This is a genomic window from Pinirhizobacter sp., from assembly GCF_036499745.1.
Lineage (GTDB): Bacteria > Pseudomonadota > Gammaproteobacteria > Xanthomonadales > Rhodanobacteraceae > Pinirhizobacter.
Genome location: NZ_DASYDG010000042.1, coordinates 1 through 57,277 on the forward strand (window position 1 = coordinate 1; position 57,277 = coordinate 57,277).

The 57,277-nt window shown below is 65.1% G+C and carries 46 protein-coding genes and 1 other RNA gene; 24 read left to right on the forward strand and 23 right to left on the reverse strand.

What is annotated here, in order from left to right:
- Positions 1-1,080, forward strand: a 1,080-nt coding sequence (locus VGM61_RS14715; RefSeq protein WP_331523589.1) for a glycoside hydrolase family 18 protein, incomplete at its 5' end; no start/stop codon positions are given.
- A 46-nt stretch (positions 1,081-1,126) separates the two neighbouring features.
- On the opposite strand, the gene VGM61_RS14720 is transcribed toward VGM61_RS14715, so the two are convergent.
- The 3 genes from VGM61_RS14720 to VGM61_RS14730 are packed head-to-tail and all read right to left on the reverse strand — an operon-like array spanning position 1,127 to position 4,343.
- A complete protein-coding gene (locus VGM61_RS14720; protein ID WP_414694893.1) occupies positions 1,127-1,912 on the reverse strand; it encodes a dienelactone hydrolase family protein in 786 nt (261 codons plus the stop codon).
- Positions 1,913-1,950: 38 nt separating this feature from the next.
- Entirely contained in the window at positions 1,951-3,141 is a 1,191-nt protein-coding gene (locus VGM61_RS14725) for a UbiH/UbiF/VisC/COQ6 family ubiquinone biosynthesis hydroxylase (RefSeq protein WP_331523591.1), read from the reverse strand.
- Positions 3,138-4,343 (reverse strand): FAD-dependent monooxygenase, encoded by a 1,206-nt coding sequence (locus tag VGM61_RS14730; protein WP_331523592.1) that lies wholly within the window; start codon positions 4,341-4,343, stop codon positions 3,138-3,140. Before VGM61_RS14730 ends, VGM61_RS14725 begins: the two co-directional genes overlap by 4 nt.
- 91 nt (positions 4,344-4,434) lie before the next feature.
- Here VGM61_RS14730 and VGM61_RS14735 point away from each other — a divergent pair, with 91 nt between their 5' ends.
- The 9 genes from VGM61_RS14735 (at position 4,435) to VGM61_RS14775 (ending at position 14,096) form a co-directional block, all read left to right on the forward strand.
- Positions 4,435-5,028, forward strand: coding sequence for a hypothetical protein (locus VGM61_RS14735; RefSeq protein WP_331523593.1), 594 nt, complete (start codon positions 4,435-4,437; stop codon positions 5,026-5,028).
- 6 nt (positions 5,029-5,034) lie between these two features.
- Entirely contained in the window at positions 5,035-5,601 is a 567-nt protein-coding gene (locus tag VGM61_RS14740) for a cob(I)yrinic acid a,c-diamide adenosyltransferase (RefSeq protein ID WP_331523594.1), read from the forward strand.
- 71 nt (positions 5,602-5,672) lie between these two features.
- Positions 5,673-8,159: an LPS-assembly protein LptD gene (locus tag VGM61_RS14745; RefSeq protein WP_331523596.1), complete on the forward strand. Its 2,487-nt coding sequence runs from the start codon at positions 5,673-5,675 to the stop codon at positions 8,157-8,159.
- A gap of 43 nt (positions 8,160-8,202) precedes the next feature.
- Positions 8,203-9,588: a peptidylprolyl isomerase gene (locus tag VGM61_RS14750; protein WP_331523597.1), complete on the forward strand. Its 1,386-nt coding sequence runs from the start codon at positions 8,203-8,205 to the stop codon at positions 9,586-9,588.
- A gap of 6 nt (positions 9,589-9,594) precedes the next feature.
- The gene (pdxA, locus tag VGM61_RS14755) at positions 9,595-10,587 is read left to right on the forward strand and encodes a 4-hydroxythreonine-4-phosphate dehydrogenase PdxA (protein ID WP_331523598.1); all 993 of its coding nucleotides are present in this window, start codon (positions 9,595-9,597) and stop codon (positions 10,585-10,587) included.
- Complete coding sequence (gene rsmA / locus VGM61_RS14760; RefSeq protein ID WP_331523599.1) at positions 10,584-11,378, forward strand: 16S rRNA (adenine(1518)-N(6)/adenine(1519)-N(6))-dimethyltransferase RsmA; 795 nt, start codon at positions 10,584-10,586, stop codon at positions 11,376-11,378. Before pdxA ends, rsmA begins: the two co-directional genes overlap by 4 nt.
- A gap of 63 nt (positions 11,379-11,441) precedes the next feature.
- Positions 11,442-11,825 (forward strand): Co2+/Mg2+ efflux protein ApaG, encoded by a 384-nt coding sequence (apaG, locus tag VGM61_RS14765; RefSeq protein ID WP_331523600.1) that lies wholly within the window; start codon positions 11,442-11,444, stop codon positions 11,823-11,825.
- A 10-nt stretch (positions 11,826-11,835) separates the two neighbouring features.
- Complete coding sequence (locus VGM61_RS14770) at positions 11,836-12,687, forward strand: symmetrical bis(5'-nucleosyl)-tetraphosphatase (RefSeq protein WP_331523601.1); 852 nt, start codon at positions 11,836-11,838, stop codon at positions 12,685-12,687.
- 599 nt (positions 12,688-13,286) lie between these two features.
- A complete protein-coding gene (locus tag VGM61_RS14775) occupies positions 13,287-14,096 on the forward strand; it encodes a hypothetical protein (protein ID WP_331523603.1) in 810 nt (269 codons plus the stop codon).
- Between the two features lie 102 nt (positions 14,097-14,198).
- Here VGM61_RS14775 and secA read toward each other — a convergent pair whose 3' ends face one another.
- Both secA and VGM61_RS14785 read right to left on the reverse strand, forming a co-directional pair.
- Positions 14,199-16,928, reverse strand: a complete 2,730-nt coding sequence (secA, locus tag VGM61_RS14780) for a preprotein translocase subunit SecA (protein WP_331523604.1) — start codon at positions 16,926-16,928, stop codon at positions 14,199-14,201.
- Between the two features lie 114 nt (positions 16,929-17,042).
- Positions 17,043-17,993: a M23 family metallopeptidase gene (locus tag VGM61_RS14785; protein WP_331523605.1), complete on the reverse strand. Its 951-nt coding sequence runs from the start codon at positions 17,991-17,993 to the stop codon at positions 17,043-17,045.
- Positions 17,994-18,024: 31 nt separating this feature from the next.
- Here VGM61_RS14785 and VGM61_RS14790 point away from each other — a divergent pair, with 31 nt between their 5' ends.
- Positions 18,025-18,504 (forward strand): DciA family protein, encoded by a 480-nt coding sequence (locus tag VGM61_RS14790; RefSeq protein WP_331523606.1) that lies wholly within the window; start codon positions 18,025-18,027, stop codon positions 18,502-18,504.
- 279 nt (positions 18,505-18,783) lie between these two features.
- On the opposite strand, the gene lpxC is transcribed toward VGM61_RS14790, so the two are convergent.
- The 17 genes from lpxC to rsmI form a co-directional block, all read right to left on the reverse strand.
- A complete protein-coding gene (gene lpxC / locus VGM61_RS14795; RefSeq protein WP_331523607.1) occupies positions 18,784-19,695 on the reverse strand; it encodes a UDP-3-O-acyl-N-acetylglucosamine deacetylase in 912 nt (303 codons plus the stop codon).
- Between the two features lie 296 nt (positions 19,696-19,991).
- Positions 19,992-21,161: a cell division protein FtsZ gene (gene ftsZ / locus VGM61_RS14800; protein WP_331523609.1), complete on the reverse strand. Its 1,170-nt coding sequence runs from the start codon at positions 21,159-21,161 to the stop codon at positions 19,992-19,994.
- 124 nt (positions 21,162-21,285) lie between these two features.
- On the reverse strand, positions 21,286-22,518 hold the full coding sequence (gene ftsA, locus VGM61_RS14805) for a cell division protein FtsA (RefSeq protein WP_250624972.1): 1,233 nt from the start codon (positions 22,516-22,518) through the stop codon (positions 21,286-21,288).
- A complete protein-coding gene (locus VGM61_RS14810) occupies positions 22,515-23,264 on the reverse strand; it encodes a cell division protein FtsQ/DivIB (RefSeq protein ID WP_331523610.1) in 750 nt (249 codons plus the stop codon). The genes ftsA and VGM61_RS14810 overlap by 4 nt, the downstream gene beginning before the upstream one ends.
- Positions 23,261-24,247: a D-alanine--D-alanine ligase gene (locus tag VGM61_RS14815; RefSeq protein ID WP_331523611.1), complete on the reverse strand. Its 987-nt coding sequence runs from the start codon at positions 24,245-24,247 to the stop codon at positions 23,261-23,263. The genes VGM61_RS14810 and VGM61_RS14815 overlap by 4 nt, the downstream gene beginning before the upstream one ends.
- Positions 24,244-25,686 (reverse strand): UDP-N-acetylmuramate--L-alanine ligase, encoded by a 1,443-nt coding sequence (gene murC / locus VGM61_RS14820; RefSeq protein WP_331523612.1) that lies wholly within the window; start codon positions 25,684-25,686, stop codon positions 24,244-24,246. The genes VGM61_RS14815 and murC overlap by 4 nt, the downstream gene beginning before the upstream one ends.
- On the reverse strand, positions 25,683-26,756 hold the full coding sequence (murG, locus tag VGM61_RS14825) for an undecaprenyldiphospho-muramoylpentapeptide beta-N-acetylglucosaminyltransferase (RefSeq protein WP_331523613.1): 1,074 nt from the start codon (positions 26,754-26,756) through the stop codon (positions 25,683-25,685). Before murG ends, murC begins: the two co-directional genes overlap by 4 nt.
- Positions 26,753-27,973: a putative lipid II flippase FtsW gene (gene ftsW, locus VGM61_RS14830; RefSeq protein WP_331523614.1), complete on the reverse strand. Its 1,221-nt coding sequence runs from the start codon at positions 27,971-27,973 to the stop codon at positions 26,753-26,755. Before ftsW ends, murG begins: the two co-directional genes overlap by 4 nt.
- Positions 27,973-29,055 (reverse strand): phospho-N-acetylmuramoyl-pentapeptide-transferase, encoded by a 1,083-nt coding sequence (gene mraY / locus VGM61_RS14835; RefSeq protein WP_331523615.1) that lies wholly within the window; start codon positions 29,053-29,055, stop codon positions 27,973-27,975. Before mraY ends, ftsW begins: the two co-directional genes overlap by 1 nt.
- On the reverse strand, positions 29,045-30,406 hold the full coding sequence (locus VGM61_RS14840) for a UDP-N-acetylmuramoyl-tripeptide--D-alanyl-D-alanine ligase (RefSeq protein ID WP_331523616.1): 1,362 nt from the start codon (positions 30,404-30,406) through the stop codon (positions 29,045-29,047). Before VGM61_RS14840 ends, mraY begins: the two co-directional genes overlap by 11 nt.
- A complete protein-coding gene (locus VGM61_RS14845) occupies positions 30,403-31,884 on the reverse strand; it encodes a UDP-N-acetylmuramoyl-L-alanyl-D-glutamate--2,6-diaminopimelate ligase (protein ID WP_331523617.1) in 1,482 nt (493 codons plus the stop codon). Before VGM61_RS14845 ends, VGM61_RS14840 begins: the two co-directional genes overlap by 4 nt.
- On the reverse strand, positions 31,881-33,689 hold the full coding sequence (locus VGM61_RS14850; RefSeq protein WP_331523618.1) for a penicillin-binding protein 2: 1,809 nt from the start codon (positions 33,687-33,689) through the stop codon (positions 31,881-31,883). Before VGM61_RS14850 ends, VGM61_RS14845 begins: the two co-directional genes overlap by 4 nt.
- Positions 33,686-33,955: a cell division protein FtsL gene (ftsL, locus tag VGM61_RS14855; protein ID WP_331523619.1), complete on the reverse strand. Its 270-nt coding sequence runs from the start codon at positions 33,953-33,955 to the stop codon at positions 33,686-33,688. The genes VGM61_RS14850 and ftsL overlap by 4 nt, the downstream gene beginning before the upstream one ends.
- Positions 33,952-34,878, reverse strand: a complete 927-nt coding sequence (gene rsmH / locus VGM61_RS14860) for a 16S rRNA (cytosine(1402)-N(4))-methyltransferase RsmH (protein ID WP_331523620.1) — start codon at positions 34,876-34,878, stop codon at positions 33,952-33,954. The genes ftsL and rsmH overlap by 4 nt, the downstream gene beginning before the upstream one ends.
- A gap of 43 nt (positions 34,879-34,921) precedes the next feature.
- Positions 34,922-35,368 carry a division/cell wall cluster transcriptional repressor MraZ gene (gene mraZ, locus VGM61_RS14865; RefSeq protein WP_331523621.1) on the reverse strand — a complete coding sequence of 149 codons (447 nt, stop codon included), beginning with the start codon at positions 35,366-35,368 and terminating at the stop codon, positions 34,922-34,924.
- Between the two features lie 232 nt (positions 35,369-35,600).
- Positions 35,601-35,965: RNase P RNA component class A (gene rnpB, locus VGM61_RS14870), an RNA gene on the reverse strand.
- Between the two features lie 61 nt (positions 35,966-36,026).
- The gene (gene rsmI / locus VGM61_RS14875; RefSeq protein ID WP_331523623.1) at positions 36,027-36,848 is read right to left on the reverse strand and encodes a 16S rRNA (cytidine(1402)-2'-O)-methyltransferase; all 822 of its coding nucleotides are present in this window, start codon (positions 36,846-36,848) and stop codon (positions 36,027-36,029) included.
- Positions 36,849-36,993: 145 nt separating this feature from the next.
- Between rsmI and VGM61_RS14880 the strand changes: the two genes are divergently transcribed.
- The 3 genes from VGM61_RS14880 to VGM61_RS14890 all read left to right on the forward strand — a co-directional run bounded on the left by VGM61_RS14880 (position 36,994) and on the right by VGM61_RS14890 (position 42,301).
- Positions 36,994-38,793 carry a penicillin-binding protein activator gene (locus tag VGM61_RS14880; protein ID WP_331523624.1) on the forward strand — a complete coding sequence of 600 codons (1,800 nt, stop codon included), beginning with the start codon at positions 36,994-36,996 and terminating at the stop codon, positions 38,791-38,793.
- Between the two features lie 48 nt (positions 38,794-38,841).
- The gene (locus tag VGM61_RS14885) at positions 38,842-39,216 is read left to right on the forward strand and encodes a YraN family protein (RefSeq protein ID WP_331523625.1); all 375 of its coding nucleotides are present in this window, start codon (positions 38,842-38,844) and stop codon (positions 39,214-39,216) included.
- 205 nt (positions 39,217-39,421) lie between these two features.
- Complete coding sequence (locus VGM61_RS14890; protein WP_331523626.1) at positions 39,422-42,301, forward strand: autotransporter outer membrane beta-barrel domain-containing protein; 2,880 nt, start codon at positions 39,422-39,424, stop codon at positions 42,299-42,301.
- Positions 42,302-42,308: 7 nt separating this feature from the next.
- Here VGM61_RS14890 and VGM61_RS14895 read toward each other — a convergent pair whose 3' ends face one another.
- On the reverse strand, positions 42,309-42,983 hold the full coding sequence (locus tag VGM61_RS14895) for a LysE family transporter (protein WP_345786379.1): 675 nt from the start codon (positions 42,981-42,983) through the stop codon (positions 42,309-42,311).
- A 65-nt stretch (positions 42,984-43,048) separates the two neighbouring features.
- Between VGM61_RS14895 and VGM61_RS14900 the strand changes: the two genes are divergently transcribed.
- The 10 genes from VGM61_RS14900 to VGM61_RS14945 all read left to right on the forward strand — a co-directional run.
- Positions 43,049-44,353, forward strand: a complete 1,305-nt coding sequence (locus VGM61_RS14900) for a NupC/NupG family nucleoside CNT transporter (protein ID WP_331523628.1) — start codon at positions 43,049-43,051, stop codon at positions 44,351-44,353.
- 127 nt (positions 44,354-44,480) lie between these two features.
- The gene (locus tag VGM61_RS14905; protein ID WP_331523630.1) at positions 44,481-45,569 is read left to right on the forward strand and encodes a PepSY-associated TM helix domain-containing protein; all 1,089 of its coding nucleotides are present in this window, start codon (positions 44,481-44,483) and stop codon (positions 45,567-45,569) included.
- A 101-nt stretch (positions 45,570-45,670) separates the two neighbouring features.
- Positions 45,671-46,165 (forward strand): isoprenylcysteine carboxylmethyltransferase family protein, encoded by a 495-nt coding sequence (locus VGM61_RS14910; RefSeq protein WP_331523631.1) that lies wholly within the window; start codon positions 45,671-45,673, stop codon positions 46,163-46,165.
- Positions 46,166-46,192: 27 nt separating this feature from the next.
- Entirely contained in the window at positions 46,193-47,179 is a 987-nt protein-coding gene (dusB, locus tag VGM61_RS14915) for a tRNA dihydrouridine synthase DusB (RefSeq protein WP_331523632.1), read from the forward strand.
- 122 nt (positions 47,180-47,301) lie between these two features.
- Positions 47,302-47,583, forward strand: a complete 282-nt coding sequence (locus tag VGM61_RS14920) for a DUF427 domain-containing protein (RefSeq protein ID WP_331523634.1) — start codon at positions 47,302-47,304, stop codon at positions 47,581-47,583.
- A 184-nt stretch (positions 47,584-47,767) separates the two neighbouring features.
- Positions 47,768-48,967, forward strand: coding sequence for an efflux RND transporter periplasmic adaptor subunit (locus VGM61_RS14925; protein ID WP_331523635.1), 1,200 nt, complete (start codon positions 47,768-47,770; stop codon positions 48,965-48,967).
- A 17-nt stretch (positions 48,968-48,984) separates the two neighbouring features.
- Positions 48,985-52,092 carry an efflux RND transporter permease subunit gene (locus tag VGM61_RS14930; protein ID WP_331523636.1) on the forward strand — a complete coding sequence of 1,036 codons (3,108 nt, stop codon included), beginning with the start codon at positions 48,985-48,987 and terminating at the stop codon, positions 52,090-52,092.
- Complete coding sequence (locus tag VGM61_RS14935; RefSeq protein WP_331523637.1) at positions 52,089-55,400, forward strand: efflux RND transporter permease subunit; 3,312 nt, start codon at positions 52,089-52,091, stop codon at positions 55,398-55,400. The genes VGM61_RS14930 and VGM61_RS14935 overlap by 4 nt, the downstream gene beginning before the upstream one ends.
- On the forward strand, positions 55,397-56,851 hold the full coding sequence (locus VGM61_RS14940) for an efflux transporter outer membrane subunit (RefSeq protein ID WP_331523638.1): 1,455 nt from the start codon (positions 55,397-55,399) through the stop codon (positions 56,849-56,851). The genes VGM61_RS14935 and VGM61_RS14940 overlap by 4 nt, the downstream gene beginning before the upstream one ends.
- Before the next feature lie 142 nt (positions 56,852-56,993).
- Positions 56,994-57,277 (forward strand): S-adenosylmethionine synthetase N-terminal domain-containing protein (locus VGM61_RS14945; protein WP_331523639.1); only part of this gene is annotated, 284 nt, incomplete at its 3' end.

Consider the following 57,277-nt stretch of genomic DNA (forward strand, 5'->3'; position numbering starts at 1 on the left):
TTCTTCACCAGCCTGGGCCTGTTGGCCTGCATCGCGCTGGCCGGATGCGCGGCACCCACGCGCGGCTACCGCGTGGTCGGTTACATCAGCAACACCGAACACACCGATCGCATCGACGCCTCGCGCATCGATACCCTGATCTACGCCTTCGCCCACGTCGACCACGACGCTGTGGTGCTTCGTCCGGATGCCGCTGCCTCGTTGGCGCGGGTGGTGGCGCTGAAGCAGGCCAATCCTTCGCTTCGCGTGGTGATTTCCGTCGGCGGCTGGACAGCCGACGGGTTCTCGCAGGCGGCGTCCTCGCAGGAAGGCAGGGAGCGCTTCGCCAGCAGTGCCGCGCGCCTTCTGGCAGAGCACCATGCCGACGGCCTGGACGTCGACTGGGAATATCCCGGTCATGGGGAATCAGGCATCGCCAGCAGCCCGGCCGACCGAGTGAACTTCCCGCTGCTGTTGGCAGCCACGCGCAAGGCGCTCGATGCCTTGCCCGGCCATCACAGCTTAAGCGCCGCGGTCGCCGACGGCGCCTTCGTCGACGGTGTGGACATCCCGGCGGCGAACCGCTACCTGGACTGGTTCAACCTGATGACGTACGACTTCGTCAATTCGCTCACGCCGACCACCGGCCACCACAGCGGACTGCATCCATCGGTGCTGGCCCCGGCCGACGCTCGTACCGGCGACCGCGCCGTGGCGCAATTCCTGGCGGCAGGTGTGCCCGCCTCGAAGCTGTTCATCGGCGCGGCGTTCTATGCCCGTCAGTTCAATGATGTAAAGCCCGTGGCCAATGGCGTGTACCAAAGCTACGGCAAGTACGGCGGGGAGCATCCCTGGCCGGAACTGAAAGCCCGGTACATCGACAGGAACGGCTTCAAACGCTACTGGGATGCCGATGCCCAGGCACCGTATCTGTGGAACGCCGACACACGCAGCTTCATCACCTACGACGATCCCCAATCGATCGCGGCCAAGGTGGCCTTCGTCAGGAATATGCACCTGGGCGGAGTGATGTACTGGGAGCAAAGCCAGGACACCGAGGGCGAACTGCTGCGCGCGGTGGCAGGCGACAAGGCGCGCTAATCCGCGCCCGTCACCTGCTGCCAGCTTTCCTGGCGGCTAAACGTACTTACTTCTTGAAGCCCGCCGTGATGAACTGGTGCATCTGGGCATAGGCGCGTGTCGCCGTGCCTTCGTCGTAGCGGCAATTGCCCGGCTTGCCGGCGGCTTCCTTCTCGGTGAAGCAGTGCACGGTGTTGCCGTAGTCCACTAAGGTCCAGTCGACCTTGGCATCACGCATTTCCTTCTCGAAGGCAGCCTTCTGGTCGTTCGGCACGTAGGCATCGTCGGCACCGTTCAACACCAGTACCTTGGCCTTGATGTTCTTCGCCTGGCTGGCATCGTCGGTGGACAGGATGCCGTGGAAGGTCACTACCGAGGCGATGTCCGCGCCACTGCGCACGAGGTCGAGCACGGCCGAGCCGCCGAAGCAGAAACCGATGGCCGCCAGACGCGAGCCGTCGATCGGCGCCTTGCCCACCTGGGCCTTGAGTTCCTCAAGCGCCTTGGTCACGTGCTTCTTCATCAAGGAGCGATCGGCGTAGAAGGGTTTGGTCGCCGCGCCCGCTTCGTCATCGTTGGTGGGACGCACACCCTTGCCGTACATGTCGGTGAGCAGGATCACGTAATCCTTGCCGGCGATCATCTTGGCCTTGGCGATGGCCATGTCGTTCACGCCGTACCAGTTGGGCACCATCACCAACCCCGGACGCGGCGTTTTCACCGCATCGTCGTACACCAGCACGCTGTCGAAGGTCTTGCCGTCCTGCGTCCAGCTCACCGGCTTTGCGACCATCGACGCCTGCGCGACGCCCGCGATGGCGAACACGATGCTTCCGAACAACCATAGCCTCATACGCATGGACGCTTCTCCCTTGGTGGACTTTGGATGGCTCATCGCCCACTGGCGTGGGCGATGAGCAGATTCTTCAATGGCGCGACCCTGTTGAGCGTGGCCACGCCCAGTGCGCGCGCGGCGGCCACGGGTGGCCATTGCACGGCATAGATCCGTGCAAGCGCATCGAAGGACAGGGCATCGATCTGGTCGGCGCTGCGGCGACGGCGGGCGTAACGGCGCAGCACATGGGTGGCGCCGATGTCCGCACCGCGCGCACGCGCTTGGAGCAGTGTGTCGCGCAGTTCCGCAACGTCACGCAAGCCGATGTTCACGCCTTGTCCTGCCAGTGGATGCACGGTATGGGCGGCGTCGCCCAGCAGCACGAAACGCTCGGCCTGGTAGCGCGCGGCCAGTTGCATGCGTAACGGAAAGGCCGCGCGCTTGCTGGTGGCAAGGATGGGCCCCAGGCGGAAATCGCTCGCCGCGCCAAGCTCACGCATGAAATCGACGTCGCTTAAGGAAAGGATCCTTGCAGCCTCCGCCTCGGGCAGCGACCAGACGATGGAACTGCGGCCATCGGCCAGCGGCAGCAAGGCCAGTGGACCGCCGCGCAGGAAACGTTGCCAGGCGGTGGCCTGGTGCGGACGTTCGTGCGACACATGGGCCACCACCGCGCGCTGGCCGTAGTCGCGACCCCGGGCGTCGATGCCGGCCATGCCGCGAAGGGGGGACGCACCGCCATCGGCGGCCACCACCACGCGGGCGTGCATGGTGCTGCCGTCGTCGAGCGTGAGTGTGGAGCGTTCGGCGTCGGCGTGCCACGCGGACACGGTAGCCGGGCAGCGTACCGTCACCCCCGCGCCGGCCAGGCGCTGGAAGAGTTCCTGCTGCACCAGGTTGTTCTCGACGATCCAGCCCAGCGCCTTCCACCCGCGATCGCTGGCGTCGAAGTCGATGGCGCTTCCGGTGGTTTCATCCCACACATGCATGTGCCGGTAGGCGCTGGCACGAGCGGCACGGATGGCATCCCAGGCACCGAGTTCCTCCAGCAAGGAAACCGACGACTCGGCCAGGCCGACCACGCGCAAATCAACCTCGGCATCCGGGTTCCAGGGTGCGGGATCCCGAGCCTCCAACAGGCTTACATGAAAGCCCTCCCGCGCCAGGGCCAGGGCTGCCGCGGCACCCACCATGCCGCCACCGACCACCGCGACGTCCAGCAGCGATGAACTGCGGCGCGTGTTCATGCGTGACCCTCGCGCACCGCGATGGGCGCACCTGCGCGCAGGCCCATGCCGCGGGCCGTCATCGCCGCACGCAGCGGCGGTGTGCCCATGGCCAGCATCATCAGCGAACGCAGTGGACCCAGGGCGGGTTCGGGCAGGCAGGCAAGGCTTGCCAGGCCGTGGCTCATCGCCATGGTGGCGTCGCGATCGGCTTGTCGGCGTTCGGCATAGGCGGCCAGCAGCCCGGCGTCGCCGGGATCCACCGCCGGTGATGTCAGTTCGGCCAAGGTGAGCGCGTCGCGCAGGCCCAGGTTGAAGCCCTGCGCGCCGATCGGGTGGATGGTCTGCGCGGCGTTACCCACCAGCACGGCCCGCGGCCCCACGATGCCGGACGCGGCCACGCGGCGAATGTCGTGACGGAAGCGCGGCCCCGGACGGGTGAGCTTGCCCAGGCGCCAGCCAAAACGGCGCTGCACCTCGGCGAGGAAATCGTCGTCCGCCAGCCCCTGGATACGGTCGGCATCGGCGGCGCCCACGGTAACGATGATGCCCACCCGGCCCTGCGCCAACGGCAGGATCGCCACCGGGCCATCGTCGGTGAAGCGCTCGAAGGCACGCAGCCCGTGGGCGCGCGCCGGAGCGGCGGTCGCGACGAAAAGCGACTGCCGGTAGTCGATGTCGTCGGTGCCGATACCCAGGCTTGTGCGCACGAAGGAATCGGTGCCGTCGGCGCCGACCAGCAGGGCCGCGCGGACATCCTGCGCACCGTTCGATGTAGCCAGGCGCGCATGCCAGGCGTCGCCGGTATATTCGAGCGCCTCCAGGCGTGCCGGCGCCAGCCGTTGAAGCCGGGTACAGCGATCCAGCCGGGCCGCCAGTGCCGCGCCCAGCGCGGGCGCGGGCAAGGTCCAGCCCATGGCGTCAACACCGGCGGCTCGGGCTGATAACCGCACGCTGCCGAAGTCGCCCGCCCGGGTCACGTGGATGTCGGAGATGGCGGTGGCCGCGGTGCGGGCGTGTTCCCAGGCGTCGATGGCGATGAGGCCGTTTACCGTGGCCCGTGCCAATGCAAGGTTGCGGTCGCCGGGGCCGGCCGGTGCAGGAGCACGCGGCGCGCTGGCTTCCACCAGGATGGCGTCGCGGCCGGCAGCGTCCAGCGCGATGGCGAGGCTGGCGCCAACCAGGCCACCGCCGACGATAAGGATGGGGTGCGCGTCGGTCATCCGCCGATGATACGCGTTGGGCAGGTCCGGCGGCCTGTCAGTGCTAGAATGGTGGTTGCCCAACTGAATCTTTCGAAGTGGAGTCGACCCCATGGCTTTGACGCACGTACAGCGCACCGGCATTTTCGCGCTGCTTGCCATCGTGATGGCCGCCACCCGCGTGAACCACTTCGGCGCCCTGCCTGACGCCAGCTGGGCGGTGTTCTTCCTCGGCGGTTTCTGGTTGCGGGGCTCGGCACGCTGGGCCTTTCCGCTGCTGATGGCCGAAGCCGTGCTGGTCGATTTCTTCGTCATCCGCGGGCAGGGCATCAGCTTCTTCGATCATTACTGCGTTTCGGTGGCCTATTGGTGCCTGGTGCCGGCCTATTTCAGCATGTGGCTGGGTGGCAGCTGGCTGGCCCGCCACGGCAGCCGGCTGGAACTGCGTAGCCTGGGCCTGCTGGCGGCAAGCCTTTTCGTTGCCGCAAGCACCTGCTACCTGGTCTCCAACGGCAGCTTCTACTGGCTAAGCGATTCCGTTCCGCAGCCGCGCAGCCTTGGCGCCTGGGGCGTGAACCTGGCCGACTGGTACCTGCCGTACCTGCGTACCGCCGCCATCTATGTGGCCATCGGCGCCGTGCTTCACGTACTGGTGGTGCAGCTGGTGGCCCGGCTACACCGCGACCACGGCCGCCTCGCCCACTAAGCACCCGTGGGCAACCGCCTTTCGAAGATCTACACCCGCACCGGCGACGACGGCAGCACGGGCCTGGGCGACGGTTCGCGCACGGGCAAGGATTCACTGCGTGTCACCGCGTACGGCACGGTGGATGAGCTCAACAGCACGATCGGCATGGTGCTTGCCATCGAGGGCGTGCCGGCGGATATCGCCGAAGCCCTGGTGCAGGTGCAGCATGAATTGTTCGACCTGGGGGGTGAGCTTTGCATCCCCGGTATGGCGATGATCCACGACGCGGACATCGACCGCCTGGAACAGGTGCTGGATCACTTCAACGCCGATCTTCCCGCCCTGAAGGATTTCATCCTGCCCGGCGGCGGCATGGCCGCGGCCACCGGCCATCTGGCCCGCACCGTGTGCCGCCGTGCCGAACGCGATGTGGTTGCCCTTTCCCGGGTCGAGGACATTCGTCCCCAGGCCCAGCGCTACCTGAACAGGCTCTCCGACCTCCTTTTCGTCCTCTGCCGCGTGATGGCCCGCGCCAGCGGCCATGGCGAGGTACTCTGGCAGCACGAAAGGCGTCGCAAAGGCAGCGCCTGAAGGCACGCCATCGACCTAGGGGGAGGGGTTTTCTGCTAACTTGGCCGCCTTTCGTCAGACAGACTGCGCCCGTGCCGACAAGCCTCCGCACCCTGCCGCCCCGCCGCCTCCTGGCGATCGCCGCCTCGGTATTCCTTTTCGGTGCCGCGGGGGCCAGCCAGGCCCAGGAAGCCGTGCCCGCGCCCGCCCCGCACACGCCCAAAGACTGGAACGCCCCGCCGCCCACCCCGGTGTGCGCGCTGGGCTCGTTCATGTGCCCGACCAAGCCGGTGAGCTACGCGCAGTGCCGTCCCAACGCCATGCTCGGCTTCTACGACCCCACCCTGCCGCAGGACACCACTGGCCGCGAGACGGCGATCACCTATCCCACGGCGGCGTCGGTCGACAGCTCCAACCAGACGATGTACCGCTTCAACGGCAACGTGAAGATCGTCCGCTACGACCAGATGATCCTGGCCGACAACGCCACCTATAACGACGACACCACGGCATACGACGCGGTGGGCGACGTGCGCTACCAGGAAGCGGGCACCCTGCTGCAGGCCGACCACATCTGGGGTGTGAACGAGACCAACCACGTCCAGGCCGACAACGTTACCTACCAGCTGCTGCAGTCGCATGGCAATGGCACCGCCGTGCACGCCAACATGCTGGACAAGCAGCACAGCGTGTACAGCACCGCGTCGTACTCCACGTGCGACCTGGGCAAGCACGTGTGGGAATTCCGCGGCAAGACGATCACCATCAACAAGGATACGGGCGTGGGCGTGGCCCGCAGCGCCACCATGCGCTACAAGAACATCCCGTTCCTGTACCTGCCATATTTCACCTTCCCGGTGGACAACCGTCGCAAGAGCGGCTGGCTGTTCCCCACGTTCGGCAGCAACAAGCAGTCGGGCTATTACATCGCCGCGCCCTACTACTTCAACCTGGCGCCGAACTACGACGCTACGCTGACACCAACGATCTATGCGCGCCGCGGTGCGATGCTCGGCGGTGAGTTCCGCTACCTCACCCCCAGGAACCGCGGCGCGTTCGACTTCCAGTATCTGCCCAACGATCGCATCGATGGGGGCACGCGTTACCTGTACAAATTCGTCGATTCCACCTCCCTGTTCCCGGGCTGGTCGTTCGGCACCTCGATCAACCGTGCATCCGATCGCGCCTATTTCCACGACTTCGCCAATGACCTGTACAACTCGTCGATCGGCATACTTTCGTCGAACGCGTACATCTATGGCGGCGGCAAGTATTGGTCGGGTAGCTTCGGTGCCGACCTGTACCAGAACGTGGACGCCTACCTGCCCGATTATGTGGTGCCCTACAAACGCTGGCCCCGCGCCACGTTCAACCTGGACATCCCGATCGAGCGCTGGCTCGAGTTCGGCATGAACAACGAAGCGGTGGCATTCCGCAAGACCGACCTGTCGTCCACGCAGGTCGAAGGCAATCGCCTGGACCTCTACCCCTACCTGAAGGCCGACTTCCAGGGCGCCAGCTGGTTCGTGCGGCCGAAAGTCGGCTATCGCTATACCGGTTACCAGATTCTCGACGACGCCAATTACCAGAAGTATTCAAGCTTCGACCCGCAATACAACGGCTTCCCAAAGATCTTCAACGACCGCAATCCATCGCGCGCGCTGCCGATCGCCAGCCTCGACTCGGGCCTGATTTTCGACCGCGATGCGAACTATTTCGGCAATAGCTTCACGCAAACCCTCGAGCCCCGGCTGTACTACCTGTACGTGCCCTACCGCAACCAGGGCGGGTTGCCACTGTTCGACACCAGCCTGATGTCATTCGACTATTGGCAGCTGTTCTCGGAGAACGAATTCTCCGGCGCCGACCGCCAGATGGATGCCAACAACCTCACCGCCGCGATCACCACACGGCTGCTCGATGACAATGGCGTGGAACGTTTTTCCGCGAGCCTTGGCCAGATCCAGTACCTGGACGGCGAACAGCGCGTGCAAGCGTCCTACCAGACCCTCCAGAAGAACGCCGACGGCAGTATCACCGTCAAGCAGCCGGCGCCGACCGACTACTACACCTCAGATTACGTCGCCCAGGCCACCATCCAGCTCAACGACGACTGGAAGGCAGCATCGAGCTATCAATGGAATCCGCGCTACCGCCGCTCGGACCTGGGCACGTTCTCGATCCAGCACCGGTTGGGCACCGACGGCATCATCAATTTCGGCTATCGCTACCGCCGACAGGCGCCGAACCAGGATGTCGCCTACATTGAACAATTCGATACCTCCGCGGTCTATCCGATTTCGGACCGCTGGCGGGTGTTGGGGCGTTGGGTCTGGTCGCGGCTTGACGAGCGCACGCTCGAAGCCCTCGCCGGCGTGGAATATGAAAACTGCTGTACGAAATTGCGCCTGATCGGCCGTCACTATGTAAGCAGCATCAATCCGGGTGTCACCGGGCCGATCCTTGGGCCCGCGACCACCCGGAATTCGATCATGTTCGAGGTTGAATTCAAGGGCTTGGGTACGACCAGCCCGCAAATCGATACCCTCCTGCATCGTGATATCCTTGGATATCAATAAAACACTTAACGCGCGCCGCAAGCGGCGCCAGGCAAAACATTCGATGAAGCAGACCCCCGCCCTCCTCGCGCTTGCGTTCGCCATGGCCCTGGCGCCCCAGGCCCAGGCCCAGCTCCTTCCCAGCGCGGGTGCCGGGCAGTCGTCGGAAATGAACGATCCGAACCGCCCGCTCGACAAGATCGTGGCGGTGGTCGAGGAAGACGTCATCCTGCAGAGCGAACTGGATGCCGCCGTGCACTCGGTACAGCAGCAGTACGCTTCGAACCCGCAGCAGTTGCCGCCGGAAAACGTGCTGCGCCGCCAGGTGCTTGAGCGTCTGGTACTTACCCGCCTGCAGGTGCAGCGCGCCCAGGACCAGGGCATCAAGGTGGCCGACAGCGACGTCGACCAGGCCATCAACAACGTGGCCCAGCAGAACAAGATGACTGTCGACCAGCTGCGCGGAGCCGTGGCCCAGGACGGCTTCAGCTATGCCGGTTTCCGCCAGCAGATTTCCGAGCAGATCACCGCCCAGCGCCTGCATGAAAGCGTGGTGCGTGATTCGGTGAACGTTACCGATTCAGAAGTGAACAACCTGCTTGCCAGCCCAACCTACAAGGCGGGCGAAGTACACCTTGCGCATATCCAGATCAGCGTGCCAAGCGGTGGCGGTGCCAGTGACATCGCCGCGGCCCAGGCCAAGGCCGAGGCCGCCGAGAACGCCATCAAGGGCGGCATGGATTTCAACGCCGCCGCCATCCGTTATTCCGATGCCCAGGACGCCCTTGAGGGCGGTGACCTCGGTTTCCGACGCATGGATGAAGTGCCGCCGGCATTCGCCGATGCCATCATCAACATGAAGCCGGGCGACGTGTCGCCGGCGCTGCGCGGTCCCACCGGCTTCCATATCCTGAAACTGGTGGAGCAGCGTGCGCCACAGAAGCAGATGGTCACCGAGTACCACGCGCGCCAGATCCTGATCAAACCGTCCGAGATCGTCACCATGGCCCAGGCCGAAGCCAAGGCCGACACGATCTACCAGCGCGTGACGGCCAAGAAGGAAGACTTCGCCGCCGTCGCCAAGACCGATTCAAAGGACGAGACCACCGCCAACAATGGCGGCGACATGGGCTGGTTCGCGCCGCAGGCCTGGGGCCAGGCAATAGCCAGCCAGATCACCCAGCTCAAAGACAACGAGGTATCCAAGCCCTTCCAGACCGACGCCGGCTGGATCGTGTTGCAGCGCCTGGGTACGCGTGACGCCGACCGCACCGACCAGATGGCCCGTGACCAGGCCCGCCAGGCCATTGGCAACCGCAAGGCCGAGCAGGCTTACGACGACTACCTGCGCGAACTGCGTTCCACCTCGTACGTGGAAATCGTCGACCCGGCGCTGAAGGACATCGACGCCAACGGCAACGCCGTCGCGCCGCCGAAGACCAACTCGTAACGCACGATGCCTAGCGCGCTGCCCCGGCTCGCCGTCACACCCGGCGAACCGGCCGGGGTCGGCCCTGAACTGATCGCCCATCTGGCTGCAAGCTCCCTTGCGGCCGATTTTGTCGTGATCGGCGACCGTGAACTCCTGCTGGACGCCGCCGGGCCCACCGGCCTGCTGCTGGCGCTCGAGGACGACGACGGCAAGCCACGCCGTCGCCGCGCGCCGGGCTCGATGCGGATCCGCCATGTGCCCCTGGCCATCGCCGCGCGGCCCGGGCAGCCCGATCCGGCCAATGCCGGCTACGTGCTCAGTACGCTATCGCTGGCTGCCGATGGCTGCATGGATGGCAGTTTTGCCGGGGTGGTCACGGGCCCCGTCCAGAAGGCCACCATCAACGATGCCGGCATCCCATTCCGCGGCCACACCGAATTCTTCGCCGAACGCGCCGCCTGCGAGGTGGTGATGATGCTGGCGAGCCCCGAACTGCGGGTAACGCTCGCCACCACCCATCTGCCTTTGTCGGCGGTGCCGGCGGCGGTCACCGAAGTGTTGCTCGAACGGGTGTTACGCATCGTCGACCGCGCCTTGCGCGAACAATTCGGCCTGGCACACCCGCGCATCGCGGTGCTGGGCCTTAACCCCCACGCCGGTGAGGCGGGCCATCTGGGCCGCGAGGAAATCGAGCATATCGAGCCCTTGCTTGCACGTCTGCGTGGACAAGGCATGGCCCTGCTCGGACCGATCCCCGCCGACACCGCGTTCGTGCCCGCGCAACGCGCCAGTTACGATGCGGTGCTGGCGATGTACCACGACCAGGCGCTACCGGTGCTCAAGAGCGAAGCCTTCGACCGCACGGTGAATATCACCCTGGGGCTGCCTTTCGTCCGTACCTCGGTGGACCACGGCACCGCGCTGGACCTGGCCGGCAGCGGCCGTGCCAGCCCGGCCAGCCTGATCGCCGCGGCCAGCATGGCGCTGGACCTTGCCCACCGCGGCGTGCGCGCATGAGCGCCAAACCCAAGAAAAGTTTCGGCCAGCATTTCCTGCACGAGAAGCGTTACATCGATTCCATCGTGTCGGCGATCTCGCCGCAAGACAGCGACACCGTGGTTGAAATCGGCCCCGGTGAGGGCGCGCTCACCCTGCCGCTACTGGCCGTGGCGCGGAAGATGACGGCGGTGGAACTCGACACCGACCTGATCCCCGCGCTGCAGACCCGCGCTGACAAAATCGGCGAGCTGCGCATTGTCCACCAGGATGTATTGAAAGTGGATTTCACCCGCATGGCGCAGGACATGGGCGTGCCCCGGCTGCGCATCGCCGGCAACCTGCCCTATTACATTTCCAGCCCCATCCTGTTCCATTGCCTGGATCACGCCGGCGTGATCCAGGACATGCATTTCATGTTGCAGAAGGAAGTGGTGGACCGCATGGCGGCCGATCCCGGCAGCAAGGTCTATGGGCGCCTGAGCGTGATGCTGCAGCTGGCGTGCCGGGTGGAATCGCTGTTCGTGGTGCCACCCGGCGCCTTCCGGCCTCCGCCCAAAGTGGATTCGGCCGTGGTGCGCCTGGTGCCGCTGCCCCAGGACATGCTTCCCAGGGTTGCGCCCGAGGCGATCGACCGCGTGGTGAAGGCAGCCTTCGGCATGCGGCGGAAAACTTTATCGAACACACTCAAGGGCCTGGTGGACGAAGCGGGGATCATCGGTTGCGGCATCGATCCGCGCGCCCGTGCTGAAACGCTCTCACCCGGCCAATTCGTCGCCCTGGCGGAAACCTATGCCCGGCAACGGGCCTGAACGCAGGCACATCCTGCACACACGGCGCTTGCTGCAATGACGGCCCTCCCGGACAATCGACCCATGAACGAGAAGTCCGCCAACGCTATCGACATCGACGTTACCAGTCGTTTCGATGCCGATCACTCCAAGCCCGCTGACGGCCGCTATGTCTTTGCCTATACGGTAACCCTGCGCAACGCGGGCAAGCGCCCCGCACGGCTGCTTACGCGCCACTGGGTGATCACCGACGCCAACGGCAAGGTAGAGGAGGTCCACGGCGACGGCGTGGTCGGCGAGCAGCCGTGGATGAAACCCGGCGAACGCTACCAGTACACCTCGGGCGCCATCCTGGAAACCGCCGTGGGCACCATGCACGGCAGCTACGAGATGATCACGGACGACGGCATGGAGTTCGAGGCGACCATCCCGCGATTCGTCCTGTCCATCCCGCGCACGCTGCACTAGGCCCGGCGCGATGGCGGTTTACGCGATCGGGGATGTCCAGGGCTGCTACCCCGAGCTCCAGAGAATGCTGGAGAAACTCAAGTTCGATCCGGCCGCCGACAAACTCTGGTTTTGCGGCGACCTGGTCAACCGTGGCGGCGAATCGCTGGCCACCTTGCGGCTGATTCATTCGCTTCGCGACTCATCCATCATCACCCTGGGCAACCACGACCTCAGCCTGCTGGCCATCGGCCAACGTCGCGACGATGCAAAAGCCCGGGTAAATCCGGAACTGCGCGAAGTGCTGTTCGCCGAGGATGCCGGCGTGCTGCTGGAATGGCTGCGCACACAGAAGCTTCTTCATCACGACGAAAGCCTGGGCTGGACGATGCTGCACGCCGGCCTGGCGCCCTCCTGGACACTACGGCAGGCTCAACGCGTGGCCATGGATGTCGAACGCGAACTGGGCAGTCCGCGCCACGGCCGCCTGCTGCGCAATCTGTTCGGCAATCGCCCGGCCGGTTGGGGAAACCGGCTGCAAGGTGTCGACCGTCATCGCGCAGCCATCAACACCTTCACCCGCATGCGTTACTGCGATGTCAGCGGCCGCATCGATTTCGAGAGCAAGGGTACGCCCGGCACGCAGAAACCCGGCATGTATCCATGGTTCGAAGTCCCGGGCATGAAGAAGCGCGAGACTCGCATCGTATGCGGACACTGGTCGTCGCTGGGTCGCTTCGCAGGCCTGGGCGTGTGGTGCATCGACACCGGCTGCGTCTGGGGAGGCCACCTTACAGCCTTGCGGCTGGACACGCCGGAACCTGAGCACATCGCGGTGCAGGCCGAGTCGTACCGGACCAAGCCGAAAGACGGCGGGGATTGACCCATTTAGCGCCTGCTGACAGGCGCTTTATGTTGGTTGTTAAGCACGCCGATGGCTAATCTTCGTCTGTATCCCCAGCGAAGAGAGGCCTCTCCATGCCGGCAGCCAGTGCAAGCGTGCCTGAGCGAACCATGGGTTCAGCGTATTGAACCTGGTCGAGCCATTGTTGAATGCTTGTTTCGTGGCACAGCAAACTGGAAGAAGCACAGCGACGATCCTTACGCCGCCGAAGTGGTATCGCGTAGCGCGGCCCACCATCGACTGTCTTCAGCCCCCTTGGCGCCACCTGTGGAAGGGCCGAAATCTCGCGCCCGGCAACAGGCCGGTGCCACGGTGCGCGCGACCGACGCATACGACTGTGCGTTCACGATCTGATCGCAGAGCCTTTAGACAGAGCGTCGGCAAGTTTTTCGTAGCCGAGGATGCCGCAATGAACAACCTTCAGTTTCGCGTCCTACTGTCGCTGGTGGCCCAGCACATGAACGAGGAGTACGGCCTTCGAACGGTTTGACGCACATGATCCCAAGACGGCCCGGAAACACAGGTTGGGTCAAATAATCGTGCCATGGAATGCCCTGACAACAAAAGGATTGAAAATAATGAAGTTACTCTCCATCGGCGAAATAGCCAGCTCGATTCCACGGGCGGCCGTTATCGGCTTGGCGGCATTGAGCGGCGTCTCCAACGTGGCGGCCGCCCCCGTTCCGTTCCGGCATGACGGGGGGCTGCAAACGAAACTCAATGCCCTATGGGAAGACAACGGGGCAATTCGGATGCGAGCCTGCCTGAGTTCGCACACGGCTCGTTCCTTTGAGCCTGCCAGGTTGGTTATCGACTGCTTGCTGCAAACGGCGGCCACCTGGAAAGATGACAGTGACGATCCCTACGCCGCGACCGTTGTTTCGCGCGGCGTGCATCGTTATGGACTCGATAAGCCTTACTCAGTTGCTTCGAGTGAGGAGGCACCCCCAAGGGCCCCACTGCAGGCACTGCATGCTGCCGTAGTCACCGTACGCAAATCAGACGAATACCTACATGAAATGGCAAGGCTCGAGGCGCGCTTTTCGCTCTACACAACTACACGCCACTCCGATGCGTCCAATTCCAGACAGCCCTTCACGACCGATAGTCTGAAACAGCGGCTTGAGGGCACGTCTAGACTACGTTCGTTCAAAGAAGAAGCGTACGTTTCAAGCTCTAAGATAAACACAATGATGACGCGCGAATGCAAGAATATCTTCGTGCTCAAGCCTGAGCTGATGCCGTCACGCTCCGATCCGACGGAGTTTCAAAAGGAAGTGGACAGATATTATGTTGCCGCGCCGGATGCAGAGCTTGATGAGCGTCAGTTCGACAAGATCCTGGCGAGACTGGCCAGCTTCATGAACAAGAGGCATTCCCTCGGGTAAGGGTAAGGGAATGTCCGAGACGACAGCACACCCCTCCACTGCCTCGTCGCGCAAAAAGAAGCCGGGTGACCCCGGCTTCTTTTTGCGACCATCACCTGGCAATCAACTCAGTTGCCCATGGCAATGCTTGTACTTCTTGCCCGACCCGCAAGGGCAAGGGTCGTTGCGACCGACCTTCGGACCCGCATCGGCCGGAACCTGTGGCAGGGCCATTCGCGGTGGCGCTGCGGCGCCCTCGGGTTCCTGCAGGCCAATCGCGCCGGCATCGGCGTGCTGGAACTGCATCTGCTTGGCCTGTGCGACGCGCAGCTGCTCGGCCTCCATCGCAGCGACCTCTTCTTCGCTGCGCACGCGCACGCGGGCAAGCATCTGGATCACTTCGAGCTTGATGCGGTCGAGCATGGTGCCGAACAACTCAAACGACTCGCGCTTGAATTCCTGCTTGGGCTGCTTCTGCGCATAGCCGCGCAGGTAAATGCCCTGGCGCAGGTAATCCATGCTCGCAAGGTGCTCCTTCCAGGCGTTGTCCACCACCGAAAGCATGATGTGCTTCTCGAGCTGGCGCATCACCTCCGGGCCGACCTCGGCTTCCTTGGTGGCGAAGTAGTTGGCGGTCTCGTCGCGCACGTAGGCCACGATGGTATGGTCGTCCACGTCGGAGGTCTGGCGTTCGACCCAGCCCTTGACGTCGAACTTCAGGCCGAATTCGTTTTCCAGCTCACGGTCGAGGCCGGCCACGTCCCACTGTTCGTCGATGCTCTCGGCGGGCACGAAGCGACGTGCGACGGCGGTGACGACATCGTCGCGGATGTCCTTGATGGTGTCCGACACATCGGTGGATTCCATCAGTTCATCGCGCTGGGCGTAGATCACCTTGCGCTGGTCGTTGGCGACGTCGTCGAATTCCAGGAGGTTCTTGCGGATGTCGAAGTTGTGCTGCTCGACCTTGCGCTGCACCTTCTCGATCTGCCGCGTGATCATGCGGTCTTCCAGCGGCTGGTCGTCGGTCATGCCGAACATGCGCATCCAGCGCTCGATGCGCTCGCCACCGAAGATGCGCATCAGGTTGTCGTGCAGCGACAGGTAGAAGCGCGAGGAACCCGGATCGCCCTGGCGGCCGGAACGGCCACGCAACTGGTTGTCGATGCGGCGCGACTCATGGCGCTCGGTGCCCACGATGTGCAGGCCGCCGGCCTCGATCACCGCGTTGTGGCGCTTCTGCCATTCCTCGCGCGCCTTGGCTTTCTGCGCTTCGGTAGGGTCGTCGCCCAAGGTGGCGAAATCGGCTTCGAGGCTGCCGCCAAGCACGATATCGGTGCCGCGGCCGGCCATATTGGTGGCAATGGTGACCGAACCGGGAGCGCCGGCCTGGGCCACGATATGCGCCTCGCGCTCGTGCTGCTTGGCGTTGAGCACCTCGTGGCGCACGCCTTCCTTCTTCAGCAGCTCCGAGACAAGTTCCGAGACATCGATGGAAGCGGTACCCACCAGCACCGGCTGGCCGCGTTCGTGGCAATCCTTGATGTCCTGCACCACGGCCTTGAACTTCGACTCGGCGCCCAGGAACACCAGATCGGCGTTGTCCTTGCGGATCATCGGCTTGTGGGTGGGAATCACCACCACTTCCAGGCCGTACACCGACTGGAACTCATACGCCTCGGTATCGGCCGTGCCCGTCATGCCGGCGAGCTTGGTGTACATGCGGAAGAGGTTCTGGAAGGTGATCGTGGCGAGTGTCTGGTTCTCGCGCTGGATGGGCACGCCTTCCTTTGCTTCCACCGCCTGGTGCAGGCCATCGGACCAGCGGCGGCCGGCGAGCGTACGGCCGGTGAATTCATCCACGATGATCACTTCGCCGTCGCGCACGATGTAATCGACATCGCGCTGGTACAGAGCGTTGGCGCGCAGCGCGGCGTTGAGGTGGTGCACCACGGCCAGGTTCTTCGAATCGTACAGGCCGGTGTCGGCATCGATCACGCCGGCTTCCTGAAGCAGTTGTTCGGCGTGTTCCATGCCCTCTTCGGACATGTGCACCTGCTTCTGCTTCTCGTCGACGAAGAAGTCGCCGGGGGTGTCTTCCTTCTCCTGCCGGTTCATCCGCGGCACGATGCGGTTGACCGCGATGTACAGCTGCGGGGAATCTTCGGCCGGGCCTGAGATGATCAGCGGCGTGCGGGCTTCGTCGATCAGGATGGAGTCGACTTCGTCGACGATGGCGTAGTTCAGCCCGCGCTGATAGCGCTGCTCGCGGCTGAGCGCCATGTTGTCGCGAAGGTAGTCAAAGCCGAATTCGTTGTTGGTGCCGTAGGTGATGTCCGCCTTGTAGGCCGCGGCCTTATCACCATGGTCCATGCCGGGATAGACCACACCCACGGCCAAGCCAAGGAACCCGTACAGCTTGCCCATCTGGGCCGAGTCACGGCGGGCCAGGTAGTCGTTGATGGTCACCACGTGCACACCCTTACCTTCCAGGGCGTTCAGGTACACCGGCAGGGTGCCGACCAGCGTCTTGCCCTCGCCCGTGCGCATTTCAGCGATGCGGCCTGAATGCAGCACCATGCCGCCGATCAGCTGGACATCGTAATGGCGCATGCCAAGGGTGCGCTTGGCACCCTCGCGCACCACCGCGAAGGCTTCGGGCAGGATCTTGTCCAGTGTCTCACCGGCCGCAAGACGCTCTTTGAAATGCGGCGTCTTGGCCTGTAACTGGGCATCGGAAAGCTTCTCGTACTCAGCCTCCAGGGCATTGATACGATTTACGGTCTTGGACAGCTGGCGCAGGACACGCTCGTTACGGCTGCCGAAAATGCTCGTCAGGGCGCGATTGAACATCGATCATCCGGATCAGGAGACAGGAGTCCCCGGACGGCAAGGCAGTCCGGGGCCAAAGGGGACGATGATACTACGCCCCGACCCCTACCCGGGTGGCGGCGCCGGTCCGCGCTTTCAAGTACCGGCCGTGGGGCCGCGGACGGATTTGACGTAGGCCAGGGGATTGACCACCCGTCCGTTCAGCCAGACCTCAAAGTGCACGTGAGAGCCCGTGGAGCGGCCTGTTGAGCCGGCGCGGGAGATGGTCTCGCCCACCTGCACGCGCTGGCCGGCATGGACCAGGATGGCGCTGTTGTGGGCGTAGCGGGTCATGTAGCCGTTACCGTGGTCGATCTCGACCACATTGCCATATCCGCTGCGGACACCTGCAAAGGTAACCATGCCTTCGGCCACGGCATGGACACTGGTGCCCAGGGGAGCGGCGATGTCCAGGCCCGTATGGCGCGCGGCGTGACCGCTGAAGGGGTCGGGACGGCCGCCGAAATACGAAGAAATATAGCCATCGACCGGCATGCCGGTGGGCTTCAGGCGTGAGTCGATGTTGCGGTCCAGCAGGAGGCGCTCGAGCGCCTGCAACTGCGATTGCTGGCTGTCGAAGGTGGCTGAGAGCTGGCTGATGCTGGCGTCGAGCGTGGCCGGCAGGTTGTAGGCGCTCTCGTTGCTTTCGACTTCCGGGCCGCCCATGGGCGGTGCTTCGTCGAAGTTGAATTCACCGTCACCGAGCTTGCCCACTTCCGTCAGGCGCTCGCCGAGGGCATTGATGCGGGTGGACTGGGCCTGCAATTGGCCGAGCTTCACGGCGAGGGCATCGAGGTCGCGCTGGGCGTCCTGACGCACCACGGCCAGTTGTGCCTTCTGCGTCGCAACCTGCTGGTGCAGCGTATTCAGTTCGTTCATGGCGCGGCGTTGGGGGCTGGCCAGGGCCAGGGCCACACCGGCGCCGATGCCGGCAAGCACCAGCACCACGGCTGCAGCGGCGCCGATCGCCTTGCCGCGCAAGCGCGGGCAGGTGAGGTCAAGCCGGGTGGGAGCCTTGCGGTCCCGTGACACGAGTATGATTTGCATTGCCTACCGCACTTTGGTCAAAAACGGTCCCATGCAGCGTTCGACCCCGTCACCCCGCCGACCGTCCCGCGGATTGAAGTCCGCGATCGACGTCGGCCCAATTGCTTCGCTCGCACGGCGCGCGAAGCAACTGGACGACCTGGACCGGCAGCTGCGCCAGACATTGCCGAACCCATTGCGTGATCAGGTGAGATTTGCTGACCATCGCGAGGGACGACTTGTCTTCCTGGCGCCCTCCCCTGCCTGGGCCTCGCGGCTGCGCCTGCACCAGGCCCAGATCCTCGAAGCGGCGCGGGCCATGGGCACGCGGGCAAGTTCGGTAACCGTGAAAGTGGCCTCGCTGCCCCCGGGTTTACCCGAGCTACCGCCAGCCAAGCCACTTTCCGTGGGTGCCGCGGGCCACCTCCAGGCGGCCGCCGCATCCATGTCCGACCCGGAACTTCGGGCCATGTTCCTGCGCCTTGCCTCGGTTGCCGCGCGCGGTGCGCATGACAACGAGCCGCAAGACTGAACTCGTGGCTATCTGCCTGATTATTCGAAAGTAAACACCCCTGTGCCTGCTTCCGTCCGCAGACCTCAAAGGTCGGGCGGGTATTTTTTATATCATGGTCGCGTGAAGAAAAGGTTCACCGAACCTTCACCACATGAACGAACTGAGACCTGACGCACGCGGATGGTCCGCAAGGTCTTGTCGGCTTCCGCCGGGTTTTCCTTTAGCCGGAAAACGAAAAAGCCGCCTTGCAGGCGGCTTTTTCGAGGAGGGCCGGGGAAGATCCGGCTCCGGGGTGCTTCAGATCGCCTGCGCCGGATGCGCATAGGAGATCGGCGCCTTGGCGGCATCCTGGAAGCTCACTTCCTCCCACGCCTCGGCGTCGGAGATCAGGGTGCGCAGCAGCTTGTTGTTCAGTTCGTGACCCGACTTGTGTGCGTGGTACGCACCGATCAGGCTGTGGCCCAGGAGGTACAGGTCGCCGATAGCGTCCAGGATCTTGTGCTTGACGAACTCGTCCTCGTAACGGAGGCCGTCTTCATTGAGCACGCGGTAGTCGTCGAGCACCACGGCGTTGTCCATCGAACCGCCGAGCGTGAGATTGCGCTCACGCAGCATCTCGATGTCGCGCATGAAGCCGAAGGTACGGGCGCGGCTGACTTCCTTGACGAAGGAGGTGGTGGAGAAATCCATCTCGGCGCGCGAGTTGCGCTTGTTGAACATCGGATGGTTGAACTCGACCGAGAAACCCACCTTGAAACCGTCGAACGGCTCAAAACGGGCCCATTTGTCGCCGTCCTGCACCTTCACGGCCTTCTTGATGCGGATAAAGCGCTTGGCAGCATCCTGTTCTTCGATGCCCGCGGACTGCAGCAGGAAAACGAAGGGACCGGCGCTGCCGTCCATGATCGGGACTTCCGGGGCGGAAAGGTCGACGTAAGCATTGTCGATACCCAGACCGGCCATCGCCGAAAGAAGGTGTTCCACCGTGGAGACGCGCACATCGCCATTGACCAGCGTAGTGGACAGGCGCGTATCACCGACATTGAACGGACGCGATTTCAGGTCGACCGGCGGGTTGAGGTCGGTGCGACGGAATACGATACCGGTGTTGGGCGCGGCCGGGCGAAGGGTCATGTACACCTTGTCGCCGGTATGCAGGCCTACGCCGGTGGCGCGGATGGTGTTCTTGAGGGTGCGCTGCTTGATCATGAGTAGTTAAACCTGCGCGGCAGACGCCTTGGTAACGGGTATCCTAACACAGTCTTAACCTCAGGCAAGAAAAACCGTACTGGCCAGTTCTGCATCCCTTCACCCTCCCTTCAGCAAATTTCACTCGTGCAAGGTGGCCTAGACCCACGTAATCACTGAAAGTTCATTGTGATTTCGTGAAGGTCGATGTCCCGCCCCGGGGACGGGGTCCGGGGTCGGGGCATCGGGGCGGCGGGCTCCAAGCCCGACCGCCACGCGTCATCCGTGACGCTGGATTTTTAACGGGCCGAGGGTGCTCAGTCGGCCTGGCGGCGCAGGAACGCCGGGATATCGAGGTAATCGATCGCCGGTTCCGCCACCTTGGCGGGCTCGGCGCGGGGGCTGGCCTCGGCCTGGGTGTAGTCGATCACTTCATTGCCTGTACCGGTGCGCAGTACCACCGGACGGGGCCGCTGGCGCATCTCCACGTGCTGGGGCGCCGCCTGCCGTGCCGGCTGGCGGGCGGCGTTGGCCCGGTTCAGGCCCGTGGCGACCACGGTGACGCGGACATCGTCCTGCATGTCCGGATCCAGCGAGGTACCGATCACCACGGTGGCGTCTTCGGAGGCGAAGTCGTGGATCACCCGGCCGATCTCGTCGAACTCGCGCATGGTGAGGTTCGGGCCGGCCGTGACGTTGACCAGGATGCCGCAGGCGCCGTGGAGGTTGACGTCCTCGAGCAGCGGGTTGTTGATGGCCGACTCCGCCGCCGCCTGGGCGCGGTCGTCGCCGCGGGCGGTGCCCGAGCCCATCATCGCCATCCCCATCTCGCTCATGACGGTGCGGACGTCGGCAAAGTCGACGTTGATCAGGCCCGGGGCGGTGATCAGGTCGGCGATCCCCTGCACGGCGCCCTGGAGCACATCGTTGGCGGCCTTGAAGGCGTTGAGCAGGGTCACTTCACGGCCCAGCACGGAAAGGAGCTTTTCGTTGGGCACGGTGATCAGGGAATCGACGTGCTGGGAGAGGTCCTCGATGCCCTTGAGCGCCACCTGCATACGACGGCGGCCCTCGAAGGGGAACGGCTTGGTGACCACGGCCACGGTCAGGATGCCCTTCTCCTTGGCCAGCTGGGCCACCACCGGGGCAGCACCCGTGCCGGTGCCGCCACCCATGCCGGCGGTGATGAACACCATGTCGGCGCCCTCGAGCATTTCCTCGATGCGCTCACGGTCTTCCAGCGCGGCCTGGCGGCCGACTTCGGGATTGGCGCCGGCGCCCAGGCCTTTGGTGACGTTGCCGCCCAGCTGCAGGTGGGTGCGCGAATTGCAGCTCTTCATTGCCTGCGCATCGGTATTGGCGACGACGAATTCCACGCCTTCGATGTTGGCATTGACCATGTGGGCCACGGCATTGCCGCCGCCGCCGCCCACGCCGATGACCTTGATGCATGCATTGGGTGCGAGTTTTTCGACTAGTTCAAACATTTCCCGTCTCCGATAGTTTTTATAGTTTTGTGTTGCCGTTGTTGCCCTGTCGCGGCTCCTGCCGCGCCAGGGTGTCGGGCTGTCCTTTGCCCCGGGGCCGTCTTCCTGTCAGCCCCGTCGATCCCTAGAAGTTCTTGCTTATCCAGCCGCGCAACTTGCCCACCATGCCGCCGACCGATCCGCCTACCGGGCCGCCTGCGCGGACACCGGACGAACGCGAGCCGTGCAGCAACAGGCCCACGCCCGTGGCGTGCAATTCATTGGAGATCACGTCGCCAAGGCCGGAGATGTGCTGCGGCACACCCACGCGCACCATCTTGTGGAAGATCTCTTCGGCCAGTTCCAGGGCGCCTTCCATTTTCGAGGCGCCGCCTGTGAGCACGATGCCCGCGGCCACCAGGCTCTCGTAGCCGGAGCGGCGCAGTTCGTCCTGCACCATTTCGAAGATCTCTTCGTAGCGCGCCTGTACCGACTGCGCCAGCGACTGGCGTGCCAGGCGGCGCGGCGGGCGATCGCCGACGGAAGGCACCTGGATGGTTTCCTCCGCGTGCGCCAGTTGCGCCAGCGCACAGGCGTACTTGATCTTGATTTCCTCCGCGTGCGCGGTAGGGGTATGCACGCCATAGGCGATGTCGTTGGTGACCTGGTCACCGCCTACCGGCAGTGACTTGGTGTAACGGATCGCGCCCTGGGTATAGATGGCTATGTCGGTGGTGCCGGCGCCGATATCCACCAGGCACACGCCAAGCTCGAGCTCGTCTTCGGTCAACACGGCCTTGGCACTGGCCACGGCGGCCGGCACCAGTTCGTCCACTGACAGTCCGCAGCGCTGGATGCACTTGGAAATGTTCGACACCGCACTGGCCGCGCCGGTCACCAGGTGCACGCTGGCCTCCAGGCGCACGCCGCTCATGCCCACCGGATGGCGGATGCCGTCCTGGCCGTCGATGCGGTATTCCTGCGATTCCTTGTAGAGTACCTTGCGGTCGGCAGGAATGGCCACGGCGCTGGCGGCCTCGAGTACTTGCTCAAGATCCCCCGCGGTGACTTCGCGGTCGCGGATGGCAGCGGTGCCGTGGGAGTTCTTCGTCTCCAGGTGGGAACCTGAGATCGAGGCGAACACCGAGCGGATATCGCAACCGGCCATCAGTTCGGCTTCTTCCACCGCGCGCTGGATGGAGTGCACGGTGGATTCGATGTCCACCACCGAGCCGCGCTTCATGCCACGCGACACGTGCGAGCCGATGCCGATCACCTCGATCGGTTCGCCGGGCTCGTATTCGCCCACGATGGCCACGACCTTGGAGGTGCCTATGTCCAGTCCGACCACGAGCTGCTTATCGTTTTTATTCTTCATGTGCGCGGGGCGCTCCGGGTGTCGGTGGCAGCGGGGGCCTGGGCCTGCGGCCAGCTGACGGCAAATCCATTGGTGTAACGAAGGTCCACCGAGGCGAAGCCGCCGGGATGGGTTGAGGCCAGTTGCGGGTACACATCCAGGAACCGGCGCAACCGCCGGTCCACCTGGTCGCCGTCGCCGATCACCACTTCGGCACCGCTGGCGGTGACCACGGCCCAGCTTCCGCGATTGCTCAAGGTGACACCGGCTACCTTCAGGTGCGAGCCGGCGAACTGCTTCTGTGCCTGTGCGTAGAAACTCACCACTTCAGCCAGGCGCGCGTCGGGCCCCCGCAACTGTGGCAGGCCGTCCATGTGCTCGGCCTCGCGGGCCGGGAACACCTTGCCCTGGCGGCTGATGAGGTCGTTGTCGTTCCAGCGTGCGAACGGCTGGCGCTCGTAGATGCGCAACAGGATCGTATCTGGCCAGTGCTTGCGCGCCTCGACGGACTCCACCCACGGCAGGGCAGCAATCGATTTACGCACCTCGTCCAGGTCGGCGGCGAAGAAACCCCGGCCCAGTTGCGGCATCACCGCACCCTTGATCTGGCCATCGGTAACGTGCACGAATTCAGCTTCCACCTTCAGCTGCTTTACCGGCCAGCGGGTGGCGGCGAACCAGCCTTGCAGCACGCCCACGATGGGCAGCGCCACCAGCATGATGGCGATGCCCCAGGCAACGACACGCGTGGTAGCGCCGGCCCTCATGGGGTGACCTCGGCGAAGGTGTTGCCGTCGGCGTCGCGCAGCGACGTCTCCAGCACGCGCCAGCAGACGCTGGCGAAATCGATGCCGGCCTGCGCCGCCGCCTTGGGCACCAGCGAATGGGCGGTCATACCCGGCGCGGTGTTCACTTCGAGCAGCCAGTTGCGGCCCTCACGATCGCGCATCACGTCGACGCGGCCCCAGCCGGCGCAGCCCAGTGCGTCGAAGGCACGTAAGGCCAGCGCACGGAGTTCAGTCTCGGCCTCGCCCTCGAGGCCGGGACACAGGTAGAGCGTGTCGTCGGCGATGTACTTGGCGTTGTAATCGTAGAACGCGCCCTTGGGCACGATATGGATCGAAGGCATCACTTCGCGGCCGAGCACGGCGATGGTGAGTTCGTCGCCCTCGATCAGGGTTTCCATCAGCAGTTCACCCGGATAGCGCGCGGCAAGTTCCACCGCGGCGTCAAGATCGGCGTGGGTGAACACGCGGGTAATACCTACGCTCGAACCTTCACTGGCGGGTTTCACGATCAGCGGGAAGCCGATCTTCGCGGCGGCGGCATGGATGTCATCGCCCTTCTTCAAGGCAATGTATGCCGGTGTCGGCAGGTCCAGGGCCTGCCAGACCATCTTCGAACGCACCTTGTCCATCGACAGCGCCGAACCCAGCACGCCGGAACCTGTGTACGGGATATTGAGCGACTCCAGCGCGCCCTGCAGCACGCCGTCTTCACCACCGCCATGCTGGCCATGGAGAATATTGAACACGCGTGCAAAGTGGCCTGCGCGCAGGGCGTCCAGCAGGGCGGGAATGCCATCGATGGCATGGGCGTCCACGCCACGCTGGCGCAGCGCCTCGAGCACATTGCGGCCTGAGTCGAGCGAGACCTCACGTTCGGCGGAGCTGCCACCCATGACCACGGCGACGCGGCCGAACTGAGCCGGATCGGTGACGGTGAAGGCGATGGGCGAGGAGCTGGTCATGCCTGCGTGGTCCTCAAGGATGCGCTATTGCCCAGTTCGAGTGCGGCGTGGCCGATGTCGCCGGCGCCGAGCATCAGCAGGATGTCGCCATCGCGCAGCAGTGCCGGCAGGGTCGCGGCAAGGTCGCGCGGATGGTCCACCAGCACCGGATCCACCTTGCCGCGGGCGCGCACCGCACGGGCCAGCGCGCGGCCGTCGGCACCGGCAATGGGTGCCTCGCCGGCCGGATACACCTCGGTCAGGAGCAGCACATCAGGTTCGGTCAGCACCTTGGCGAAATCGTCCATGAGATCGCGCGTGCGGCTATAGCGATGCGGCTGGAAGGCCACCACCAGGCGCCGGTTGGGCCAGCCGCCACGGGCGGCGGCGAAGACCGCGGCCAGTTCACGCGGGTGATGGCCGTAGTCATCCACCAGCAGCGCGGTGCCATGGTCCAGGGCGATTTCGCCACGGGCGTGGAATCGGCGGCCGACACCCTGGAACTCGGCCATCGCGCGCGCGATGGCTTCGGCCTCCACGCCCAGCTGCCAACCGACGGTGGCGGCGGCCATGGCATTGAGCACGTTGTGCCGGCCAGGCAGATTCAGCACCACCGGCAGCGGCTCGGGCAGACCCGGCAGGTGCAGGTCGAAATGCATATGGAAGCCGTCCTGGCGCACGTTGGTGGCGCGGACATCGGCGTCGGGGTTGTCGATGCCGTAGGTCATCGCGCGGCGCACGGTGGTGTTGGCAAGTTCCGCCACCTCCGGATCGTCCACGCATAGCACCGCCAGGCCATAGAACGGCAGGCGGTGCAGGAAATCGGCGAAGGCCTTCTTCACCTTGGCGAAGTCGCCGCCGTAGTTCTCCAGATGGTCGGCGTCGATGTTGGTCACCACCGCCATCACCGGTGACAACAACAGGAACGAACCATCGGATTCGTCGGCCTCGGCTACCAGGTATTGTCCGGCGCCGAGGCGGGCGTTGGCGCCGGCGGCGTTGAGCTGGCCGCCGATCACGAATGTCGGGTCGTAGCCGGCCTCAGCCAGCACGCTGGCGGTGAGACTGGTGGTAGTGGTCTTGCCGTGGGTGCCGGCGATGGCGATGCCGCGCCGGAAGCGCATCAGTTCACCGAGCATTTCCGCACGAGGGATCACCGCGGTGCGTGCATCATGGGCCGCGACCAGCTCCACATTGTCCCGGGCGATCGCGCTGGAGGTCACCACCACGTCGGCGCCCTGCACGTTCTCGGGCCGGTGACCCACGTGCACGGTGATGCCCAGCGATTCCAGGCGGCGCGTCGTGGCGCTGGCGGCGCGATCGGAACCGGACACGGTATAGCCCAAGTTGCGCAGTACCTCGGCGATGCCGCTCATACCGACGCCACCGATGCCGATGAAGTGCACGGCACGGAAGGACGACATGAAGTCGTCGGTGGCTCCGAGGCGGACGGGCGTCATGCGGCCACCTCCAGGCAGGCGCGGGCGATGGCGTCGGCCGCGTCGGGCTTGGCCAGCGAGCGCGCAGCCTGGGCCATCGACACCATGCGATGGCGGTCGCCCAGCAATTCGCGCAGGCGCGTGGACAGTGCGGTTGCGTCCATGCCGCGCTCGGCGACGAGCTCGGCGGCGCCGGCGGCCACCAGGGTCTGCGCGTTGCGCGTCTGGTGATCATCCACGGCATGGGGGAAGGGAATCAATACGGCGCCAAGGCCCGCGGCGGTAAGTTCAGCGATGGTCAAAGCTCCGGCACGGCAGACGGCGAGGTCGGCCCAGCCGTAGGCGGCGGCCATGTCCTCGATGAAAGGTTCGATGCGCGCGGTGACACCGGCATCGGCGTAAGCCTTGCGAGCCTCCTCGACACCACGGGCACCGCACTGGTGCAGCACTTCGGGGCGATGTTCTTCCGGAAGCAGCGCGAGCGCCCCGGGAACGGCAAGGTTCAACGCCCGCGCACCCAGGCTACCGCCGAGCACCAGCAGGCGGCGCTGGCCGTGACGGCCATCGAAACGCAGGTCCGGCGCCGGCAGGGCCGCGATCGCCGCGCGCACCGGGTTGCCCACCCACTCGGCGTTCGGCAGTGCGTCGGCGAACCCCGCCAGCACACGGCGTGCCAGGCGCGCCAGCACCTTGTTGGTGAAACCGGCCACGCGGTTCTGTTCGTGCACAAGCAGTGGCCGGCCGGACATCCAGGTGGCGATGCCGGCGGGACCGGCGACGTAGCCACCCATCGACAGCACGCTGCGCGGCTGCAGCGAACCAAGTACCTTGCGCGAGGCGATCAATGAGCGCAGCAACATCAGCGGCGCAGCCAGGCGCGTGCGCAGGCCCTTGCCGCGCAGGCCGCCCACGGCCACGGTATGCAGGTCGATGCCATGTGCAGGCACGACACGGGTTTCCATGCCACCTTCGGCACCCAGCCACACTACCGGTACGCCCTGCGCACGCAGCGATTCGGCCACGGCAAGCCCAGGGAAAATATGGCCGCCGGTGCCGCCGGCCATGATCAGCACGGGTGCCTGCGCGCTCATGCGGCCTCCGCCTGTTCCAGCGGCGCACTGATGCCGTCGGTCGCCACGCGCGGACCCATAGCGCGGGCATCGATGGCCCGGTTGATCTCGAACGTGGCGCGCAGCAGCACGCCCACCATCACGCATGTCAGCAGCACCGATGAACCGCCGTAGCTGATCAGCGGCAGGGTCAGGCCTTTGGTCGGCAGTACGCCCAGGTTCACGCCAATCGAGACGATCGCCTGCAGGCCGATCATCAGCGAAAGCCCAAAGGCGATGTAGCCGGCGAAGCGCTGGCCGATCTCGACCCCACGCAGGCCGATCACCAGGCCGCGGCCCACCAGCACCGCGAACAGCGCGATGACGAACAGCACGCCGGCCAGGCCCAGCTCCTCGGCAATCACGGACAGGATGAAATCGGTGTGTGCCTCGGGCAGGTAGAAGAGCTTCTGCACGCTCGAACCCAGGCCCACGCCCAGCCACTCACCGCGGCCGATGGCGATCAGCGCCTGGGTGAGCTGGAAGCCATCGTCGTAAGGGTGTGCCCAGGGGTCGAGGAACGAGGTCAACCGCTTCATGCGGTAGTCCTCGGTCATCGCCGCCCAGGCAATCGCCGGCACCAGCGGCAGACCCAGCAGCACGAGGTTGCGCATGCGCGCGCCGGCCAGCCAGATCATGCCCACCGTCACGGCGATCACCAATGCCGATGAGCCGAAGTCCGGCTGCGCCAGCAGCAGTACGACCACGAAGCCCGCCACCAGCAACGGCTTGACCACGCCGAACAGTTTGTATTCCACCCCGTCGCGATGCCGCACCAGGTAGCTGGCCAGGTACACCACCAGCACCAGCTTCATCGCCTCTACCGGCTGGAAACTGGTGATGAAAAGGTTTAGCCAGCGGCGCGCGCCATTGATGCGCATGCCCAACACCGGCAGGAATACCCCCAGCAGCATGATCACGGCCAGCAGCATCAGCAGGAAGCTGTGCTTCTCCAGCGTCTTCAGTTCCGTGCGCGCGGCGACCACCGCGCACAGGAAGCCGAGCGAGATGAACAGCGTGTGGCGCTTGAGGAAATAGAACGCGCCCTTGTTGGCACCATCGGCAACCGCGATGGAACTGGAGGCGATCATCACCAGCCCCATGCTCACCAGCAGGATCGCCGCCACCAGCAGCAGCATGTCGTAGTGGCCGCGCGGCCCCTGCCGCCGCCGTGCCTGGGATGCGTCGAACAGGCCCATCACCGCACCTTCAACGTGGCAAGGCCCACCAGCACAAGGACGACGCTGATGATCCAGAAACGAACGATGACCCGGGTTTCGGGCCAGCCCTTGAGTTCGAAATGGTGATGCACCGGTGCCATGCGGAAGATGCGCTTGCCGCGCAGCTTGAAGCTGGCCACTTGCAACATGACGGACGCGGTTTCCATCACGAACACCCCGCCCATCACCAGCAGCACGATCTCCTGGCGAACGATCACCGCCACCACGCCCAGCGCCGCGCCGATCGCCAGCGCACCGACATCACCCATGAACACCTGGGCGGGATAGGTATTGAACCAGAGGAAGCCCAGGCCCGCGCCGGCCAGCGCACCGCAATACACCGCCATTTCGCCGGCGCCAGGAATAGAGGGGATGCCCAGGTACTCGGAGAACACGCGGTTGCCCGCCAGATAGGCAAACACGCCAAGTGCGCCGGACACCAGCACGCTGGGCATGATCGCCAGCCCATCCAGGCCGTCGGTAAGGTTCACCGCATTGGAGAAGCCGACGATGATGAAATAGGCGATCACCACGAACGCCAGCCCCAGCGGCAACGCCACCTGCTTGAAGAGCGGCACATACAGGGCTGTCTCGGCCGGCAGCACGTGCGTGTGATACAGGAACACCGCCGCACCCAGTCCGAATACCGATTGCCAGAAATACTTCCAGCGACTGGCCAGGCCCCGGCTGTCCTTCAGCACCAGCTTGCGGTAATCGTCGTAGAAGCCGATCACGCCGAAGGCAAGCATCACGCCCAGCACCACCCATACATAGCGGTTGCGCAGGTCCGCCCACAGCAGTGTGCTGATGGTGACGGCGAAGAGGATAAGCGTGCCACCCATGGTCGGTGTACCGGCCTTCACCAGGTGTGTCTGCGGACCGTCGCTGCGCACCACCTGGCCGGCCTTCAGCGCGGCCAGGCGGCGGATCATCGCCGGGCCCAGCAACAGCGATACCGCCAGTGCGGTGAGCGCCGCCATGATCGTGCGGAAGGTGATGTACTGGAACAGGTGCAGCGCCGTGAAATGGCGGGCCATCCAGTCGGCAAGTTCAAGCAGCATCGGCGCCCCCGCTGGCATGTTTCACGAGTGCCGCTACGACACGTTCCATGGCCGACGATCGCGAGCCTTTGACCAGCACCGTGACACCGGCCTTCAGATCGGCGATCACGGCATCGGCCAGCGCCTGTTGGCCGTCGAAATGACGGGCGCCCTCACCGAAGGCCTGCACCGCGGACGCCGACAGCGGGCCGGTGGCATACAGGCGGTCGATGCCGCGTGCGCGCGCCAGTTCACCCACTTGCGCGTGCATGGGGGCAGCATCGGGCCCAAGCTCGGCCATGTCGCCCAAGAGCAGCCAGCGTTCACCGGTAGCCAGCGCAAGCGTATCGATGGCCGCGGCGGTAGAACCCGGGTTGGCGTTGTAGCTGTCGTCGATCATGGTCCAGCCACCGGCCATCGGCTGCAGGTTCAAGCGCCCGGGCACGCGCGGAACGTGCTCGAGGCCTTCGACGATGGTATCGAGCGGGACATCAAGCGCCACGGCGATCGCCGCGGCAGCCAGGGCGTTGGCTACGTTGTGGCGACCGCCCAGCGGCAGCTCGATGTCGGCATCGCCCTGTGGAGTGGACAGCACGAAGTGCGAGCTCTCCGGGCGCAGTTCGACAATGTCCGCACCGATGTCCGCGGCATGATCAAGGCCGAAGCGCAGAACGCGGCGCCCCCCGGCCATGCCCATGAACATCGGCGCGAAGGCATCGTCGGCGTTGACGATGGCCACGCCGTCGGCAGGCAAGGCGTGGTACAGCGCGCCCTTGGTTTCGGCCACGCCCTCGACGGTTCCCATGCGCGCAAGATGCGCCGGGGCGATGCCATTGACGAGGCCGATGTCTGGCCTTGCGATGGCAGCGAGGTATTCGATGTCGCCCGGCTTGCCGGCGCCCATCTCCAGCACCGCGTATTCGGTAGCCGGCGGCATGCCCAGCAGGGTAAGCGGCAGGCCGATCTCGTTGTTGAAATTGCCGCTGTTGACGTGCGTGCGGCCGTGGCGGGACAGGATGGACGCGGCAAGCGTCTTCACCGTGGTCTTGCCGTTCGATCCGGTGATGCCGATCACGCGTACGTCCGACTGGGCGCGCATGGCGCTGGCGAGGTCACCCAGCGCCAGCAGCGTGTCGTCCACCACGACCTGCGCGATCGGCGCGGGCACCTGACGGGTGACCAGTGCGGCCACCGCGCCGCGCGTGGCGGCATCGGCGACAAATTCATGGCCATCATGCCGTTCGCCGACCAGCGCCACGAAGAGGTCGCCAGGCTTGATCGTGCGCGTGTCGATGGACACGCCACCGACATCGCCGTCGCCGCCCTGCAGCGTGCCGTGGGTCCACAGCGCGATGGTGGACAGCCGCATCATGCACGGGCCTCCATGGCGGCGCGGGCCACCGCCATGTCATCGAACGGACGCTTGCCCTGCGCGCCTTCCTGGTAGGTTTCGTGGCCCTTGCCGGCGACGAGGATCACGTCATCCTTGCGGGCCTGGCGAAGGGCAAGGCGAATGGCCGCCTCGCGATCGCGTTCAACCACGGCGGCGTCGGCGCGGGTAAACCCGGCCAGGATCTGCGCCACGATCGTGTCGCCGTCCTCGCCCCGCGGATTGTCGTCGGTAACAATCGCAAGGTCAGCGAGTTTCTCGGCGATCGCACCCATTTGCGGTCGCTTGCCCGGATCGCGCTCTCCGCCGCAGCCGAATACGCAAATTACTTTGCCGGTGGTATGCGCGCGCACCGAGCTCAGTGCCTGGGTAAGTGCATCGGGCGTGTGGGCGTAATCGACTACCAGAAGCGGCTTGCCGCGCTCGCCACCGAGACGGTTCATGCGGCCTTCCACGGGCTCAAGCGCCGTGACCGCGCTGACGATGGATTCGAACGACTCCCCGGACGCTCCCAGCACGGCAACGACGGCCAGCAGGTTCGCCACATTGAACCGGCCGATAAGACGGCTGCGGATCACCCGCACGCCCCACGGGGTGGTCAACTCGAAGGCAATGCCCTGGCCATTGGTGGTGATCATCGACGCGCGGACGTCGGCATCGCTGCCGCCAGCGGTACTGGTGCGCCATACCTGCACGCCCTCCCCTACCTGCTTGACCAGCTTGGCGCCAAACGGATCGTCGACGTTGATCACCGCATGGCGCAGGCCCGGCCAGGTGAAGAGCTTCGCCTTGGCCGCGCCGTAGGCTTCCATCGTGCCGTGGTAGTCCAGGTGGTCGCGGGTAAGGTTGGTGAACACCGCGATGTCGAAGGCCACCGCGTTCACCCGGCCCTGCTCGAGTGCATGGGAGGAAACTTCCATCGCAACATGCGTGGCCCCTGCGGCGCGGAACGCCGCCATCTCCGCTTGCATGCTGATGGCGTCGGGCGTGGTGCGTTCGCCGGCCACCACCGCGCCATGCAGGCCCGCGCCAAGCGTACCGATGGTGGCCGTGCGTTTGCCCAGCGCGGTGAAGGCCTGCGCCAGCATCTGCACCGTGGATGTCTTGCCGTTGGTTCCGGTCACGCCGACCACGGTCATCGCTTCGGACGCACGGCCGTGGACACGCGCGGCCAGTTCGCCGACGTGGCGGCGCAGGTGCTTGATGGAAAGCACCTGGGTGGCAGGCTTGACCGCATCTGCAGGTAACGGCACCTCGGCCAGCACGATGGCGGCACCTGCCTCCACGGCGGAAGCCGCATAGGCCATGCCGTGCTCGCGGGTGCCGGCCAGCGCGATGAATGCGTCGCCCGGCTTCACCTGGCGCGAGTCAAGGGTAAGGCCAGACACGACGATGTCGCCCCGCTTGCCGGCGTCGGCGATGCCATCGAGCAGGGTGGACAGGCTCATCGGCTCGCTCATGGCACCGCCTCTTCGGCGGCCGATTCGTCGGCGGCCGGCGGCGGCATGCTGGTGGCGCCGATCATGCCACCCTGGCTCGGGCCGCCGGCATACCAGCGGCCGACATTATCGGGCGGAATGTCGAGCAGGCGTACCGCGCCCTCCATCACCTGGGCGAAGGCGGGGCCTGCGACCGAGCCGCCGTAATAGGAGCGTGTCTTGGGGCCGTTGATCACCACCGCCGTCACCAGGCGCGGGGCGCTTGCCGGGACCATGCCGACGAACAGCGAGATGTAACCCTTCGCATCGTAACCGCCGGCGTTCGCCTTGTGCGAGGTACCCGTCTTGCCGGCAACGCTGTAGTTGGCCACGGCAGCGAAGGGTGAACCCGTGCCGCCGGGTGCGACCACCGTTTCGAGCATCCGCACCAGCTCACCGGCGATTTCCGGCGTGGTGGCCTGCTGGGGCGGGTTGTCCTGGCCCTTGACGAAACTCGGAGACCGCAGCACACCACCGTTGCCGATCGCGGCGTAGGCCGAGGCCAGCTGCAGCGGGGTGACGTTGAGGTTGTAGCCGAAGGCGATGCGCGATTTCTCGATCGGCTTCCAGGTTCGGCCCACCGGAAGGTAGCCGGCGGCCTCGCCAGGGAAACCGCTGCCGGTGCTGCTGCCGAAACCAAACGCCTTGTAGGTGTTGTACAGCAGGTCGGTGTCCAGGGTCATGGCGATCTTCGCCGCACCCACGTTCGACGACTTGGTGATCACGCCTGTGGGCGTGAGCGTGCCCCAGTTATGCGTGTCGCGGATCGGATGGCCGCCCAGCATCCAGGTGCCGGGCGAAGTCTCGATCAACGGGCTGGTGGGTGTGTACTTGCCCGATGTGAGCGCGGCCGTGAGCGTAAAGGCTTTGATGGTGGAGCCCGGCTCCACGACGTCGGTCATGGCGCGGTTGCGACGATCGTTCGGCGTGCTGCCGCGCACGTTGTTCGGATTGAAATCGGGAAGGTTGGCCATGGCCAGTACTTCGCCGGTGTGTACGTCGAGCATGACGATGGAGCCAGAATCCGCGTCGAACTTCTGGATGGTTTCCCGCAGTGCGCTGTAGGCCAGGTACTGGATGCGACGGTCGATGGACAGCGTGATGTCGCGGCCAGGTTGCGGCTCGCGCACCTGCTCGACATCTTCCACCGTGTGCCCCATGCGGTCACGGATTACACGTTTTGAGCCAGGCTTGCCGGCCAGCCAGTCGTCGAAGGCGAGTTCCAGGCCTTCCTGCCCGCGGTCGTCGATATTGGTGAATCCAAGAATATGGGCGGTGACGGATCCCGACGGGTAGTAACGGCGGAACTCCCGCTGCCCGTTCACGCCTGGGATCTTCATATCCATGATGGCCTGCGCGCGGTCCGGGCGCATCTGGCGGATCAGGTACATGAACTCGCGGTCCGAGCGCTGTTCGAGCTTGGATTTCAGGTCGGCCGCGTCCATGCCCAGCGCCTTGGCGAGTTCCGGGATGCGGTCTTCGTTTTCCAGCACTTCCGGCGGATTGGCCCAGATCGACATCACCGGCGTGGACACCGCCAGCGGCTCTCCATTGCGGTCGAAGATGGTGCCGCGCGACACCGCGATCGGCACTTCACGCAGGAAACGGGCGTCGCCCTGGTCCTGGTAGAACTGCTTGCGCACCACCTGCAGGTCGAAGGCGCGCACGACCAGCCCGACGGAAGCCAGGCCCAGCAATACGAGCACCAGCGTCATGCGCTTGCGCGTGGACGGGCCCTGGCCACGACGGCGGCTGGGAACCGGGGTGCGGTCGACACGGAATTTCATCGGCGCACCAGCTGGATGTCCTGCGGTCGCGGATCGAGCATGCCCAGCTTCCGCGCCTCGGCATCGATGCGCGCAGGCTCAGCCCACGTGGCCTGCTCCAGTTCCAGGCGGCCATATTCGATGTTGAGATCGTCGCGCTGGTCCTGCAGGCGGGTAAGGTCGATGAACAGCATGCGGCTCTCGTGGCGCGTCCACACCACGGCCACGGCACTGGAAAGCGTGGCGGCCAGCAGCATCAGCAGCACGATGGCGCCGAAGATCTTCATATGAGCTTCTCCGCCACGCGCAGCACCGCCGAGCGCGACCGCGGGTTCGCGGCGATCTCGGCGTCGGAGGGGAAGATCGCCTTGCCCACCGGCGCCAGTCGGGCCACGGGCTTCGTCAACGCCGGCGGTGCGCGGCGGCTGCCCTGCACGCGGCCTTCGTGGCGACGGATGAATTGCTTGACAGCGCGGTCTTCGAGCGAGTGGAAGCTGATCACCGCCAGGCGGCCGCCGGGGCGCAAGGCCTCCAGCGCGGCATCAAGGCCCTCGTCCAGCGACGAGAGTTCGGCGTTGACCTCGATGCGCAGGGCCTGGAAGGTTCGCGTGGCGGGGTTCTTGCCCGGCTCGCGGCGACCGAGCAGCTTGGCGCAGAAAGCGGCAAGGTCGCCGGTGCGTTCGAAGGGTTGTTCCGCGCGACGGGCGACGATGGCGCGGGCGATGCGTCGGCCATGGCGCTCCTCGCCGTAGGTCCACAGCACCTGGGCGATGTCGTCTTCGCTGGCTTGGGCAAGGAATTGCGCGGCGCTTATCCCGCGGCTGGGATCCATGCGCATGTCCAACGGCGCGTCGGCCATGAAGCTGAAGCCGCGCTCGGCATCGTCGAGCTGCGGCGAGGAAACCCCCAGGTCCAGAAGGATGCCATCCAGGTCCGTGGCTTCACTCCACTGCCCGAGCGTGGCGAAATTCTCGTGGCGAATGGACACGCGGGCATCGCCGGCATGTTCGACGGTAGCCGTGGCGATGGCGGCAGGGTCGCGGTCCATCAGGAACAGGCGGCCGGATTCGGAGAGACGGGAAAGGATGGCGCGGGCATGCCCACCGCGACCAAAAGTGCCATCCAGATATCGACCGCCCGTCCGCACGGCGAGCCCCTCCAAGACTTCGTCCAGCATCACCGGGATATGCCGCAGTTCGCGCCCCGCCATCACTGCATCCCGCTCCCGTTCCACCGCCACCTCGATTGATTTCCTACAAGCGCAAATCGGCCATGTCGTCGCTGATTTCGTCTTCGCCGATGGTCTGGCGGATCTTTGCCAGGTGCGCTTGCTCGCTCCACAGTTCGAACTTGTTGCCCATGCCGAGCAGTACGGCCTTTTTCTCGATGCCTGCCGCTGCGCGCTGGCTCGCCGGGAGCAGGAACCTGGCCGCGCCGTCGAGCTCCACCACGGCTGCCGCACCCACCAGTTTCATCTGCAAGGCCCGGTGGACGGCCTTGACCGTGGGTAGCGCATTGACCTGGTCCCGGACCTTCTCCCATTCCTGATAGGGGAAAATCCAAAGGCAGCCTGTTTCGAACGGGTTGTAGGCGACCACCAGGCGATTTCCGCAGTCAGCCGCTACCGTGTCCCGATATGACGTCGGGATGGTGAGTCGACCCTTGTCGTCGACCGTGATGGCGGTTTCACCTTGGAACACTTACTGACCCCACTATTTTCCACGTTTTTCCACTGGGGCCCACGATAGTCTCGCCACTTGAGACTGTCAAGCGATTTTCACTTGTGAATCAATGAGAAAGCCCACGTTCATCGCAATTTCGGGACGTTTCTGAGGAAGGTGCGTGAGGTAGTTGAATCAGTGGACTTTTTTGCTTTTTGCGAACCACAAAAAAGAAGGGGCGACGTTCACACGTCGCCCCTTCGCCTTGCGTTGGTGGAGTCAGCCTATAAGCCGGGTTCTGTACGCCTTGCGACGCGACAGTCATTCTTCTCGGCCTGGCGTCTCCGCCAGGCTCCAGCAACCTACCCGGGAACAACGCGGGCCGCGTTATGGTTCCCCTATTTGGTCTTGCTCCGGGTGGGGTTTACCTTGCCGTACGACGTTAGCCCCGTACGCGGTGCGCTCTTACCGCACCCTTTCACCCTTACCTGATCCCCTTGCGGGGCCATCGGCGGTCTGCTCTCTGTTGCACTGGCCGTCGGCTCACGCCGCCCAGGAGTTACCTGGCACCCTGCCCTGTGGAGCCCGGACTTTCCTCGATCCGCTTGCGCGGGACGCGACTGTCCGGCCGACTCCGGGATCGATGATACAGCACCAGGCTTAACCACGGTCGACATTGAACCGGCGATCGGCAGATTCATTCACCTGCTTCGTAGAGTTCCTTGCGCGGCGCCCCGCTGATCGCCGCCGCCAGCTTGGCAGCGCGCGAGGCCGGCAGTTCCTCGCGGAGCAACGCAAACACGCGCTTGCCTTCGGCGAGCCTGGCATCGGCGTCATCGCTGGCGCCGGCCACCAACACCACGCACTCGCCCTTTTGCTGGTCCGGATCGCCGGCAACGCGTGCGGCCAGGGCGTCGAGCGGCTCGTCGATCACGGTTTCATAGACCTTGGTCAGCTCGCGGGCCAGGACGGCGGCGCGGGCGCTACCGAAGACATCGCGCATGTCGGACAGCGCCTCGACGATGCGATGGCCTGATTCATAAAAGATGATCGTGCGCGTTTCGGTCGCAAGGGCTTGCAACCGCGTGCGCCGCGCCGAAGCCTTGGCGGCCAGGAAGCCTTCGAAGACGAAGCGATCGCTGGGCAGGCCCGCCACGGACAAAGCCGCGATGGCAGCGCAGGGCCCGGGTACCGGCACCACGCGCAGCCCTTCGGCACGGACCGCGCGAACCAGCCGGAAGCCCGGATCGCTTACCAGCGGCGTGCCGGCGTCGGAAATGAGCGCCACGTCGTCACCGGCCTTCAGCCGGGCGATGACCCCATCCACGGCGTCACGTTCATTATGGTCATGGACCGTCATCAACGCCGTATCGATACCGTGGTGCACCAGCAGCGGGCGGCTATGCCGGGTGTCCTCGGCAGCGATCACGGCCACCTTGCGCAGTACCTGGATGGCGCGCGAGGTGATGTCGTCGCGGTTTCCAATCGGCGTGGCAACGATATAAAGGGAACCAGTCATGGCGGCCGCGGCATCGGTGAAACGGCCAGTGTAGGCGCTAGGCGCGTTGCGGCGCCAACGTCTGGGGCTTCGCACCGGGTCAACGATCGCTTCGGCTATGATCGGCGGCGAACTGGAAACGGTCCCACTTCAGGAATTGATCCGTATGCGCATGCTTCGCCTGCCGGCTGCGGCCGTGGCGCTTTCGATGATGCTGCTGGCCTGCGTGCCACTGCCGGGCACCCGCACGCCTCCTGCCAACGACAGCGCCCAACGCGCCCAGGCGCTGTACACGCGTGGCCAGTTCGAACAATCCGCCGACGCCTATATGACTTTGGCCGGGCAAGACGCCCAATATTCCGACTACTACCGGCTGCTCGCGGCTGAATCCTGGCGCCAGGGCGGCAAACTCGACCGCAGCGAGCAGGCGCTGGCGAACGTCCGTCGCAACCATCTGGAGGGCGAGGACGCCATCCGCTTTGATCTGCTGCGCGCCGAGTTCGCGCTGCGCAGGAACGACCCGGCCACCGCACTGTCCCTGGCGGGCAATCCCGAGCATCCGATCTCCCCGGGCTTGATGGCACGCCTGCTCGAGGTGCGGGCCCGTGCGCAGGCAGCCGGTGGCGATCACTGGTCCGCGGCGCAGACGCGCATCGGCATGGACGCATCCCTTACCGGCATCGATCGCGAGCACAACCGCAAGCTCGCCCTCGCCGAGCTTGTCGCGATGGGCGCCGACAACCTGGCCGCCACCGATGCAAGGCTCGGTGCGGACGACCACCTCAAGCCATGGGTGCATGAAGCCCAGACCCAGCTGGGCGTGGCCGTGGCCCGCGCCCCCGCCCAGCTTGCCCAGCCCGTGGGCACCGTCGGTGCCGGTGGCCAACCGGGCGTGCGCGAAGGTTATCGGGCGCCCACCGCCGTTGCCCTGCTGCTGCCCGCCAGCGGGCCGTTGTCGAGCGCCGGGAATGTCGTTCGCGATGGTTTCTTCGCCGCGTACCTCGACGCCGGCCGCAATGGCGCACCACGCCCCTCGGTCAAGGTATACGACAGCGGTAACGATGCCGCCCATACATTAAGCGCCTACGACCAGGCGGTGAAGGACGGCGCCACGCTGGTCGTGGGACCGCTCAACCGGGACGGCGTGGCCGCCCTGTTCGGTCGCGGCGCCCTGAGCGTGCCGGTGCTGGCGTTGAACCATCCCACCGAACGCGTGCTCCCGCCCGGCGGCGCCAGCGAATTCGGCCTGTTGCCCGAGGCCGAAGGTGCCCAGGTGGCCGATCACATGATCGATCGCGGCATCACCTCGGCAGTGGCCATGCTCAGCAGCGACGATTTCGCCTCGCGCGCTGGCAAGGCTTTCGCGGCCGAATACGCCGCACGCGGTGGCAAGCTCACCCGCACCATCACGCTCCCGGTGAACGCCGTGAACTTCAGCGACCAGATCGACGGCATCGACAGCGCCGAGGGCTCGGGCATTTTCATCAGCATGAAACCGCAACAGGCGCGCCTGTTGCTGCCTCAGCTGCGCCTGGCCAAGGTCACCGCACCGGTCTTCGGCACGTCGCACATCTACGCCGGTGTCGACGACGCCACAAGCGACAAGGACCTCGACGGCGTGGAGTTCTGCGACGCGCCATGGATGTTCGATGCGCAACCGGGCCTTCCCCGCCGCGGCGATCTGTCCGCCGGACTTACCAGCGTGCGGGGAGTGAACGCACGACTGTTCGCGTTCGGCATGGATGCCTGGGCCCTGGTGCCCTATGTCGACTGGCTACGCTCGCACGTGGGCAGTTACCTGCCCGGTGCCAGCGGGCAACTCACCGCCGATGAGTTCGGCCGCGTACGCCGCGTGCTCACCTGGGCGCGCTTCCAGGATGGACTGGCACGCCCGGTTGCCGGCAGCCTGGAAATGGACGCACCCGCTGCCACCGGTATCGAGGACAGTTCCAGCAATACGCAATAACCAATATCGCCGCCGGCACGGATGCCGGCTCATGGTCGAGGGAACGACATGGTCACCCGCCGCCGCCTCACCGGCGACCACTTCGAAACGCTGGCTTGCCTCATGCTCGAAGGGCACGGCCTCACCTGCCTGGCGCGCAATTACCTTACGCGTGATGGCGAAGTGGACCTGATCATGCGCGACGGCCGCGAGCTGGTGTTCGTGGAAGTGCGTTATCGCGCCAGCAACCGTTTCGGCGGCGCGGCGGCATCGATCACACCGGCCAAGCGTCAGCGCATCGTGCGCGCCGCACGCCAGTTCCTGGCCACGCAGCGCGGATATGGCGGCGTCGTCTGTCGCTTTGACGTGGTTGCCTACGATGGCGCTGCCAGCGAACCGACATCGCAATGGTTTCGGGCAGCGTTTGAAGCAGGACAAAGATAGCCGAAAAAAACCTCTTACTTTTGCCGAAAGAAGAGGGGACGGCTTCCATGTTTCGCGCAAAATCGACCTTCTTGCCAACTATTCTGATAATTCAGAATTTTCGTATGTTGATACGCCAAGCGACTCCCTAACGTGCCGCCTCTCGTCTGTCAGTACGGCCCCACGCGCCGTCAGTGCACAGCCAGGCAAACCAAGGGACGTCATCATGAGCAAACATCTATTCCGTGTGGCCTGCGGCCGCACGCCGGGCCGTAGTGCGCGCCATCGCCATGCGCATCGTATGCACCATCTGGCCTGCGCCATCGCCATCTCGCTGCTGGCGAGGCCCGACGAAGCGCAAGCGACGGAACAGATACCGCCTACCGGGAACCTGGTGGTCGATGGCGGCTCGCAAACCGGTACGCCAGGCTTCCACTACATTACCCAGCTCGATGGTTCGACCAATCCGGCGTCGACCGGCTACGGACTGTACGTGCTTAACGGCGGCCGCCTCACTACCTCGAATATTTCGATCACCACGCAGGGCCACGCAGCGCACGCCGCCGTCGCCCATGCGAATTCTTTCATTCTCCTCGGCGGCAAGGGTATTGTCCGCACCATCGGCGACCATGCCGCAGGTGTACGGGCCGACGGTAGCGACGCCGTCATCGTCGCCTCCTCTTACAGCATCGTAACGGAGGGTAGTGATGCCCACGGCGTGGTCGTGCGCGAAGGCGCACAAGTGAACTTCGACATCGGGTCGATCGTCACCCAGGGCCCGGCAAGCGTAGGCATCGTCGCCGAACATGCAGCCGGCGGCGTGGTCGCCAGCACCATCACTACAACGGGTAACGGCAGCCACGGCGCGCTGGCCGGCACCGGGGGACGGATCGAGCTGACCAGCGACACGGTTCGGACTTCCGGCGACCAGGCCCAGGGGGCATGGGCCGACGGCGGGCATCTCTTCATCAATGATAGTGACCTCGCTACCGCTGGTGGTCAGTCGCATGGCATATCCGCAACCGGTGCAGAGGCCAGCGTGCATGTCACGAACAGTTCGATGAGTGCTAGCGGTGACGGCGCGGCCGCCGTCCATGTGGCCGATGGTGGGCTGGTCGAATCGACCCGGTCGACCATGCAAGCCTTCAACCACGCCGCGCTTGCCGTCGAGGGCCATGGACGCTGGCGTATGCTCGAAGGCAGTTCGGCGCGCGGCGACGGCCGACTGGCGTTGCTGGAGGGCGATACAAGTTCTGCTGATATCTTCTTCGACCGCAGCATCGGCCATGGCGACATCGTTCGAACATCGGGCGATACGCGCAATGTCGACATGGCGCTTGTCCAGGGCAGCCACTGGTTCGGCAGCACCGACATCGTCCGCGACATGAGCGTGGCTTCGGCAAGCTCATGGTGGCTGGGGCAGAACTCAAACGTAGGGCGCCTGGATCTTTCCGGCGGATTTGTCTTCCTGCCCGGTTATAACCATGCTGCTCCCGGCGCCCTGCGGATCCAGGGTGACCTGGGAGGCTCTGGCGGCATGGTAGCGATGCAGACCCGCCTGGACGAAGGTGGCGCGATCTCGCAGCAATACACCGACCGGCTTCTGGTGGAAGGCGACGTCGCCACCACCGGCGTGACGACGCTGCATTTCTGGACCCTCGGGGCTGGTGCGCTCACCGACATCAATCTCAACGGCATCGTCGAACCTCATGAAGGCATCTCGGTGGTGCAGGTGGGTGGTGATTCGCGCGCGGACGCCTTCGTGCTTCGTGGTGGGTATGTGGCTGCGGGGCCGTGGCAATACAAATTGCATGCCTTCGGACCCGGCAGCACCGACGCCAGTCAGAATCTGCTTGACGGCGACACCTTGAATTGGGACTACCGATTGGCCAATGCCTACGTCTGCGTCGTCGATTGCGACGATGGCGGAGATCCGGTTGATCCTGTCGATCCGGTTGATCCTGTCGATCCGGTCGATCCTGTTGATCCGGGCGGCCCGGGCGGGCCTGGTGATCCAGGCAATCCGGACGGCCCTGGTGGTCCGGGTGACCCTGGTGATCCGAATGACCCCAGTCTCCCTGGCGGTCCAGGAAACCCCGGCGGCGGGCTCATTCCGGAAGGTGGCGGCAGGCCGGTCATTCCTGAAGGCAGTCGACCCGCGGTGGTTCCACAGGCGCCGTCGTATCTGGTAGCCCATACGGCGTTGTTTGCCTATGGCCTTGGCAGCATCGACGGCCTCCACGACCGCCTTGGTGAGATTCGCGACAACCCGGCCGACACGCGGGGCGAGGTATTCGCACGCCAGACAGGGAGCCGGCAACACTATGCATCGGACGTGGCGCCGATGGATTTCGGCTTCGGCTTTCGTCAATCCACGCAAATGCTGCAGGTCGGCGGGAGCATCGTTAATCTGACGGACCAGGCTGACAGCCTGCGCGCCGGATGGGCGCTTGACCGGGGTACCACCACCGTCACGCCGCGCGCGCCGGATGGGGCCAGCCAGACTCGCTACAGCGCCCAGGGATTCTCAGCGTGGCTTACCTGGCAACATCACAATGGCTGGTATGCCGATGCCGTGATTGGCGCGCAGCGTTATCGAGGTGCCGTGGACACCGATCTTCGCGGTCGCGATGTCGCCCGGCTGCGTGCCAATGGCCGCCTGTTATCCGTGGAAACGGGTTATCCATTCAGCCTGGGCTCGCATTGGTCGCTCGAGCCGCAGATGCAAGTGAGCTGGCAAGCGCTTACTTTCCAGCCTTTGCGCGACAAGGACAACGTGGTGGCGGCACTAGGTAATGCGCATCAGCTGACCACGCGCATGGGGCTACGGTTGCGACGCACTACCGATAGCCGGTTGATGCCGTATGCCCGCATGGATGTGGTGCACAGTACCGGTGGCCGAGGGCAGGCCGTGTTCGGGACGCCGGGCAACGACCTGACACTTGCCGGCGGCCGCGCCGGACGGCAACTGCGCACGGGTATGGGCCTGGTGGCCCAGCCGCGGGCGAACCTGCAACTTTACGGCGAGGGCACCTGGCGCACCGCCATCGGTAACCACGGCTTCCGTGGCTGGGCCGGCAACCTGGGTGTTCGACTGCTGTTCTGACACATTGTCAGGACAGGCGGCGGTCGAACACCAGGGTGAGGCCGAAGGCAATGAAGACGGCGCCGGCGGCGCCGTCGATCCACCGCCGCGCGCGAAGGTAGCCGCGGCGGATCGCTGGCAGGCCGAAAATGGCCGCAACCACTGCGAACCAGACGAAGGTCTCCACCGACACCAGTACCAGCAGGCCCCAGCGCGTACCTGCGCCCACACTGTTGCCGACGATGGCGGAGAAGATACTGGCGAAGTAGATCGCCGCCTTGGGGTTGGCCAGATTGGTCAGGAAGCCTCGGCGCAATGCTGCGCGGCTGTTGGACTCCAGTGCCACCGCGTGGGACGGTCCTGCGGGCTTCAGGGCGCCCCGGATCATCTGCACGCCCATCCAGCACAGGTAAAGGCCACCGGCCACCGCCAGCAGCCGGCCAAGCCAGGCGAGCCGGTGCAACAGGATCTGCAGGCCCAGCAACGCCAGCGCCGCCCACACCACCACCCCCAGCGCAATACCCGCCACGCCGGCCATGGCCTCGCGGCGCGAGCGGCTGATAGCCATCTGCGACACGAAGAAGAAATCCGGGCCGGGGCTCATCAGCGCCAGCAGTTGGACGAAGGCGATGGTCAGGAACAGGGTCATGGCGCCGATGATAAGCGTTGTGCCGCTGCCGCGCCGCGCCTTGCCCCCCGACACCGTGTCCTCTAACCTGCCGGTTTTTATAAATGGTGCCGGGATCGTTCCCGCCACGGGGAATCTCGATGTTCGAAGCACTCGGCCACGTCGGTTTTGGCCTGTTTGGACTTGCCGTACTGGTGCTGATCGCCTTTGCCTTCTCCAACAACAAGCGTCAGGTCGACTGGAAACTGGTCGTGACCGGCGTGGCGTTGCAGGTGGTATTCGCCTTCGTGGTGTTGAAGGTGCCGGCGGGCCGCTATGTCTTCGATGCCATCGCCACCGGTTTCGTGCGCCTGCTCGATTACGTCGAGGTGGGCTCGCGCTTCATCTTCGGATCCCTTCTGGATACGCAGAAGTTCGGCGTGATCTTCGCGGTGAAGGTACTTCCCACCATCATCTTCTTCGCCGCCCTTACCGGCGTGCTGTACCACATTGGCATCATGCAGCAGATCGTCAAGGGCATGGCGTGGCTGATCACCAAGGTGATGCGCGTGTCCGGCGCGGAAACCACCAGCGTCTGCGCCAGCGTGTTCATCGGCCAGACCGAGGCCCCGCTGACCATCAAGCCCTACCTGGAGCGGATGACCCAGGCGGAGCTGATGACGGTGATGATTGGCGGCATGGCACACATCGCAGGCTCGGTGATGGCGGCCTATGTAGCCATGCTCGGCGGCGACGACCCGGTACAGAAAGTGTTCTATGCCAAGCACCTGCTGGCAGCTTCGGTGATGGCCGCGCCGGCGACCATGGTGCTGGCGAAAATCCTGGTCCCCGAAACCCAGGAACCGCTCACCCGCGGCACCGTACGGATGGAAGTGGAAAAAACCACCGCCAACATCATCGACGCTGCCGCCAACGGCGCCGGTGACGGCCTGAAGCTGGCGATGAACGTCGGTGCCATGCTGCTGGCCTTCATCGCGCTGATCGCACTGGTCAACGCGCCGATCCAGTGGGCCGGCACACTCGGCGGCGATGGCAGCATCAACCACTGGCTCACCATGCAGGCGGGCCACCCGGTGGCTTTGAGTCTTGAGACGATCTTCGGCTGGGTACTATCGCCCGTTGCGTGGCTGATCGGTGTGCCTTGGCGCGACGCCAACCTGGTGGGCAGTTTCATTGGCCAGAAAGTGGTGATCAACGAGTTCGTGGCCTACGCGAATCTTGCCGGCCACCTCGACCAGCTGCTGCCGCACAGCCGGCTGATCGCCACCTACGCCCTGTGCGGTTTTGCCAACTTCTCCTCCATCGCCATCCAGATCGGCGGCATCGGCGGCCTGGCCCCAAGCCGCCGTGGCGATCTGGCCCGGCTGGGCCTGCGTGCGGTGCTGGGCGGCTCGATCGCCACCTTCATGACCGCGACCATCGCCGGGGTGCTGGAAAGCATCTAGGCGCCTGCCCGGCTCCAGGTTCCTAACCGTTGCCATGAGAATGATTCTCACCTAGCATGCCGGGTAGCCCGCCTTTCGCCTGACATCCCATGCCCGTTTTCGCTTATTGCCCCGCCGGTGGTCGCCTATGACCGGCTCGCGTCGCATCCGCACGATCCTCAAAACCATCCACCTGTGGATCGGCCTCAGCCTTGGCATCGTGTTGTCGCTGGTGACGCTGGCGGGAGCCACGTTGATGTGGGAAGACCCGATCGTGGCGGCCAGCCACCACGAACTGATCGACCGACCGCTGCCGCCGCCGGCCCAGCAGGCCACGGCGCTCAGCCACCTGTTCTCGTTGCCCGAAGGCAAGGGCCTGCGTGGGGTGACGTTGCCGTCCGACGACATGCCGGTGTTCGAAGCCACCGCCCGCGGTGGCGACAAGCTGTATTTCGACGCCGGCACTGGCGAGTATCTGGAAACCCGGTACGCGTCGAGCGACTTCATGCTGCTGGTGATGGGCTGGCATACCAAGCTGCTGTCGGGCGAAATCGGCGAAACCATCCTGGGTGTCGTCGCCATCGCCGGCCTGGTGATGCTGATCTCCGGTACCTGGCTTTACTGGCCTGGCCGGCACCGGGTGTTTTCCCACCTCAAGCCGCACACGCGACCGGCGATCCTGCGCTGGGCCAGCTGGCACCGCATGGTCGGTTTCGCCGCGCTGCCGCTGTTGTTGATGATGATCGGTACCGGCACCCTGATGGCCTACCGTGGCGCGGTGCGCAAGGCGCTGGTATCGGCCTTCCACGACGCCAAACCCACACGCCCACCGACGGCTGGCAGCGCCGATGGTCCGATCGACTGGATCGCCGTGCTCAACGTCGCCCGCGCCGCGGCGCCGCAAGCTGAATTGACCCGCATCATGCTGCCGAACAAGCCGGGCATGCCCATCACCGTGCGCGTGCGCCAGCCGGGTGAATGGCATCCGGCGGGCCGCAGCAGCGTGTGGATCGACCCGGCCAACTCGCAGGTCCTGGCCAGTGACGACGCCCGCAACGCCGGCCGGGGCGGCCTCATCAACAATGCGCTCTACCCCATCCACACTGCTGCGGTAGGCGGCATGGCCTGGCGCATCGTGGCCACGCTGACCGGCCTGATGCCGACCTTCCTGCTGGTCACCGGCTTTATGTTCTGGCGTGCCCGCCGGCGTCGCCCGCCAGCGTCAAAACCGGCTTAAGCTGGGATGGCGGCCAACCGGTCGCCTGCAGGGGCTGGCGCATGTGGATATCCGCTTACGTGCTGGGGGCGTTATTTGGGGTTTCTGAGATAGGCCTGTCGATGTTCAAGCGTTCGGGCGGGAACGCTTCGTCGAAGGACCGCTTCTCGCTTGCCGCGCTTTGGGTGGTGATTGGCGTGGCCATGTTCGTCGCCTTCGGGCTCGGCCGGGCAGGTCCCCTTTTGCCGTGGCCGCAAGGGCTTTATCCGCTGGGCGTGGTGCTCACCCTGGGCGGCATTGCGCTGCGCTGGTTTGCCATCATCTGGCTGGGCCGCTGGTTCACCGTGAACGTGGCCATCGCCGCGGACCAGCCGCTGGTGGATACCGGCCCCTACCGCCTGGTGCGTCATCCCTCCTATACCGGCGCCCTGCTGGCCTTCGTGGGCCTGGGCTTGTGCATCGGTCACTGGTTGTCGTTCTTCATCATCGTCATCCCCGTGTTCGCCGTGTTCAGCTGGCGCATCCATGTGGAAGAAGCCGTGCTGGCAGAGGCCTTCGGCGCCCGCTGGGCAGTCTACGCGGCGCGCACCCGGCGGCTTTTGCCCGGTATCTATTGACGCTGCGGGCTGCCTTACAATGGCCCGATGCAGATCGGCCCCTTCCGCATTGACCCGCCGGTGGTGCTCGCGCCCATGGCCGGGGTCACCGACAAACCTTTCCGCCTGCTGTGCAAACGGATGGGCGCAGGTCTGGCCGTGTCGGAAATGACCAACGCCGACCCGAAGCTCTGGCACACGCGCAAGTCGCTGCAGCGCATGGATCACCAGGGCGAACCGGAGCCGGTAAGCGTGCAGATCGCCGGCTACGACCCGGTGATGCTGGCCGAAGCCGCGCGCTTCAACGCGGCCAACGGTGCGCAGCTGATCGACATCAACATGGGTTGCCCGGCCAAGAAGGTGTGCAACGTGTGGTCGGGATCGGCCCTGTTGCAGGACGAACCGCTGGTCGCGCGCATCGTGCGGGCGGTGGTGGAGGCGGTGGATGTGCCGGTCACGCTGAAGATCCGCACCGGCTGGGACCGCGACCACCGCAATGCGCTGGCCATTGCCCGTATCGCCGAAGACTCAGGCATCGCCGCGCTGGCCGTGCACGGGCGCACCCGCGCCGACAAATACGAAGGCGAAGCCGAATACGAGACGATCGCCGCGGTAAAGGCCGCGGTTGGCATCCCGGTGCTGGCCAATGGCGACATCACCACGCCGGAGCGGGCCCGCCAGGTGCTCGACGCCACCGGCGCCGACGCGGTGATGATCGGCCGCGGTGCGCAGGGTCGGCCATGGATCTTCCGCGAGGTTGCCCACTACCTGGCCACGAGCGGGCAGTTGCCCACTCCCGGCCCGGCGGAGGTGGCCGCCATCCTGCTTGGCCACCTGCAGGCGCTTTACGCGTTCTACGGCGAACAACAGGGCGTGCGCATCGCCCGCAAGCACCTGGGCTGGTATGCGAAGGACCGGCCGGAAAACGCCGCCTTCCGCGATGTGGTGAACCGGGCCGAGGATGCCGCCTCGCAAATGCGCCTTACCCGCGACTATTTCCTGGCGCTGGAAGCGGGCGTCGCCATCGCCGCCTAGCCTTGCGCCGGGGTACCGGGTACGGCGCGCGTTGCTACCCAGGCTTTCATGGCACCCGGTTCGCACGCGGCCGTGACGTGACCAGCGCTAACATGCGTGGGACCCTACGAAGGAATAACCCCATGCGCGCCATCTGGAACGACACCGTGCTTGCCGAAAGCGACGACACAGTGGTGGTGGAGAACAACCACTATTTCCCCGCCGAATCCCTGCACCATGAATTTTTTCGGGAAACGGCCAACCACACCGTGTGCCCATGGAAGGGCACCGCGAGTTATTACGATGTGGTGGTCGGCAACGACACCAACCCCAATGCGGCCTGGTACTACCCCACACCCTCGGCGGCCGCCCAGCAGATTACCGGGCGGGTGGCTTTCTGGAAGGGCGTGCGGGTCGAGGCCTGATTCACCAGGCCGTTGCCCCGGCACGGGCGCATGGAAACATGAAACATAATTCATCGCGCCAGGAAATTTCGGCGTCAACGAAGGTCCCTGCCGAACCGTTACCCACGGCTCGCACAAACGGAGATCGTTGATGAGTGGTGGCACCCCGCAAGCAGCCCGGCCCGTGTACAGGCGGCGGGGGTGGATGGTCTTCCTTTTAGCCGTTGCCATCATCGTGATCCTCATCGTGGTCCATGTGCTCACCGGCACGAAGAAAAAGCCGGTCACGCCGCCCCAGGTGGTGAGCACTGCCGCAGCCCGCCTGGGCGACATGCCCGAAGTGCTCGACGAGCTGGGCACGGTCACCCCGGTCGCCACGGTCAACGTACTGCCGCAGTTGAGCGGTTACCTGACGCAGGTGGGCTACCAGGAAGGCCAGGACGTGGCCAAGGGCGATTTCCTGGCGCAGATCGACCCGCGCCAGTACCAGATCGACAAGCAGCAGGCGCAGGCGCAGTTGGCCAAGGACCAGGCAAGCCTGGCCCAGGCGCGCACCGACCTTGCCCGGTACACGCAGTTGAACCAACAGAAGTCGATCGCCGAGCAGACCTTCGCCGATCAGCAGTTCACCGTGAAGCAGGACGAAGCCGCTGTCCAGGCCGACCGCGCGGCGATCGCGCAGTTCGACCTGGACCTTGCCTACTGCCACATCACCGCGCCGATCGCCGGCCGCGTGGGCCTGCGGCTGGTGGACCCGGGCAACTATGTCACGCAGTCCACTTCGCCGGGCATCGTCACCATCACCCAGATGAAGCCCACCACGGTGCAATTCACCGTGCCGCAGAATTCGCTGGACAAGGTGCTGCAACGCTTCCACGGCAGCGACAAGCTCAGCGTGACCGCCTTCAACGCCGACAACAGCCGGCAGCTGGCCACCGGCACGCTCTACGCCCTGGGCAACCAGATGGCCACCAGCACTGGCACGGTAAGCCTGCGCGCCAACTTCGCCAACGACGATGAATCGCTGTATCCCAACGAGTTCGTCAATGTCCGCCTGCTGGTCGACACGCTGAAGAATGCCGTGCTGGTGCCCACTCCGGCCGTGCTCACCGGTGCGCCGGGCGACTATGTATATCTGGTCAACGCCGATCACTCAGTGTCGGTGCACAAGGTGACGTTGGGCCCCTCCGACGGCAAGGACACGGTGATCGCCGTCGGGCTCATGGCAGGACAATCGGTGGTGACCGATGGCATGGACCGCCTCACCGATGGCGCGAAGATCAAGGTTGCCGGGGCCCGGCCCGCCCAGGGTGCCGGCGCGCCGGCCTCGTCGTCGACCGCGGGCATGCCGGGCAAGGGTGGCAGGCGCGCCCATGGCGATGCCTCGACCGCCCAGTCGTCGTAAGCGGCCGATTCGATCCGATGAATATTTCCCGCCTGTTCGTCACCAGGCCGGTGGCCACTTCGCTGTTGATGATCGCCCTGGTGCTGGTGGGCGTGGTGGCCGTGCGCTTCCTGCCGGTGTCCTCGTTGCCCGCCGTCGACTATCCGACCATCCAGATCCGCACCTTCTATCCCGGCGCCAGCCCCACGGTGATGTCGACCACGGTAACCGCGCCGCTGGAAGTGCAGCTGGGCCAGATCCCCGGCCTGCAGCAGATGACCTCCGACAGCTCAGCCGGGGCTTCGGTGATCACCTTGCAGTTCGACCTGTCGCTGAACCTGGACATCGCCGAACAGAACGTGCAGGAAGCGATCAATGCGGCCAATAGCCTGCTGCCCGCGGGCCTGCCGGCGCCGCCGACCTACGCCAAGGTGAACCCGGCCGACCAGCCGATCCTCACCCTGGCCGTTACGTCCCGTTCGATGTCGCTCACCCAGCTGCAGGACGTGGCCAACAACCGCCTGGGCGCGAAGATCTCCGAAGTGCCCGGCGTGGGCCTGGTGACACCCGCCGGCGGCAACGTGCCCGCCGTGCGCGTGGAAGCCGATCCGCAGAAGCTGGCCGCGTACGGCCTGAACATCGACGACCTGCGCTCACTCATCGCCAACGTCAATGTGAGCCAGCCCAAGGGCAACTTCGACGGACCCAAGCTCGACTACACCATCAACGGCAACGACCAGATCCAGGATCCGAAGGATTACCTGGCCACGGTGATCGCCTACCAGAACAACGCGCCGGTGTACCTGCGCGATGTGGCCCGGGTCACGCAGTCGGCGCAGAACACCGAACAGGGAGCCTGGTTCGACCGAACCCAGGCCATCGTGCTGAACGTGCAGCGCCAGCCAGGCGCCAACGTGATCGCCACGGTCGACCAGATCAAGAAGGAATTGCCACAGCTCGAATCCACCCTGCCCTCCGGCATGCAGGTGCAGGTGGTGTCCGACAGCACCGGGATCATCCGCTCCTCCGTTGCCGATGCCGCCTTTGAGCTGGTGCTGGCGGTGGTGCTGGTAGTGCTGGTGATCTTCGTCTTCCTGCGCAACCTGCCGGCAACCCTCATCCCCAGCATATCCGTGCCGGTGTCGCTGGTAGGCACGCTGGCGATGATGTACCAGCTGGGATATTCCATCGACAACCTGTCGCTGATGGCGTTGATCATCGCCACCGGCTTCGTGGTCGATGATTCGATCGTGATGATCGAGAACATCGTGCGCTATCTCGAAGAGGGCCATACGCCGATGGAAGCGGCGCTCGAAGGCGCCGGACAGATCGGCTTCACCATCATTTCGCTCACCGTGTCGCTGATCGCCGTGCTGATCCCGTTGTTGTTCATGGGCGGGGTGATCGGGCGCCTGTTCAATGAATTCGCGGTGACGCTTGCGGTAACCATCGTGCTGTCGGCCGTGGTTTCACTCAGCCTGGTGCCGATGCTTTGTGCGCGCATCCTCAAGGCCCGGTCCGAGCGTAAACCCAGCCGCTTCGAGCGCATCAGCGAAGGCCTGTTCGACAAGACCCTGGCCACGTACGAGCGCGGCCTGAAGGTTGTGATGCGCCACCAGACAGCCACCTTGGTGTTGTTCCTGGTCACCATCGCCATCACCGCCGTGCTGTACGTGGTGATCCCCAAGGGATTGTTCCCGATGCAGGACGTAGGTGTGATCGAAGGCATCTCCATCGCCGACACCTCCGTGTCGTACAAGGCGATGGTGCAACGGCAACAGGCGCTGGCCGATGCACTGCTGAAGAACCCGGACGTGACGGGCCTCACCTCGTACGTGGGTATCGATGGTACCAACACCACGCTCAACCAGGGCCGCTTCCTGATCCAGCTGAAGGACATCTCCGATCGTTCATCGCGGGCCGTGGACGTGGCGCGACAACTACAGAAAGATGTCGCCAGTGTGCCGGGCATCAAGCTGTTCCTGCAGCCTGAGCAGGACCTCACCCTCGACACCACGATCTCGCCCAATCAATACCAGTTCGTGCTGCGCGGGCCGGACAAGCAGGCATTCATGCAATACGTGCCCGAGCTCGTCAACCGCCTCAAGCACATCAGCTCGATCACCGACGTCACCAGCGACCTCGATAACGACGGCCTGAGCGTGGATGTGGAAGTGAACCGCGCGCTGGCGGCGCGCTATGGCATCACCCCGGCCACCATCGACAACGCGTTGTACGACGCCCTCGGCCAGCGCATCGTGTCGACCATCTTCAACCAGTCCAGCCAGTACCGGGTGATCCTGGTGGCGAAACCGCAGAGCATTGCTTCGCTCGATGCCCTGGGCAACATCTACCTGCCCAGTCAGACCGGTGCCAGCGGCCAGGTGCAGCTGAAGGGCATCGCCGCGATCAAGGTCACCCGTTCACCGCTGGTGCTCAGCCACCTGGCGCAGTTCCCTTCGGTAACGGTGTCCTTCAACCTGGCCAAGGGTGCCTCGTTGAGCAAGGCGGTGGAAGAAGTGAACGCGGCCGAACAGGCCATACACCTGCCCTCGTCGATCACCTCCTCGTTCCAGGGCGCGGCGCAAGCCTTCCAGGATTCGCTCTCGAGCGAGGTCTACCTGCTGATCGCAGCGCTGGTGGCCGTGTATATCGTGCTGGGCGTGCTGTACGAGAGCTTCATCCACCCGCTGACCATCCTGTCCACCCTGCCTTCGGCGGGTATCGGTGCCCTGCTGGCGCTGATGGTCGCCGGCAGCGACCTGGATGTGATCGGCATCATCGGCATCGTGTTGTTGATCGGCATTGTGAAGAAGAACGCGATCATGATCGTCGACTTCGCCCTGGAGGCCGAGCGCGAACATGGCAAGCCGCCGGCCGAGGCGATCTTCGAAGCCTCGCTGCTGCGCTTCCGGCCGATCCTGATGACTACGCTTGCGGCGATGCTCGGCGCCTTGCCGATGCTGCTCGGTAGCGGTACGGGATCGGAACTGCGCCGTCCGCTGGGACTTGCCATCATCGGCGGCCTGGCGCTCAGCCAGGTGCTCACCTTATTCACCACGCCGGTGGTGTACCTGTTCTTTGACCGTCTGGCCGGACGTTTCAGGCGCGGCGAACGAACCGTGGCCGCCGGCCCGGTCGCGTGAACATCCCGGCCATCTTCATCACCCGACCGGTGGCGACCACCTTGCTGGCGGTGGCCATCGTGCTTTCAGGCGTGCTGGCTTATTTCAACCTGCCGGTGGCGCCGCTGCCGAACGTGACCTATCCGGTCGTTGTGGTCCAGGCCAGCATGGCCGGCGCCAGTCCGTCGATCATGGCCGCCACCGTGGCCGCGCCGCTGGAGCGGCGCCTGGGTACCATCGCCGATGTCTCGGAGTTGACCTCCACCAGTTCCGTCGGCTCGGCACGGATCGTCATCCAGTTCGGCCTGGACCGCGACATCAACGGCGCCGCGCGCGATGTGCAGGCCGCCTTGCAGGCCGCGCGCGCGGACCTTCCCTCCACCTTGCGCAACAACCCCACCTACCGCCAGTACAACCCATCCGATTCGCCGATCATGGTGTTGGCGCTGACCTCCGCCACGCTGACCCGCGCCCAGTTGTACGACTCGGCCAACTCGGTGATCCAGCAGCAGCTGTCGCAGGTGGATGGCGTGGGCCAGATCACCCTGGGAGGAAGTGCCCTGCCCTCGGTGCGCGTGGAGCTGCAACCGGACCAGCTCAACAGCTACGGCATCGGGCTTGAGGATGTCCGTGCGGCGATCAGCGCCGCCAATGCCAACAGCGCCAAGGGCCATGTCGACCAGGGCGGCCAGCGCTTCGAGGTGATTTCCAACGACCAGATCAACAAGGCGGCGCCCTATCGCGACCTGGTGATCGCCTATCGCAACGGTGCGCCGGTGATGCTGCGCGACGTCGCCGATGTCCAGGATTCCGCCGAGAACCTGCGCAACGCGGGCCTGTACAACGGCAAGCCGGCGGTGCTGGTGATCGTCTACCCCACCCCGGGCGGGAATATCGTCAAGACCGTGGGGCAGATTCGCAAGGTGTTGCCCGCCATCGAAGCCGTGCTCCCGCACGATGTGCACCTGGGCGTGGCGCTGGACCGCTCCGAGTCGGTCCATGCCGCCGTGGGCGATACCGAAACCACACTGTTCATCTCCGTGCTGCTGGTGATCGGCGTGGTGTTCGTGTTCCTGCAATCGCCCCGGTCGATCCTGGTGCCGGCGGTGGCGCTGCCGCTGTCGATCATCGGCACGTTCGGGCCGATGTACCTGCTTGGCTACAGCCTGGACAATCTCTCGCTGATGGCGCTGACCATCGGCACCGGCTTCGTGGTCGATGATGCCGTGGTGGTACTGGAGAACATCGTCCGTCATGTGGAGGCGGGCATGGACCCGCGCCAGGCAGCGCTGCAAGGCTCTGCCGAGGTGAGCTTCACGGTGATCTCGATGAGCCTGTCGCTGATCGCGGTGTTCCTGCCGATCCTGCTGATGCCCGGCATCGTGGGCTTGTTGTTCCATGAGTTCGCCATGACGCTCTCCATCGCGATCATGTTCTCGCTGGTGATCTCCCTCACGGTCACCCCGACCATGGCCGCCTACGTGCTCGACCGCAAGGGTGCACTGCACTCCAGGGCCCGCTGGGCGCTGTGGTATGAACGGCAGTTCGAGCGCTTCAAGCAAGGTTATTCCCGTTCGCTCACCGCCGTGCTCGACCACGCCCTGCTGGTGGTATTGAGCCTGGTGGCGCTGGTGGTGCTGAACGTGGCCCTGGTGAAACACGTGCCCTCCACCTTCTTTCCCGAACAGGACAACGGCATCCTGCAGGGGCAGATCATCGCCGACCAGAGTATCTCCTTCCAGGCCATGGCCAAGAAGCTCGCCCAGCTCCAGGCGATCGTGCAGACCGATCCCGCCGTCGCCTCCGTCGCCGGCTTCACCGGCGGTCGCGCGCTCAACTCAGCCAATGTTTTTGTCGAACTCAAGCCGCTGGCCGTGCGTAAGGTCAGTGCCGCCGAAGTGGTCAACCGCCTGAGGCCGAAGCTCAACGCCGTGTCCGGCGCGCGGTTATTCCTGCAGGCGGCGCAGGACCTGCACATCGGCGGTCGTTCCTCGGCCGCTGAATACCAGTACACGCTCACCAGCGACGATCCCGATGCCTTATTCACCTGGACACCGAAACTGGTGGCCGCGCTGGCCAAGGATCGCGGCCAGGTGATGGATGTGAATTCCGACCTGCAACAGAACGGATTGCAGATCTACGTGAACTTCAACCGTGCCACCGCCGCGCGTTTCGGTTTCGCACCGAACCAGATCGACAGCGTGCTCTACGACGCCTTCGGCCAGCGCACGGTGTCGACGATCTACAACGCGCGCAACCAATACTTCGTGGTGATGGAAGTGGCGCCGAAGTATTGGCAGTATCCGCAGATGCTTGAGCGCATGCGTTTTTCCACCGCGGCCGGGAATGCTTCGGGTACGGCGCAAACGCAGATGTCGTCCAAGCTGGTGAAGGCTGCCACCCGGGTTACGGTAACTTCGGGCAGCAATGGCGCCTCATCGACCAACGCGCAGAATGCCGATGCGGAAGCCAACCAGCTCACCAATGCCATTTCCAATGCCAAGGGCGGCAGTTCCAGCGGAAGCGCGGACAGCACCGCAGCCGAAACCCTGGTGCCCTTCCCGGCCCTGGCCTCGTACGTGAGCAACCACACCGCCACCCAGGTAAGCCACCAGGGCGGCCTGGTGGCCGCCACCATTTCCTTTAATCTTCCCGCCGGGGGCTCGTTGAGCCAGGCCCAGGCCGCCATCGACCAGGCCAGCAGCGAGCTTGGCTTGCCGGCCTCCATCCATGGCAGCTTTGCTGGTGCGGCGCAGGCCTATTCGCAATCGATGTCCACCCTGCCGCTGCTGGTGCTGGCAGCGCTAGCGGCGGTGTACCTGGTATTGGGCATGCTTTATGAAAGCGCGATCCACCCGATCACCATCCTCTCCACGCTGCCCTCGGCGGGGATCGGTGCCACGCTTGCCTTGTTGATCTTCGGCACGCCGTTCTCGGTGATCGCCATGATCGGCATCATCCTGTTGATCGGCATCGTCAAGAAGAACGCGATCATGATGATCGACGTGGCGATCCACCAGCAGCGCGACGAAGGCAAGGACGCCCGCGATGCCATCCACGATGCCGCGGTGCTGCGCCTGCGCCCGATCATGATGACCACCGCGGCGGCTGTGCTTGGCGCGGTGCCACTGGCGGTCGGGCTGGGCCAGGGTGCCTCGCTGCGGCAGCCGCTGGGCATCACCGTGATGGGCGGCTTGATCTTGAGCCAGGTCTTCACCCTCTACACCACGCCGGTGATCTATCTGTACCTGGACCGGCTCCGCGCGCGACTGGCCACCTGGTCGGCCACGCTGCCGTGGAACCGCACCGACGCGAGCGCACGCCCATGAACGCAACCAAGACCCTCCTGAGCCTCGCGCTCACCCTCGCCCTGGCCGGCTGCATGGTCGGCCCCGACTACCAGCGGCCCGCGGTGAAGATGCCCACCGTCTACAAGGAACTGCCAGGATGGTCGCCAGCGGTACCCGCGGCCGAGGTGCCCAAGGGCGACTGGTGGACGCTCTTCCATGATCCGCTGCTCGATCATCTGGAGCCGAAGGTAGTGGTGTCGAACCAGACCGTGCGCCAGGCCTACGCCAACTACCAACAGGCCGAAGCCGACGTGCAGGTGGCGCGTAGCGCGCTGTTTCCGACCCTGGGCGTGACCGGCTCGGCGACGCGCCAGCGCGGTGCGCGCAGCAACGCAGCCACCGCCGGCGGCACGGCCCGCGCAGGCTCAGTGGAGAACTCAGGTTCACTGGAGGGCAACGCCAGCTGGGCGCCGGACCTGTGGGGCAGCGTCCGCCGCACGGTGGAAGAAAACAAAGCCAGCGCGCAAGCCAGCCAGGCCATCCTGGCCAACGCCACCTTGTCCGAACAGGTCGCCCTGGCCACCGCGGTGATCGAGCTTCGCGTGACCGACGCCGATGCCGACCTGCTGTCCAAAACCGTCCAGGCCTACACCGAATCGTTGCGCGTGGTCAGCAACCAGGGCGCCGCCGGCATCACCGCGCCTTCGGACGTACTGACCGCCCGCACCCAGCTGGAAAACGCACAATCGAGCCTGATCGCCCTGGGCGTGGCGCGCGCACAGTATGTGCACGCCATTGCCGTACTGGCCGGGATGAATCCCGAGGACCTGGACATTCCCCATGAGGGACGTTTGCCGGCGCTGCCCCTGGTTCCCGCCGGCATGCCCTCCACGCTGCTGCAGCGCCGTCCCGATGTCGCCATCGCCGAACGCCAGATGGCCGCGCAGAACGCCGCCATCGGCGTGGCCATCGCCGCGTATTACCCCAGCATCTCGCTATCGGCCGCCGATGGCTTCTCGCAATCACCGCTGGCGGGGCTGCTGCACGTGGCCAACCACGTGTGGTCGCTCGGCGCCGATATCGATCAGACGATCTTCGACGCCGGCGCGCGTCATGGCCAGGTGGCGGCCGCGCGGGCAGGCTATGAAGCGGCCGTGGCCAACTACCGCGGCACCGTGCTCACCGCCTTGCAGAGTGTCGAGGACGACCTCTCCGGCCTGCGCGTGCTCGGCCAGCAGTCCACCGTGCAGGACGCGGTGGTGCGCGATGCCAGCCAGGGCGCCCGGATTGCCCTGAACGAATACCAGGCAGGCACGGTGGACTACGCCACCGTGGCCAGCGCCCAGGCCATCTCGTTCAACGCCACCCAGGACGCCCTGACCCTGCGCCAGCAACAGCTGCTCGACACCGTCTCACTGTTTGGTGATATCGGGGGCGGCTGGTCCGCCGACCAGCTGGCCGCAGCGCCAAAAAACCCCGGCCCCGGGTAACCACACGGCCCGCCGCCTGTCCTGCGGCATACCATTGCCATTTAGCGCGCGTACGCTCTTTCCCCTGCAAACCCAACCGGGGCCGTGTATCATGGCGACCCCTATTTATCTCTTTATCCGTAAAGAAGGATATATCGCCGCGATGAGCAGCTACCTCTTCACCTCCGAGTCGGTTTCCGAAGGCCACCCGGACAAGATCGCCGACCAGATTTCCGATGCCGTGCTCGATGCCATCATCGGCCAGGACCCGGCCGCTCGCGTTGCCTGCGAAACCATGGTGAAGACAGGCGTGGCCATCGTCGCCGGCGAGATCACCACCAGCGCCTGGATCGACCTGGAAGCGCTTACGCGCAAGGTGATCCTGGACATCGGCTACAACAGCTCGGAAGTCGGTTTCGACGGCGAGACCTGCGGCGTGCTCAACCT

What these genes read in the sequence shown, in the direction of transcription:
- VGM61_RS14845 (WP_331523617.1), bottom strand. Translation starts at nt 31,884, where the DNA reads ATGAGCGAGCCGATGAGCCTGTCCACCCTGCTCGATGGCATCGCCGAC.
- VGM61_RS14940 (WP_331523638.1), top strand. Translation starts at nt 55,397, where the DNA reads ATGAACGCAACCAAGACCCTCCTGAGCCTCGCGCTCACCCTCGCCCTG.
- ftsA (WP_250624972.1), bottom strand. Translation starts at nt 22,518, where the DNA reads ATGAAGAATAAAAACGATAAGCAGCTCGTGGTCGGACTGGACATAGGC.
- dusB (WP_331523632.1), top strand. Translation starts at nt 46,193, where the DNA reads ATGCAGATCGGCCCCTTCCGCATTGACCCGCCGGTGGTGCTCGCGCCC.
- VGM61_RS14770 (WP_331523601.1), top strand. Translation starts at nt 11,836, where the DNA reads ATGGCGGTTTACGCGATCGGGGATGTCCAGGGCTGCTACCCCGAGCTC.
- VGM61_RS14790 (WP_331523606.1), top strand. Translation starts at nt 18,025, where the DNA reads ATGCAGCGTTCGACCCCGTCACCCCGCCGACCGTCCCGCGGATTGAAG.
- murC (WP_331523612.1), bottom strand. Translation starts at nt 25,686, where the DNA reads ATGACGCCCGTCCGCCTCGGAGCCACCGACGACTTCATGTCGTCCTTC.
- VGM61_RS14910 (WP_331523631.1), top strand. Translation starts at nt 45,671, where the DNA reads ATGTTCAAGCGTTCGGGCGGGAACGCTTCGTCGAAGGACCGCTTCTCG.
- rsmA (WP_331523599.1), top strand. Translation starts at nt 10,584, where the DNA reads ATGAGCGCCAAACCCAAGAAAAGTTTCGGCCAGCATTTCCTGCACGAG.
- VGM61_RS14890 (WP_331523626.1), top strand. Translation starts at nt 39,422, where the DNA reads ATGAGCAAACATCTATTCCGTGTGGCCTGCGGCCGCACGCCGGGCCGT.
- VGM61_RS14925 (WP_331523635.1), top strand. Translation starts at nt 47,768, where the DNA reads ATGGTCTTCCTTTTAGCCGTTGCCATCATCGTGATCCTCATCGTGGTC.
- VGM61_RS14810 (WP_331523610.1), bottom strand. Translation starts at nt 23,264, where the DNA reads ATGAGGGCCGGCGCTACCACGCGTGTCGTTGCCTGGGGCATCGCCATC.
- VGM61_RS14880 (WP_331523624.1), top strand. Translation starts at nt 36,994, where the DNA reads ATGCGCATGCTTCGCCTGCCGGCTGCGGCCGTGGCGCTTTCGATGATG.
- rsmI (WP_331523623.1), bottom strand. Translation starts at nt 36,848, where the DNA reads ATGACTGGTTCCCTTTATATCGTTGCCACGCCGATTGGAAACCGCGAC.
- murG (WP_331523613.1), bottom strand. Translation starts at nt 26,756, where the DNA reads ATGAGCGCGCAGGCACCCGTGCTGATCATGGCCGGCGGCACCGGCGGC.
- apaG (WP_331523600.1), top strand. Translation starts at nt 11,442, where the DNA reads ATGAACGAGAAGTCCGCCAACGCTATCGACATCGACGTTACCAGTCGT.
- VGM61_RS14735 (WP_331523593.1), top strand. Translation starts at nt 4,435, where the DNA reads ATGGCTTTGACGCACGTACAGCGCACCGGCATTTTCGCGCTGCTTGCC.
- VGM61_RS14850 (WP_331523618.1), bottom strand. Translation starts at nt 33,689, where the DNA reads ATGAAATTCCGTGTCGACCGCACCCCGGTTCCCAGCCGCCGTCGTGGC.
- ftsZ (WP_331523609.1), bottom strand. Translation starts at nt 21,161, where the DNA reads ATGTTTGAACTAGTCGAAAAACTCGCACCCAATGCATGCATCAAGGTC.
- VGM61_RS14725 (WP_331523591.1), bottom strand. Translation starts at nt 3,141, where the DNA reads ATGAACACGCGCCGCAGTTCATCGCTGCTGGACGTCGCGGTGGTCGGT.
- VGM61_RS14720 (WP_414694893.1), bottom strand. Translation starts at nt 1,912, where the DNA reads ATGAGGCTATGGTTGTTCGGAAGCATCGTGTTCGCCATCGCGGGCGTC.
- VGM61_RS14815 (WP_331523611.1), bottom strand. Translation starts at nt 24,247, where the DNA reads ATGACCAGCTCCTCGCCCATCGCCTTCACCGTCACCGATCCGGCTCAG.
- VGM61_RS14750 (WP_331523597.1), top strand. Translation starts at nt 8,203, where the DNA reads ATGAAGCAGACCCCCGCCCTCCTCGCGCTTGCGTTCGCCATGGCCCTG.
- rsmH (WP_331523620.1), bottom strand. Translation starts at nt 34,878, where the DNA reads ATGGCGGGGCGCGAACTGCGGCATATCCCGGTGATGCTGGACGAAGTC.
- VGM61_RS14775 (WP_331523603.1), top strand. Translation starts at nt 13,287, where the DNA reads ATGAAGTTACTCTCCATCGGCGAAATAGCCAGCTCGATTCCACGGGCG.
- lpxC (WP_331523607.1), bottom strand. Translation starts at nt 19,695, where the DNA reads ATGATCAAGCAGCGCACCCTCAAGAACACCATCCGCGCCACCGGCGTA.
- VGM61_RS14840 (WP_331523616.1), bottom strand. Translation starts at nt 30,406, where the DNA reads ATGATGCGGCTGTCCACCATCGCGCTGTGGACCCACGGCACGCTGCAG.
- VGM61_RS14885 (WP_331523625.1), top strand. Translation starts at nt 38,842, where the DNA reads ATGGTCACCCGCCGCCGCCTCACCGGCGACCACTTCGAAACGCTGGCT.
- VGM61_RS14785 (WP_331523605.1), bottom strand. Translation starts at nt 17,993, where the DNA reads ATGCAAATCATACTCGTGTCACGGGACCGCAAGGCTCCCACCCGGCTT.
- VGM61_RS14900 (WP_331523628.1), top strand. Translation starts at nt 43,049, where the DNA reads ATGTTCGAAGCACTCGGCCACGTCGGTTTTGGCCTGTTTGGACTTGCC.
- VGM61_RS14920 (WP_331523634.1), top strand. Translation starts at nt 47,302, where the DNA reads ATGCGCGCCATCTGGAACGACACCGTGCTTGCCGAAAGCGACGACACA.
- mraY (WP_331523615.1), bottom strand. Translation starts at nt 29,055, where the DNA reads ATGCTGCTTGAACTTGCCGACTGGATGGCCCGCCATTTCACGGCGCTG.
- pdxA (WP_331523598.1), top strand. Translation starts at nt 9,595, where the DNA reads ATGCCTAGCGCGCTGCCCCGGCTCGCCGTCACACCCGGCGAACCGGCC.
- ftsW (WP_331523614.1), bottom strand. Translation starts at nt 27,973, where the DNA reads ATGGGCCTGTTCGACGCATCCCAGGCACGGCGGCGGCAGGGGCCGCGC.
- VGM61_RS14905 (WP_331523630.1), top strand. Translation starts at nt 44,481, where the DNA reads ATGACCGGCTCGCGTCGCATCCGCACGATCCTCAAAACCATCCACCTG.
- secA (WP_331523604.1), bottom strand. Translation starts at nt 16,928, where the DNA reads ATGTTCAATCGCGCCCTGACGAGCATTTTCGGCAGCCGTAACGAGCGT.
- VGM61_RS14930 (WP_331523636.1), top strand. Translation starts at nt 48,985, where the DNA reads ATGAATATTTCCCGCCTGTTCGTCACCAGGCCGGTGGCCACTTCGCTG.
- ftsL (WP_331523619.1), bottom strand. Translation starts at nt 33,955, where the DNA reads ATGAAGATCTTCGGCGCCATCGTGCTGCTGATGCTGCTGGCCGCCACG.
- VGM61_RS14730 (WP_331523592.1), bottom strand. Translation starts at nt 4,343, where the DNA reads ATGACCGACGCGCACCCCATCCTTATCGTCGGCGGTGGCCTGGTTGGC.